Annotated in this window: 64 protein-coding genes (1 of these 64 cut by a window edge); 5 read left to right on the top strand and 59 right to left on the bottom strand. The window is 66.7% G+C overall.

Annotated elements, in window-relative coordinates; all coding sequences use genetic code 11:
* Positions 1-36, bottom strand: the start of a protein-coding gene (locus NW198_RS07365) for a helix-turn-helix transcriptional regulator (protein WP_258340585.1). 102 nt of this gene lie to the left of the window's left edge; 36 of the gene's 138 nt are visible here — the first part of the coding sequence; the start codon lies at positions 34-36; its stop codon lies beyond the left edge, outside the window.
* A 152-nt stretch (positions 37-188) separates the two neighbouring features.
* Between NW198_RS07365 and NW198_RS07360 the strand changes: the two genes are divergently transcribed.
* Positions 189-803, top strand: coding sequence for a TetR-like C-terminal domain-containing protein (locus tag NW198_RS07360; RefSeq protein ID WP_258340584.1), 615 nt, complete (start codon positions 189-191; stop codon positions 801-803).
* Between the two features lie 172 nt (positions 804-975).
* Positions 976-2,871, top strand: coding sequence for an oleate hydratase (locus tag NW198_RS07355; protein WP_258340583.1), 1,896 nt, complete (start codon positions 976-978; stop codon positions 2,869-2,871).
* Positions 2,872-2,922: 51 nt separating this feature from the next.
* Here NW198_RS07355 and NW198_RS07350 read toward each other — a convergent pair whose 3' ends face one another.
* The 5 genes from NW198_RS07350 to guaA all read right to left on the bottom strand — a co-directional run bounded on the left by NW198_RS07350 (position 2,923) and on the right by guaA (position 8,323).
* Positions 2,923-3,417 (bottom strand): S9 family peptidase, encoded by a 495-nt coding sequence (locus NW198_RS07350; RefSeq protein WP_258340582.1) that lies wholly within the window; start codon positions 3,415-3,417, stop codon positions 2,923-2,925.
* A gap of 47 nt (positions 3,418-3,464) precedes the next feature.
* The gene (locus NW198_RS07345; protein ID WP_258340581.1) at positions 3,465-4,091 is read right to left on the bottom strand and encodes a sugar O-acetyltransferase; all 627 of its coding nucleotides are present in this window, start codon (positions 4,089-4,091) and stop codon (positions 3,465-3,467) included.
* Positions 4,092-4,456: 365 nt separating this feature from the next.
* The gene (locus NW198_RS07340) at positions 4,457-5,374 is read right to left on the bottom strand and encodes an FRG domain-containing protein (RefSeq protein WP_258340580.1); all 918 of its coding nucleotides are present in this window, start codon (positions 5,372-5,374) and stop codon (positions 4,457-4,459) included.
* On the bottom strand, positions 5,371-6,630 hold the full coding sequence (locus NW198_RS07335; RefSeq protein WP_258340579.1) for an ATP-binding protein: 1,260 nt from the start codon (positions 6,628-6,630) through the stop codon (positions 5,371-5,373). The genes NW198_RS07340 and NW198_RS07335 overlap by 4 nt, the downstream gene beginning before the upstream one ends.
* 103 nt (positions 6,631-6,733) lie before the next feature.
* Positions 6,734-8,323: a glutamine-hydrolyzing GMP synthase gene (guaA, locus tag NW198_RS07330; RefSeq protein ID WP_258340578.1), complete on the bottom strand. Its 1,590-nt coding sequence runs from the start codon at positions 8,321-8,323 to the stop codon at positions 6,734-6,736.
* A 218-nt stretch (positions 8,324-8,541) separates the two neighbouring features.
* Between guaA and NW198_RS07325 the strand changes: the two genes are divergently transcribed.
* Positions 8,542-10,056: an LCP family protein gene (locus NW198_RS07325; RefSeq protein ID WP_258340577.1), complete on the top strand. Its 1,515-nt coding sequence runs from the start codon at positions 8,542-8,544 to the stop codon at positions 10,054-10,056.
* A 52-nt stretch (positions 10,057-10,108) separates the two neighbouring features.
* Positions 10,109-12,238: a hypothetical protein gene (locus tag NW198_RS07320; protein WP_258340576.1), complete on the top strand. Its 2,130-nt coding sequence runs from the start codon at positions 10,109-10,111 to the stop codon at positions 12,236-12,238.
* A gap of 107 nt (positions 12,239-12,345) precedes the next feature.
* Here the strand turns inward: NW198_RS07320 and ychF are convergent, their stop codons facing one another.
* From ychF to NW198_RS07305, 3 genes are all read right to left on the bottom strand, one after another.
* Entirely contained in the window at positions 12,346-13,422 is a 1,077-nt protein-coding gene (gene ychF, locus NW198_RS07315; RefSeq protein WP_087314450.1) for a redox-regulated ATPase YchF, read from the bottom strand.
* A gap of 10 nt (positions 13,423-13,432) precedes the next feature.
* Complete coding sequence (locus NW198_RS07310; protein WP_258340575.1) at positions 13,433-14,731, bottom strand: 4Fe-4S binding protein; 1,299 nt, start codon at positions 14,729-14,731, stop codon at positions 13,433-13,435.
* A 286-nt stretch (positions 14,732-15,017) separates the two neighbouring features.
* Complete coding sequence (locus NW198_RS07305) at positions 15,018-16,010, bottom strand: glycosyltransferase (protein ID WP_087314453.1); 993 nt, start codon at positions 16,008-16,010, stop codon at positions 15,018-15,020.
* A gap of 94 nt (positions 16,011-16,104) precedes the next feature.
* On the opposite strand from NW198_RS07305, the gene NW198_RS07300 reads away from it, so the two are divergent.
* Positions 16,105-17,253, top strand: a complete 1,149-nt coding sequence (locus NW198_RS07300; protein WP_258340574.1) for a glycosyltransferase — start codon at positions 16,105-16,107, stop codon at positions 17,251-17,253.
* A 165-nt stretch (positions 17,254-17,418) separates the two neighbouring features.
* Here NW198_RS07300 and NW198_RS07295 read toward each other — a convergent pair whose 3' ends face one another.
* From NW198_RS07295 to accB, 50 genes are all read right to left on the bottom strand, one after another.
* On the bottom strand, positions 17,419-18,288 hold the full coding sequence (locus NW198_RS07295) for a radical SAM protein (RefSeq protein WP_258340573.1): 870 nt from the start codon (positions 18,286-18,288) through the stop codon (positions 17,419-17,421).
* A 36-nt stretch (positions 18,289-18,324) separates the two neighbouring features.
* Positions 18,325-20,661, bottom strand: coding sequence for a formate C-acetyltransferase/glycerol dehydratase family glycyl radical enzyme (locus NW198_RS07290; protein ID WP_258340572.1), 2,337 nt, complete (start codon positions 20,659-20,661; stop codon positions 18,325-18,327).
* Between the two features lie 138 nt (positions 20,662-20,799).
* Entirely contained in the window at positions 20,800-21,873 is a 1,074-nt protein-coding gene (locus NW198_RS07285) for a glycosyltransferase family 2 protein (RefSeq protein WP_087314461.1), read from the bottom strand.
* A 116-nt stretch (positions 21,874-21,989) separates the two neighbouring features.
* Positions 21,990-22,739, bottom strand: a complete 750-nt coding sequence (locus NW198_RS07280; RefSeq protein WP_258340571.1) for a hypothetical protein — start codon at positions 22,737-22,739, stop codon at positions 21,990-21,992.
* A 213-nt stretch (positions 22,740-22,952) separates the two neighbouring features.
* Positions 22,953-23,858 (bottom strand): putative manganese transporter, encoded by a 906-nt coding sequence (locus tag NW198_RS07275; protein WP_258340570.1) that lies wholly within the window; start codon positions 23,856-23,858, stop codon positions 22,953-22,955.
* A 29-nt stretch (positions 23,859-23,887) separates the two neighbouring features.
* Positions 23,888-24,691 (bottom strand): tRNA pseudouridine(38-40) synthase TruA, encoded by an 804-nt coding sequence (gene truA / locus NW198_RS07270; protein WP_087314467.1) that lies wholly within the window; start codon positions 24,689-24,691, stop codon positions 23,888-23,890.
* A 39-nt stretch (positions 24,692-24,730) separates the two neighbouring features.
* A complete protein-coding gene (locus NW198_RS07265) occupies positions 24,731-25,486 on the bottom strand; it encodes an energy-coupling factor transporter transmembrane protein EcfT (protein WP_258340569.1) in 756 nt (251 codons plus the stop codon).
* On the bottom strand, positions 25,473-27,065 hold the full coding sequence (locus NW198_RS07260; RefSeq protein WP_258340568.1) for an ABC transporter ATP-binding protein: 1,593 nt from the start codon (positions 27,063-27,065) through the stop codon (positions 25,473-25,475). Before NW198_RS07260 ends, NW198_RS07265 begins: the two co-directional genes overlap by 14 nt.
* 145 nt (positions 27,066-27,210) lie before the next feature.
* Complete coding sequence (rplQ, locus tag NW198_RS07255) at positions 27,211-27,708, bottom strand: 50S ribosomal protein L17 (protein WP_258340567.1); 498 nt, start codon at positions 27,706-27,708, stop codon at positions 27,211-27,213.
* A 28-nt stretch (positions 27,709-27,736) separates the two neighbouring features.
* A complete protein-coding gene (locus NW198_RS07250) occupies positions 27,737-28,678 on the bottom strand; it encodes a DNA-directed RNA polymerase subunit alpha (RefSeq protein ID WP_087314475.1) in 942 nt (313 codons plus the stop codon).
* 24 nt (positions 28,679-28,702) lie between these two features.
* On the bottom strand, positions 28,703-29,296 hold the full coding sequence (gene rpsD, locus NW198_RS07245; protein WP_087314476.1) for a 30S ribosomal protein S4: 594 nt from the start codon (positions 29,294-29,296) through the stop codon (positions 28,703-28,705).
* A gap of 15 nt (positions 29,297-29,311) precedes the next feature.
* Complete coding sequence (gene rpsK / locus NW198_RS07240; protein ID WP_075279274.1) at positions 29,312-29,713, bottom strand: 30S ribosomal protein S11; 402 nt, start codon at positions 29,711-29,713, stop codon at positions 29,312-29,314.
* Between the two features lie 10 nt (positions 29,714-29,723).
* The gene (gene rpsM, locus NW198_RS07235; RefSeq protein WP_087314478.1) at positions 29,724-30,095 is read right to left on the bottom strand and encodes a 30S ribosomal protein S13; all 372 of its coding nucleotides are present in this window, start codon (positions 30,093-30,095) and stop codon (positions 29,724-29,726) included.
* Positions 30,096-30,109: 14 nt separating this feature from the next.
* Positions 30,110-30,223, bottom strand: a complete 114-nt coding sequence (gene rpmJ / locus NW198_RS07230; protein WP_013252436.1) for a 50S ribosomal protein L36 — start codon at positions 30,221-30,223, stop codon at positions 30,110-30,112.
* Between the two features lie 85 nt (positions 30,224-30,308).
* Positions 30,309-30,527, bottom strand: a complete 219-nt coding sequence (gene infA, locus NW198_RS07225) for a translation initiation factor IF-1 (protein ID WP_075575875.1) — start codon at positions 30,525-30,527, stop codon at positions 30,309-30,311.
* A 118-nt stretch (positions 30,528-30,645) separates the two neighbouring features.
* A complete protein-coding gene (gene map / locus NW198_RS07220) occupies positions 30,646-31,437 on the bottom strand; it encodes a type I methionyl aminopeptidase (RefSeq protein ID WP_258340563.1) in 792 nt (263 codons plus the stop codon).
* On the bottom strand, positions 31,434-32,060 hold the full coding sequence (locus NW198_RS07215; RefSeq protein WP_087314483.1) for an adenylate kinase: 627 nt from the start codon (positions 32,058-32,060) through the stop codon (positions 31,434-31,436). The genes map and NW198_RS07215 overlap by 4 nt, the downstream gene beginning before the upstream one ends.
* Positions 32,061-32,105: 45 nt before the next feature.
* A complete protein-coding gene (secY, locus tag NW198_RS07210) occupies positions 32,106-33,383 on the bottom strand; it encodes a preprotein translocase subunit SecY (protein ID WP_087314485.1) in 1,278 nt (425 codons plus the stop codon).
* On the bottom strand, positions 33,377-33,826 hold the full coding sequence (gene rplO, locus NW198_RS07205; protein ID WP_087314487.1) for a 50S ribosomal protein L15: 450 nt from the start codon (positions 33,824-33,826) through the stop codon (positions 33,377-33,379). Before rplO ends, secY begins: the two co-directional genes overlap by 7 nt.
* Positions 33,827-33,835: 9 nt before the next feature.
* Positions 33,836-34,021, bottom strand: coding sequence for a 50S ribosomal protein L30 (gene rpmD / locus NW198_RS07200; RefSeq protein ID WP_087314489.1), 186 nt, complete (start codon positions 34,019-34,021; stop codon positions 33,836-33,838).
* 2 nt (positions 34,022-34,023) lie between these two features.
* Entirely contained in the window at positions 34,024-34,545 is a 522-nt protein-coding gene (gene rpsE / locus NW198_RS07195; RefSeq protein WP_087218554.1) for a 30S ribosomal protein S5, read from the bottom strand.
* A 9-nt stretch (positions 34,546-34,554) separates the two neighbouring features.
* Positions 34,555-34,923, bottom strand: coding sequence for a 50S ribosomal protein L18 (gene rplR / locus NW198_RS07190; protein WP_072374206.1), 369 nt, complete (start codon positions 34,921-34,923; stop codon positions 34,555-34,557).
* 58 nt (positions 34,924-34,981) lie between these two features.
* Complete coding sequence (gene rplF, locus NW198_RS07185; protein ID WP_087314491.1) at positions 34,982-35,518, bottom strand: 50S ribosomal protein L6; 537 nt, start codon at positions 35,516-35,518, stop codon at positions 34,982-34,984.
* A gap of 28 nt (positions 35,519-35,546) precedes the next feature.
* Positions 35,547-35,945 (bottom strand): 30S ribosomal protein S8, encoded by a 399-nt coding sequence (gene rpsH / locus NW198_RS07180; protein WP_087314493.1) that lies wholly within the window; start codon positions 35,943-35,945, stop codon positions 35,547-35,549.
* Positions 35,946-36,034: 89 nt separating this feature from the next.
* Positions 36,035-36,220 (bottom strand): type Z 30S ribosomal protein S14, encoded by a 186-nt coding sequence (locus NW198_RS07175; RefSeq protein WP_075279264.1) that lies wholly within the window; start codon positions 36,218-36,220, stop codon positions 36,035-36,037.
* A gap of 62 nt (positions 36,221-36,282) precedes the next feature.
* Positions 36,283-36,840: a 50S ribosomal protein L5 gene (gene rplE / locus NW198_RS07170; protein ID WP_087314495.1), complete on the bottom strand. Its 558-nt coding sequence runs from the start codon at positions 36,838-36,840 to the stop codon at positions 36,283-36,285.
* 471 nt (positions 36,841-37,311) lie between these two features.
* Positions 37,312-37,629: a 50S ribosomal protein L24 gene (gene rplX / locus NW198_RS07165; RefSeq protein WP_087314497.1), complete on the bottom strand. Its 318-nt coding sequence runs from the start codon at positions 37,627-37,629 to the stop codon at positions 37,312-37,314.
* Between the two features lie 13 nt (positions 37,630-37,642).
* On the bottom strand, positions 37,643-38,011 hold the full coding sequence (gene rplN / locus NW198_RS07160) for a 50S ribosomal protein L14 (protein WP_087314499.1): 369 nt from the start codon (positions 38,009-38,011) through the stop codon (positions 37,643-37,645).
* A gap of 80 nt (positions 38,012-38,091) precedes the next feature.
* A complete protein-coding gene (gene rpsQ, locus NW198_RS07155; protein ID WP_087314501.1) occupies positions 38,092-38,355 on the bottom strand; it encodes a 30S ribosomal protein S17 in 264 nt (87 codons plus the stop codon).
* Between the two features lie 17 nt (positions 38,356-38,372).
* Positions 38,373-38,588, bottom strand: coding sequence for a 50S ribosomal protein L29 (gene rpmC / locus NW198_RS07150; RefSeq protein WP_075279259.1), 216 nt, complete (start codon positions 38,586-38,588; stop codon positions 38,373-38,375).
* Positions 38,589-38,591: 3 nt separating this feature from the next.
* Positions 38,592-39,017, bottom strand: a complete 426-nt coding sequence (rplP, locus tag NW198_RS07145) for a 50S ribosomal protein L16 (protein WP_087314503.1) — start codon at positions 39,015-39,017, stop codon at positions 38,592-38,594.
* Positions 39,017-39,727, bottom strand: a complete 711-nt coding sequence (rpsC, locus tag NW198_RS07140) for a 30S ribosomal protein S3 (RefSeq protein ID WP_087314505.1) — start codon at positions 39,725-39,727, stop codon at positions 39,017-39,019. The genes rplP and rpsC overlap by 1 nt, the downstream gene beginning before the upstream one ends.
* 7 nt (positions 39,728-39,734) lie before the next feature.
* Positions 39,735-40,094, bottom strand: coding sequence for a 50S ribosomal protein L22 (gene rplV / locus NW198_RS07135; RefSeq protein WP_087314507.1), 360 nt, complete (start codon positions 40,092-40,094; stop codon positions 39,735-39,737).
* Between the two features lie 14 nt (positions 40,095-40,108).
* On the bottom strand, positions 40,109-40,369 hold the full coding sequence (gene rpsS / locus NW198_RS07130; protein WP_072374173.1) for a 30S ribosomal protein S19: 261 nt from the start codon (positions 40,367-40,369) through the stop codon (positions 40,109-40,111).
* A gap of 30 nt (positions 40,370-40,399) precedes the next feature.
* Positions 40,400-41,236 carry a 50S ribosomal protein L2 gene (rplB, locus tag NW198_RS07125; protein WP_087314509.1) on the bottom strand — a complete coding sequence of 279 codons (837 nt, stop codon included), beginning with the start codon at positions 41,234-41,236 and terminating at the stop codon, positions 40,400-40,402.
* Between the two features lie 137 nt (positions 41,237-41,373).
* Positions 41,374-41,676: a 50S ribosomal protein L23 gene (gene rplW, locus NW198_RS07120; RefSeq protein ID WP_087314511.1), complete on the bottom strand. Its 303-nt coding sequence runs from the start codon at positions 41,674-41,676 to the stop codon at positions 41,374-41,376.
* Entirely contained in the window at positions 41,676-42,302 is a 627-nt protein-coding gene (gene rplD, locus NW198_RS07115; RefSeq protein ID WP_087314513.1) for a 50S ribosomal protein L4, read from the bottom strand. Before rplD ends, rplW begins: the two co-directional genes overlap by 1 nt.
* 37 nt (positions 42,303-42,339) lie before the next feature.
* Positions 42,340-42,960, bottom strand: coding sequence for a 50S ribosomal protein L3 (rplC, locus tag NW198_RS07110; protein WP_087314514.1), 621 nt, complete (start codon positions 42,958-42,960; stop codon positions 42,340-42,342).
* Positions 42,961-43,533: 573 nt separating this feature from the next.
* On the bottom strand, positions 43,534-44,145 hold the full coding sequence (locus NW198_RS07105; protein ID WP_258340554.1) for a histidine phosphatase family protein: 612 nt from the start codon (positions 44,143-44,145) through the stop codon (positions 43,534-43,536).
* A gap of 1 nt (position 44,146) precedes the next feature.
* Complete coding sequence (thrH, locus tag NW198_RS07100; RefSeq protein WP_258340553.1) at positions 44,147-44,746, bottom strand: bifunctional phosphoserine phosphatase/homoserine phosphotransferase ThrH; 600 nt, start codon at positions 44,744-44,746, stop codon at positions 44,147-44,149.
* 146 nt (positions 44,747-44,892) lie between these two features.
* Positions 44,893-46,419, bottom strand: coding sequence for a hypothetical protein (locus NW198_RS07095; protein WP_258340552.1), 1,527 nt, complete (start codon positions 46,417-46,419; stop codon positions 44,893-44,895).
* 195 nt (positions 46,420-46,614) lie between these two features.
* Complete coding sequence (gene rpsJ / locus NW198_RS07090; RefSeq protein ID WP_072374151.1) at positions 46,615-46,923, bottom strand: 30S ribosomal protein S10; 309 nt, start codon at positions 46,921-46,923, stop codon at positions 46,615-46,617.
* Positions 46,924-46,962: 39 nt separating this feature from the next.
* A complete protein-coding gene (gene fusA, locus NW198_RS07085) occupies positions 46,963-49,059 on the bottom strand; it encodes an elongation factor G (protein ID WP_087314522.1) in 2,097 nt (698 codons plus the stop codon).
* Between the two features lie 24 nt (positions 49,060-49,083).
* Positions 49,084-49,557 carry a 30S ribosomal protein S7 gene (gene rpsG, locus NW198_RS07080; protein ID WP_087314524.1) on the bottom strand — a complete coding sequence of 158 codons (474 nt, stop codon included), beginning with the start codon at positions 49,555-49,557 and terminating at the stop codon, positions 49,084-49,086.
* 42 nt (positions 49,558-49,599) lie between these two features.
* Entirely contained in the window at positions 49,600-49,971 is a 372-nt protein-coding gene (rpsL, locus tag NW198_RS07075) for a 30S ribosomal protein S12 (protein WP_087218496.1), read from the bottom strand.
* A 369-nt stretch (positions 49,972-50,340) separates the two neighbouring features.
* A complete protein-coding gene (locus NW198_RS07070; RefSeq protein WP_258340550.1) occupies positions 50,341-51,159 on the bottom strand; it encodes a DegV family protein in 819 nt (272 codons plus the stop codon).
* Entirely contained in the window at positions 51,147-52,868 is a 1,722-nt protein-coding gene (accD, locus tag NW198_RS07065) for an acetyl-CoA carboxylase, carboxyltransferase subunit beta (protein WP_258340549.1), read from the bottom strand. The genes NW198_RS07070 and accD overlap by 13 nt, the downstream gene beginning before the upstream one ends.
* Complete coding sequence (gene accC, locus NW198_RS07060; protein WP_258340548.1) at positions 52,861-54,198, bottom strand: acetyl-CoA carboxylase biotin carboxylase subunit; 1,338 nt, start codon at positions 54,196-54,198, stop codon at positions 52,861-52,863. The genes accD and accC overlap by 8 nt, the downstream gene beginning before the upstream one ends.
* A gap of 93 nt (positions 54,199-54,291) precedes the next feature.
* On the bottom strand, positions 54,292-54,705 hold the full coding sequence (gene fabZ / locus NW198_RS07055) for a 3-hydroxyacyl-ACP dehydratase FabZ (protein ID WP_087314531.1): 414 nt from the start codon (positions 54,703-54,705) through the stop codon (positions 54,292-54,294).
* Between the two features lie 15 nt (positions 54,706-54,720).
* Positions 54,721-54,985: acetyl-CoA carboxylase biotin carboxyl carrier protein (accB, locus tag NW198_RS07050; protein WP_258340547.1), on the bottom strand; the 265-nt coding region annotated here is incomplete at its 5' end.

Here is a 54,985-nt window from a genome sequence, read left to right as displayed (position 1 = left end):
CGACGTCTCCCAGTGGCTCACCGTGACGCGGCTCACGTAGATCCTCCACGCGAGATTTCCCGGCGAGATTGCGCCGCGAACGGGTCGCCGGGAGGACGGAGCCCGTCGTTGACCCTGGAGTCGAAGTTGCCCACACACCCACCCGTCGTCCAAGGGTATACGGAGAGAAACGACCATCGGGAGGCCCCATGTCAAGCAAGCTCACCAAGCGCGCGCTCGAGGAGTCGCTCAAGCGCCTCCTGCTCGTAAAGCCCCTGGGCAAGATCACCATCGCAGACATCACCGACGACTGCGGCATCAGCCGCATGACGTTCTACTATCACTTCCAGGACATCTACGACCTGGTCGAGTGGTCGTGCGCGGAGGACGCCGCACGGGCCATCGCCGGCAACAAGACCGCCGACACCTGGCAGACCGGCCTCCTCGACACGTTTCTCTCCATGCGCGAGAACAAGCCCTTCATCACGAGCATCTACCACGACATGAGCCGCGAGCAGGTGGAGCGGTTTCTCGTCCCTGTGGTGAGCGACCTGGTGAAGGACGTGGTTGACGAGCACGCGGCGCACAGGCACGTGCACGACCAGGACAGGGACTTCATCGCACGCTTCTTCGCGCACGCGCTCATCGGAACGGTTCTGGACTGGATCGCCCGAGACATGCGCGACGACCCGCGGCAGCTGGTGCAGCGGGTGGCCACCGTCTCAGACGGCGCCATCGAGACCGCGCTCGACCGGCTCGAGGTCCCCGGTGGCTACGTCGCCGGGAGCGAGGGCAGCGTGCCGGAGGGGCCAGCCGCGTCGTAGGGGACGCGTCGCGGGCCTCGCCCGTTCTTCTCGCCCGTCCGTACAATCCGGCCGCATTGATAAGAAACCGTACAGAAGCACCGTTCTGACCATGGTACGCCGCCCGCCGCGGACCCACCATGGAACCAGACGCATCGGACACGCCCGGTGCGCGCGTAAGAAAGGTGCGACCATGTACTACTCAAGCGGCAACTACGAGGCATTCGCTCGTCCCAAGAAGCCCGCGGGCATCGAGCACAAGAGCGCCTACATCGTGGGCACGGGCCTGGCGGCGCTCTCCGCCGCGTGCTATCTCGTACGCGACGCCCAGATGCCGGGCAAGAACATCCACATCTTCGAGAAGGACAGCGTTCCCGGCGGCGCGTGCGACGGCCTCGACATCCCCGGCCTTGGCTACGTCATGCGCGGCGGGCGCGAGATGGACAACCACTTCGAGGTGATGTGGGACCTGTTCCGCTCCATCCCCTCCATCGAGACGCCCGGGGTCTCCGTCCTGGACGAGTACTACTGGCTCAACAAGGAGGACCCCAACTACTCGCTTTGCCGCGCGACGAAGAACCGCGGGCAAGACGCGGGGTGCGCCGGGAAGTTCGGCCTCTCGGACAAGGCGGCTATGGAGATCATGGAGCTCTTCTTCACGCCCGACGAGAAGCTCTACGACCGTCCCATCACCGACTTCTTTGACGACGAGGTGCTCTCCTCCAACTTCTGGATGTACTGGCGCACCATGTTCGCGTTCGAGAACTGGCACTCCGCGCTCGAGATGAAGCTCTACATCAAGCGCTACATCCACCACATCGCCGGGCTGCCGGACTTCTCGGCCCTGCGCTTCACGAGGTACAACCAGTACGAGTCGATGATCTTGCCCCTCGTCGAATACCTCAAGGCAGCGGGCGTGCATTTCCACTTCAACACGAAGGTCGAGGACATCAGGTTCTCCATCGGAGGCGGCGCGGGCCCGGTGCGTCCGCGCACCGGCACCGGACAGGACACCATCCAGCGCATCCAGCAGGAGGCCTTCCCGCGCAACCCCTACAGCTCGCCCGAGAAGAAGGTCGCGACGCGCATCGTGCTGAGCCGGACGGCCGCGGACGGCGGGGCCGAGGCTGGCGTGACCACGGTCATCGACCTCACCGAGGACGACCTCGTCTTCATCACCAACGGCGGCTGCGTTGAGAACTCCACCATGGGGGCACAGGACAGGCCCGCCGCGTGGAGGCCCAAGCTCACCCCGGGCGGCGGCTGGGACATGTGGCGCCGCATCGCCGCGCAGGACCCCAGCTTCGGCCGTCCCGACACCTTCTGCGGAGATCCCGAGAAGACCAAGTGGATGAGCGCCACGGTGACGACCCTCGACGGCGAGATCCCGCCCTACATCCAGGCGATCTGCAAGCGCGACCCCTTCACCGGCCACGTGGTCACCGGCGGCATCGTTACCTGCACCGACTCCAACTGGCTCATGAGCTGGACGCTCAACCGCCAGCAGCAGTTCCGCGACCAGCCCAGCAACGAGCTGTGCGTCTGGGTGTACGGCCTCTTCCCCGACGAGCCCGGCAACTACGTGAGAAAGCCCATGCGCGACTGCACCGGCGAGGAGATCTGCCAGGAGTGGCTCTACCACATGGGCGTTCCCGAGGACCGCATCCCCGAGCTCGCCGCGCACCACGCCAACACGGTGCCGGTCATGATGCCCTACATCACGGCGTTCTTCATGCCGCGCGCCGCGGGGGACCGTCCCGACGTGGTGCCTGACGGCGCGGTCAACTTTGCCTTCATCGGCCAGTTTGCCGAGACCCCGCGCGACACCATCTTCACCACGGAGTACTCCATGCGCACGGGCATGGAGGCCGTCTACACGCTCTGCGACGTTGACCGCGGCGTGCCCGAGGTGTGGGGCAGCGTCTTTGACGTGCGCGACCTGCTCATGGCGAGCGTGAAGCTACGCGACGGCAAGCCGATCACCGACATGAAGCTCGGGCTGCTCGAGCGGTTTGCGCTCAAGGAGGCGCTCAAGAAGATCAAGGGGACGGACATCGAGAAGGTCCTGAGGGAGTTCGAGGTGATTTAGCGGGGGCGGGCGCGGCCTGAGCGCGCAGAAGGGGCTGTCCTGTTTGCGCGCTCAGGCCACCGGCAGGTACGTGTCGAGGTGCTTCTCGACCGCCTCGAGCCACTGCCGGTAGACGGCATCATCGTTTTGCAGGGCGTGACCGGAGTGGGCGCACTCGAAGTACTGATGGTCAACGCCATTGTCTTCCAGCGCGTCCCTGAGGCGAAGCGAGGCCTTGAAGGGCTGGACGCGGTCGTGCGCTCCATAGGCCACTACCGTTGCAGGCGCGTCAGGACCGATCAAGTCGGCGGCGGAAATCGACCGCATGCGCTCGAGGCAGGCACCGCTTTCGATTTCGTCCGCGGTTATCCGCTCCCCCAGCATCGCACCGAACAGAACGGCTGCGGCCTGGTTGCTCTCCTCGGTGTCCTGGTCGAGCCCATAGTTGTCCCAGCCATCCACATGAAAGCAGGAGGGACCGACCGTCCCAAAGGTGAGCCCGGGCAAGCGGCTCGAGAAGCGCAGGCGGGTGCGCCGGACACCTTGCTGGCCGGGTTCCGCAGTCACTTCGTATCGGCGAAAGCGGGACGGGGTAGGCGTGCGCCGCGCTGACGCTACGCGTCGAGCCAAACCGCGTCCACGGGCTTGTCTCGGTCGTACACGCGCTCGTCCTTCTCGCTGATCTCGCGTAGCACGCGACAGGGATTGCCCACCGCGACCACCCCCGCAGGCACGTCGCGCGTGACCACGCTGCCCGCGCCGATCACGGACCCCTCGCCCACCGTCACACCCGGAAGCACCACGCAGCACGCACCGAGCCACGCTCCGGCGCAGATGCGAACGGGCTTGTTGTACTGAAGGCCCCTCGCGCGCAGGCGGGGCGAGATGGGGTGCGTGCCCGTGCAGATGGTCACGTTGGGGCCGATCATAACGTTGTCCTCGATGAAGATGTCGGCGTCGTCCACCAGCGTGAGGCCCATGTTGGCGTAGACGTTGCTGCCCAGGTGCAGGTTCGCCCCACCCCAGTTGGCGTGGAAGGGCGGCTCGATCATGCAGTTCTCGCCCACCTCGGCGAGCAGCTGGGCGAGAAGCGCGTCACGCTCCACGGAGCTGCTGAAGGGCAGGGCGTTGTAGGCGTCCAGCACATCGCGGCGACGCTCCTGCTCGGCAAAGAGCTCCGGACTGTTGCAGGCATAGAGCCGCCCGTCCGCCATGCGCCGCCGGACCTCATCAAGATTCATCGGACCACCTGCCCCCACTCAACAACACGCCCGCACTTGACGCCCGCACTCCTCCAGTGCGGGCCCGGACGCAGGGGCGGACCGCACTTGCCGCCAGCCGCCAAGAACAAGCCCGCACTGGATCTTCTCGCCATAATAAAATGCCCGCACTCGTGAGGTGCGGGCAAGAAGTGCCGTTCCGTGTGCGCTAAAGCCCCGTTCTACTCCCACTCAGTACGTGAAAAATAGACTCTCGTGCGTGTTCCTCTACATGGCTTACCGTCGTCTCCCCATTCACCGAAATCGGGTGATTTCCAGGTACCCAAGTTGAACTCAAATTGAACTCAACTCCAACTCGTCCCAACCATTAATTGGAATACATACCATCAATCCTTGCGCCCGCCGGCTACTCCCGTTCTACGAACTGACGAAACAATGGATTTTACGCGATGCTCAGTGTCAGGGAATAGCCTCGCCTCGTTAACTCCAATGCTGTCAAGCTGGACAAGAATATCCTGCTTTATCTCTGCCGGGATTACGTAGCGAATATCAATCAGCCTCTCGTAATCGTTCCTTACCTCATCGGGAAATAGGAACACGCCTTCTCCGAAACCTGGATCATCTCTTTTCACAAAGGGGGTTGAACACAGGAGAAATGCCCCCTGCTGAGAGACAATCCGATCGTTCGAGTACTTCGGGAGGATGAAAAAAGATCCTGCCCTCTCCGACAACATGTGCTCAACCACTGATCGGGCATTGCAGGAAAACCTGCCATCCGATTGCCGCACGGCTTCTATTAGACCCTCTCTCCACGAGTCCGGGAAATGAATGCCATTTTTATATCGACGCACATACTCCGCATACGCTACGCAGGAAGGATCGAAATACATAAAAACCCCTGCCGGCTGAAATTGGATTACGACTCCATCCGAGGGTCGCACCTTGCCGTCCTCGTCTTCCGTTTCAGCCTCCCCACAAGAAAAGTACAAGGCAACGAGTGCATTAGTTGTCACGTCGAGCAAACGAGTTGGTATTCCATAATGCTGAGCGTCAATAAGAATCTCTATGCCGCTTTTTCCTGCGCACTCACCTGGCATCTGACGCTCGTACTCACGTATGTAGAAATGTTCATTTAAGAAATCGTCTTGAGTCCGAAATGTGGCGGGAAGCGGCGCCCACTCAAGATTTGCCTGCCCACGAAACATAATCCTTAAGTCGGCAACCTCGTGATAGAACCCTTCCCGCTTGTTGGCAAAAACCTGCTCCAAATAGTCCGGCAGTGATCGTATCTCGATATCAATCATAGTCTTTCCCCCCCTGCTGCAGAGCCACTGAAAATCCGCCCCTCTCCGACGAGCTCCGTCACGTTCTCGTGCACGATGCCACTGCGGTGCTGTATCGGGTCTCCGCGCGTGATGACGAACTTGGGCCAGTTGTCCCGTATCTGCTCGAGCGGTCGATACTCGCGGTCCTCGGTCTTCCGGTCGTTCATGATGGTCATCGCCACCTGCACGTAGGCGTACTCCATCTCGGGCGAGCGCATGACGAAGTCGCACTCGAGCTTGCCGATGCGACCCACGCTAACCTCGTAGCCCAGGCTCCTCGCGTAGCAATAGACGATGTTCTCCAGCACCGGCCCGTAGTTGATGCGGTTGTCCGTGTTGAGCGCGAAGTAGAAGCTCAGGTCCGCGAGGTAGTACTTCTGCTCGCCCTTGAGCGACTTGCGCGACTTCATGTCGAAGCGCGTGCACTTGCTGATGATCTTGGCGTCCTCGAGTATCTGAAGGTAGCGGTTGAGCGTCTCGCGCTTGATGCGGACGCCCTGCCGCTCGAGGTCGGACTGGATGTTCGTCAGCGAGGTCGTCGCGCCGAAGTTGTTGATGACGTAGTCGCGCACCCGGTTGAAGACCGAGACGTTCTTCACCTTCACGCGCCGGCGGATGTCCTTCTCGAAGATCTCCTTGATGACGGAGCTCACGTAGGCGCGCTTGTCCGCCATCTTGGGGTAGTCGAGCGCCTTGGGGAAGCCGCCCTCGAGGATGTAGCGGTCGAGCTCGGCCACGGGGTTGGGGTCGACCGCCTGCCCGAGGAAGCGCTTCATCTCGCGGTACTCCTTGAAGCTGAGCGTCTGGACCTCGAACTCCACGTAGCGCCCCGTCAGCTTGGTGGCGAGCTCGCCGGAGAGCAGGTAGGAGTTCGACCCGGTGATGAAGATGGAGAACCCTCCCTCGGCCCGGAACTCGTTCACCACCTCCTCGAAGCCCTCGACGTTCTGGATCTCATCGATGAAGAGGTACTTCATGCCGCGGGTCTTGAGCGCAGGCTCGATCAGCGCCTCGAGCTGGTCCGGCGTCTTCACCGAGCGGAAGCCGTACCGGTCGAGGTCGAGGTAGATGATGTGGTCCTCCCGCACCCCCGTGGCCCTGAGCTCCTCAGCAATGGTCTGCATGAGACACGACTTGCCGCATCGGCGGACCCCGGTGAGGACCTTGATCACGCCGTCGTCGTGGTAGAACCCGCGGATCTGCTCGAGGTAGTCCTCGCGCTCGAACAAACGCATACTGGCCCCAATCTCTCGACTGGAGCCAGTATAGCAAATATCTCTTTTATCGGGGTATTTCTAGCAAAATTGACGATTTATACCCCCATAACTGCCGAATTTCCTACTCCCACTCGATCGTGGCGGGCGGCTTCGGCGTGACGTCGTACACCACGCGGTTCACGCCGGCGACCTCCGCCACAATCCGCGACGAGATGCGCCCGATCACGTCGTACGGCAGCTTCGCCCAGTCCGCGGTCATCGCGTCGCTCGACTCGACGGCGCGCACGATCACCGGACGCGCGTAGGTGCGCTCGTCGCCCATCACGCCCACGGAGCGGATGTCGGGCAGCACGGCAAAGTACTGCCAGCAGCTGTGCTCGGAGTTGCGCTCGCCCGTCTGATCGAAGAGGCGCTCGTTGTAGGCGTCGAGCTCCTCGCGCACGATGGCGTCGGCGTTCTTGAGGACCTCGAGCTTCTCGGGAGTCACCTCGCCGATGATGCGGATGGCCAGGCCCGGGCCCGGGAACGGCTGGCGGTACACCATGCTCGCCGGCAGGCCCAGCGCCACGCCCAGCTCGCGCACCTCGTCCTTGAAGAAGTGGTCGAGCGGCTCGATGAGGTCAAAGTGCACGCCCTCGGGAAACGGGATCAGGTTGTGGTGGCTCTTGATCGTGGCCGCCTTCCCGCCGGTCTTTCTCGCCCCGCTCTCAATGATGTCGGGATAGATGGTGCCCTGGGCCAGCAGCTCCACGTCGCCGATCTTCTGGGCCTCGTCAAAGAAGACCTTCCAGAACTCGGTGCCGATGCGGCGGCGCTTCTCCTCCGGGTCGGTCACGCCGGACAGAAGCGCCGCGTAGCGCTCCTCGGCGTGCACGTGCACCAGAGGCACCTGGAACTGGCCGCGGAAGACCTCCTCGACCATCTCGGGCTCGCCCTTGCGTAGCATCCCGTGGTTCACGAACACGCACGTGAGCTGGTCGCCCACCGCGCGGTGCACGAGCGCGGCCACCACGCTCGAGTCCACGCCACCGGAGAGCGCCAGGATGACCTTCTTGTCCCCCACCTGCGCGCGGATTTCCGCGACCTTCTCGTCGATGATGTTGTCCATCGTCCAGCTGGCCTCGAGGCCGCAGATGTCAAACAGGAAGTTCCTGAGCAGCTGCTCGCCGTGCTCGGTGTGGCGCACCTCCGGGTGGAACTGCGTGGAGTAGAGCTTGCGAGAAGGACACTCCATGGACGCCACCGGGCACACGTCGGTGTGCGAGGTCACGACGAAGCCCTGCGGCGCGCGGCTCACGGCGTCGCGGTGGCTCATCCACACGGTCTGCTCGAGCGGCGTGGCGTTGAACAGCGCGGAGTCGGGCACGCGCTCGATCTTTGCCGGACCGTACTCGCCCACCTCGGAGTGCGCGACCTCGCCGCCCAGCGTCACGGCCATGATCTGGTGGCCGTAGCAAAAGCCGAGCACCGGCACGCCGAGCTCGAGGATGGCCGGGTCGATCTTGGGCGCGTCCTCTGCGTAGACGGACGCGGGACCGCCGGAGAGGATCAGCGCGGAGGGCGCGAGCGCGGCGAGCTCCGTGGCGGAAATGTCACACGGCACGATCTCCGAGTAGACGTGCAGGTCGCGCACGCGCCGCGCGATCAGTTGGCCGTACTGCGCGCCAAAGTCGAGAACCGCAACAAACTGCCTGGGTGTCGCCTCGCTCATGTGTCCTCCGGTCCCGTCGCCCCCGCAAGGGGCGTCTCTGTCACAAAGCTCAACCATTATTGCATTTTCATAAGAAACCGGGCCTTTCGCGCCGCCTTCATGCGCCGTTCATCTACATTTCGTATGATGCTTGCGTTGTGTCCGAGCTGCTTGCGGAGGCCCCGCGCCTCCCAACGACAGAGAGGTCCATCGTGGCCAATAAAAAAACCCATAAACGCATGACGAGCGCCGAGCAGGCGCACCTCTCCCAGAGTCGCTACGGAAGCGCATCCCGAGCCGAGCACCAGCGCGTCGCGGCAGAGCCGCGCACGACCCGCCGCGCGAGCTCGGCGTCGAGCGGAGGCTCCCGGATGCAGGCGCCCTCGCGCTCCGAGGGCGTCGAGGCGTACCACCGCAAGAGCCGCAAGAAGGGCCGCGGCCGCGCGCTGCGCGGCGTGCTCGTGAGCCTGCTCGTCGTGCTCCTGGGCGCCGGCGTGGCCGTGGCGCTCTACCTCAGAGACATCGACAGCCGCCTCAACCCGGACGGTGCCGTCAGCAACTCCATCCGCGAGCAGCTCGAGGCCGTCGAGCCGCAGGAGCCCTTCTACATGCTCCTTCTGGGCGTGGACAAGAGCGAGGGGCGCTCGGAGGACTGGGGCTCCGACACCTCAAACTTCCGCGCCGACACGATCATCTTGACCCGCGTCGACCCGCCCGCGCAGAAGGTCACCCTCGTCTCCATCCCCCGAGACACCCTCGTGGACATGGGAGAGAACGGCGAGCGCAAGATCAACGACGCCTACGCCCTCGGCGGCGCGGCCTACATGACCGAGATCGTCTCCGAGTTTGCCGACGTCAAGATCTCCCACTACGCCGAGGTCGACTTCGAGCAGCTCACCTCCATCGTCGACACCATCGGCGGCATCGAGGTCACGCTGCCCGTCGCCGTCCAGGACGACTATGCCCAGATCGACCTGCCCGCGGGCACCCAGACGCTCAACGGCGAGCAGGCGCTCGGCCTGTGCCGCGCGCGCCACGCCTACGACGACTACGGCGGCGGCGACTTCTACCGCGCCGCCAACCAGCGCATGGTGATCGGCGCCATCGTCAAGAAGGTGCTCCAGCTCGACCTCATCACGATGGCGACCACGGTCTCCGAGCTCGCGAACAGCGTGACCACGGACTTCGGCGCGCTCGACATCATCGGCCTCGTGGGTCAGTTCCGCGCCCTCGACACCGACAACAACATGTACTCGGGCCAGACCCCCACCAACTCGGAGTACATCAATAGCGTCTGGTACGAGATCCCCGACGACGCCGCCTGGGAGGAGATGATGGCGCGCGTCGACGCGGGAGAGTCCCCCTACTCCGACGCGAGCCAGGACTTCACCGCGGGCATCGCGGGCTCCATCGGCACCGGCTCCAACATCTCCGACAGCGAGGACGGCTCGGCGACGGGAGACGTCGAGGCCTCCTTCACGGGCTCGGTGAGCGTCCTCAACGCCACGGGCGTCGCGGGCCTGGCCGGAGACACCGCCAACACCCTGACCGACGCCGGCTTCGAGGCCGCGGCGGGCAACGCCAACGAGTCCGGCCTCACGGCCACCAAGATCTACTACAACGACGACTCCCTCGCCTCCGCGCTCGGCGTCGCCAAGACCCTCGGCGTCCCCGAGGCCAACGTCTCCCAAAACGACGGCAGCTACACCACCACCTACGACGTCATCGTCGTTCTGGGCACGGACCAGGCATAGCCGCGGGCGAGAAGAACGGGCTCGCGGCACCGCCACATTCGCAGGAGGCATCATGTATGACCCGGCTGCGCTCCTCATGATCGCTCTTGGCCTCCTGCTTGCGGGGGCCGTCATCCTGGTTGCCCTCTTCTGCGTCTACAAGCTGCTCGACCGCGTGAGCCGCTTCGTCGTCTTTGCGGCGCTCTTTATCTCGCTGTTTGCGATCTCGTGGGTTCAGGGGCTCGCGACGGCGCCGGGAGCCTCCGGGGACGCCCTGCTCTCCATGGCGGCGGCGCTTAACGCCTTTGGCCAGGCCGCGCTCGCCTTCATCGGCGGCAACGGCTTCTCGCTGCTCCCCGAGCTCCCGGGCGCCGAGGCCACGATCGCGTGGGCGAGCGCCAACGCGGGCGCGCTCGCCCTGCACGTCGTCTTTGAGCTCCTGAGCCTGCTCGCGCTCGCGCTCACCGCCGAGACGGTCCTCAACTTCTTCACCAACGTCTCGAGCTGGCTGAGCGTGCACATCGATCACTTCGAGCAGGTCGTCGTCGTGATCTCCTCGGGCGACATGACCCCATGCGCACGCGCCTTCGCCCTCGACGCGGCGCGCGGGGACAGCCGGCCGCGCGCGGTCTTCTCGATCGTCCGGGAGGACTCCGGCGACGAGACGTATCGTCTGACCAGCGGGGACACCACGCGAACCCTCAGTCGCGAGTCGCTGCGCAGGCGCCTGGCCGACGCCGTCCGCCTGCGCGCGACCAGTCGCGTCGACGACGGTCACGTGGCGCTTGTCGTCTTTAGGAACGGACGCGTCACCGTAACGAGCTACGGGAAGGACGACCTGCCGAGAAGATCGGTGCCCGCGTTCGTCGACTCCCTCATGGAGGGCACGGCGGACAAGAGCCCCGTCCCGCCCGACGACGTCTACTCCTACAGCCTCGAGGAGATCAAGGTCCGCCAGCTCGTCTGCAGGCTGCTGCCGTCCCCGTACGACGTCGAGCACACCGGCGTCGGCCTTGGCCTGAGGCCGCTTGTCGCCCTCGTCATGGGCGACGACATCGAGCGCGTCGTGCTCACGACGGCCTATCTGGTGCGCAATGGGCAGGCCCTGGTCAAGGCCCATGCAGACGGGTCGATCGAGGCCAGTCTCCCGCACATCATGATCGCGAGCCACTGCGCCGACCGCATCGAGCGCCGGCTGCGCAAGTCGTATCCCGCGCTCTTCTCGGCGGACGAACCGGACGGAGAACCGGGAGCGCCCGCGCTCACGCCTCCCGCGACGATCGACTTCTTTGACAGCAAGTTCGACATGCTGGACGCCCTCTCCGCGCGCGCGGGCGACCTGGTCCTCGTGATCAACACCGAGCCCGACCTCGGCCGCGCGCCCTCGCTGCGCAACATCCTGCAGCGCCGCCTCCAGCTGCGGTTCCCCGAGGTCGAGCCCGTCTTCGTCCAGTACGACGAGGTCGAGAAGCCCGGTGTCGCGTTCGAGGACTCCTACGGCGGACGCGCCGGCGCCGCCCTGGCGGACACCAAGCAGGTGCTGATCTACGGAAGCGCCACCGAGTCCATGCAGGCGGCACGGCTGCTCCACAAGGCCCTCGACCGCATGGCCATGCTCGTCAACCTGCGCTACGGCACCCCCGCGGGGGCCGCCAAGCCCAACCTCTTTGACCCCGAGCAGAGCGCGCCGTTTATCCCCGAGGCGCTCCGGGCCTGGCGCGACTGCGACGCCTACGGTCGCGACTCGAGCCGCGCCACGGCGGACTACTCCCCCGTCGAGAGGCTCCTGTGGGTCCGGGGCTTTGACGAGCTCCCCTCATTTGGCCATGGCGAGAACAGCGACGAGGCCCTGCGCGAGGCCATCGGTCACCTCGAGCACCTGCGCTGGAACGCCTACCTGGTCACGACCGGCTATCGCCCTCGTCAGTGGGACACGCTGCCGGAGCGCTACGAAGCGGCGCTCGCCGAGAACGCCCGCCTCGCCAACCCGCGGCCCGTCCAGCAGGTCTTCAAGGAGCAGACCGTCGATCCGCGCGTCCGCGAACACGTGGCCCTCGTCGACTGGAAGCTGCTGCCAAAGCTGGACGCCCTCTTCGAGCGCATGGCCCGAGAGACCGGCACCTACCAGGAGCTTCTCGAGGCGGGGCGCCTCAAGCCCAACCAACAGAAGGACCGCGACATCATCGACGACCTCATCAGCTAGGGCGCCGCTCAACAGCCAACAGCAGGCGGCCCCGGACCGCGCGCAGAGACATGCCTCCATCTCTGCCGAGCGATCCGGGGCCGCGTCCTTGTCGACGAATGGGCGGCTTAGACGTTGAACCTGAAGTGCATCACGTCGCCGTCTTGGACCACGTAGTCCTTGCCCTCGATGCGGAGCTTGCCGGCATTCTTGCAGCCGGCCTCGCCGCCGAGCTCGACGTAGTCGGCGTAGCTGGCCACCTCGGCCTTGATGAAGCCGCGCTCAAAGTCGGAGTGGATCACGCCGGCAGCCTCGGGGGCCTTGGCGCCCACGCGCACGGTCCAGGCCTTGACCTCCATCTCGCCGGCGGTGAAGTAGCTCTGCAGGCCCAGCAGGCGATAGGCCGCCTGCGCGAGCGTCTCCAGGCCGCTCTTCTGAAGGCCCAGGTCCGCCAGGTACTCCGCGGCCTCCTCGGGATCGAGCTCGGAGAGCTCGGCCTCGACCTTGGCGCAGATGGGGATCGGCGTCACGCCGTCGATGGGGGCAAGCTCCTCGCCCAAAGCCTCCTCGTCGACGTTGGCCACGTAGAGGATTGGCTTCATCGTGAGGAGGAAGAGCCCCTTGGTCTCCGCGCGCTCCTCGTCGGTCATCTCCATCGTGGCGGCGCGCTTGCCGTCGTTGAGCCACGCGAGCAGGCGCTTGGCCACCTCGTACTTGGGCGCGAGCTCCTTGTCGCGTTTCGCGTCCTTCTCGAGGCGCGGCAGCTGCTTCTCCAGGGACTGGATGTCGGCCAGGATGAGCTCGGTCATGATCGTGTCGGCGTCGCCCGCGGGGTCCACGAACTCGCCCACGCGACCGACCTCGCGCATGACGTTGGGGTCGGTGAAGTAGCGCACGACCTCGCAGATGGCGTCCGTCTCGCGGATGTTGGCGAGGAACTGGTTGCCGAGGCCCTCGCCCTCGTTGGCGCCCTTGACCAGGCCCGCGATGTCGACGAACTCGACCGTCGCCGGCACGATGCGCCCGGGGTGCACGATCTCGGCGAGCTTGCCGAGGCGCTCGTCGGGCACGTCGACGATGCCCACGTTGGGGTCGATCGTCGCGAAGGGGTAGTTCGCGGCCAGGCCGCCCTTCTTGGTGAGCGCCGTGAACAGAGTCGACTTGCCCACGTTGGGCAGGCCCACGATGCCAATGGAAAGCGACACGTTCTTCTCCTTACTGCTTGTTCTTCTCGGCGTCCGCGGAGTCGTCGAGCTTCTCCAGGACGTCGGCCACGCGGTCGAGCTGCTTCTTGCCCAGCTCCTTGTATTCCTCCGCCTTGGCCTTGGCCAGGGCCTTCTTGCGCCGGATCTCCTCGGTCAGCTTGTCGGGGATCACCAGCTCGCGCACGTCCATCGGCTCCATGGAGAGGGCGCCGTCCTCGCACACGGCCACGCACGCGCCGCAGCTCACGCAGTAGGCCGCCTTCACCGTGACGTTGCCGTTGCGGTCGACGTCGAGGGCGTGGGTGGTGCACGCTTTGGCACACTCGCCGCACATCGTGCACAGGCTCGAGTCGCACACGGGGGCCTCGAGCCTCACAAAGTCCGCGAGCCCCTCGTCGCGCTGGAGCGCCCCCATCATGAGCTTGCGCCCCTGGGTCAGGTAGCGCTGACGATTGCTCGAGGTCTTGGCGCCCACCGCGGCCTCGAGGTCGCGCTGGAGCTGGTCGAGCCGCTTGGAGTGGTCGGAGATCTTCTTCGCCACGGCCTGGGCGCCCGCGAGCGCCGGGTTGGTGCGCGTGACGAGGCGCTCCGCCGAGTGGAGGGCGCCGCTCACGAACTGGCTGCGCTTGTAGGCGCGCGTGTACTCGTGAGTCATCTCGGCCTCGTCGACCTCGAGCCCCATCGAGGCGTCGGCCCACTCCTCAGCCGTGGCGATGGCGTCCGCGTAGACCTCCTCGCCCGTCGTCGTCCGACAGCGGTCGCAGATGCCCACGGGCAGGTAGATGCTGATGTTGCCGTAGTCCGCCATGAGCGAGAACCACAGGTCGCGCGGGATCGAGCCCACGCAGGCCAGCACGACCTCGTTGCCGCGGGGCAGGCGCTTGAGCGCGCGAGTGCACGTGACGTAGCACTGCTCGTAGGCCGAGGCCGCGCGCGCGATCTGGTCGTAGAGCTGGCGCGGGGTGTGGTGACGGGTCGAGAACGTCTCGGTGGGGCACACCGCGGCGCACAGCCCGCACTTGCGGCAGTCGTCGCCGATGATGACGGACTTCTGGTGGATCCTGAGCGTGTTCTCGACCGGGCAGACGTCCAGGCACTTCGAGCACACGTCCTCGCGGCCCGACGCCACGCGCAGGCAGCGGTTGGAGTTGGCGAAGGGCTTCTCCTTGTAGTCCGCCGGGTTGAAGACCTTGCGGTTCTCGGGGTCGTCCACGAGCGAGCTCACCATGGAGCTCGGCAGATCAGAGAGCGCCCGCCAGTCGTTTTGCAGGTCGATGAGGTCGTCTAGGAAGTCGCGTTTCTCGGCCACGGGCCAGTCCCCTCTCCATGGTCTTCTCGGCAGCTCTTCATTGTACGCCTTGCGGGCGCAGGAGGCCCGGCCCGCGCCCGCTCTACCGGGTATGTACACCCCGGCCTGAGGGTATGTACACTGCCGCGGCGGCTCGTTCTTCTCGGCAATGCCCTGACCTGCGGATTTGCAGCCCACATTTGACGGCGGGACGCACATACCCTCGAGGCGGGGTGTACATACCCTGAGGGCCCCGAGGACCTGCCCCTGCGCGGCCGAGAAGGACGCGCCTCCGTTGCCCTAGAGGCTACGCCAGCGGCGGCATCGGCTCCCAGGTGGGGTCGCGCAAGATCTTGCGGGCGTCTTTATGGCCGGCGACCAGGCGCGCCATGCCGCTCTTGAGGTGATCGCGGTCCACGATCAGCAGGCGGACGAGCTCCTTGGCAAAGGTGAGCAGCGTGCCCACGGCAAAGCCCGGGGCGGAGTAGTCGCCGTAGAGCCTGAAGTAGCGTGCCAGGTATCCGCGGTTGCGCGTGATGTAGTAGCGCGTCATGTCCGAGGTGGAGTTGAGCTGGCGGACCGAGCCGATCTCCTTGTTGGCCACCTCACGGCAGCGCGAGAGCACGTAGTCGGGCACGTAGTAGACCGGGCCCACCTTGCTCGCCAGGTAGCCGTAGAGCGCGTCGTCAAGGTAGATGAAGAAGCGGGCGTCGGGCAGGCCGATCTTCTCGACCACCCGGCGCGAGAAGCACCCGCCCTCAAAGCACAGGGCGTTTGCCAGCTTGTAGCGCTCGCCCTGGCGCCAGCCGTCGCGCGAGAGCGGGTTGTAGATCGCCAGGCGGGGCCAGAAGCGGTGCTGCCAGAAGAAGTGGCCCCCGTCGAAGTCGCGCCGCTGGCCCATGATGGCGTCCGCCTCGCCGCTCCAGCGCTCGAGGGCCTCGAGTCCCTCCGGCAGCACGGCGACGTCGTCGTCCATGACCCAGAACCACTCGGCGCCCAGCTCAAAGGCGCGGCGAACGCCCTCGGAGAAGCCGCCGGAGCCGCCGGTGTTCTCCGCCATGGGGTCGTAGACCGCGCGCGAGGCGCCGCCCTCGGCGTCCGGGTCGTCCGCCGCCGGCGGCCACTGCGCGTCGATGCGCGCGGCAAAGTCCGCCACCAGCACGGCGGTCTCGGGCGAGTTCTCGTTGTCGACGACGATCACGCGCCAGGGCGCCGCGGTCAGGCCCAGGATGGAGTCGAGCAGGCCCCTCAGCAGGCCCTGCCGCTTGTAGGTCACGATCACGATGGCCAGGCGCCTCATCAGTCCCTCCCCTGTTTGCCCGCCGCCTCACGCGCCGCGCAGGCGCCGCGTATAGTATAGGGTACGTCCGCGCGAGCCCAAAGACAGGGGGCACATGAGCATCACCTCAACACCCGCCGAGCACGTCGACGCCGGGCGCGGCGCCTGCGAGCACGACCTCGTCTCCGTAATCATCCCCATCTACAACGTGGAGGCGACGCTCGACGAGTGCCTTGCGAGCGTCGAGGCGCAGACCCATCGCGAGCTCGAGATCATCTGCGTCAACGACGGTGCCACGGACGAGTCGGGCGCCATCGCCCGCGCCCACGCCGCCCGCGACACGCGCTACGTGATCATCGACAAGCCCAACGAGGGCTACGGCGCGTCCTGCAACCGCGGGATCGGCGTCGCGCGCGGGGCGTGGATCGCCATCGTCGAGCCTGACGACGTCGTCGAGCCCGCCTGGATCGAGGGGCTTCTCGCCTGCGCCGGCGCCCACGGCGGCGCCGAGGAGATCGACGTCGTGAAGGCGGCCTACTGGCGCGTCTTCCCCGGGCGGGACGGCGGCGCGCAGACGCGCGCGAGCTGCCCGTACCGAGGCCGCGTCAAGCCGCGCCAGCAGCCCTTCTCCATTGGCGACGGCATCGAGCTCATGCTCCACCACCCCGCCATCTGGTCGGCGCTCTATCGCCGCGGCTACCTTGCCGAGAAGGGCATCCGCTTCCTCGAGATCCCCGGGGCGGGCTGGGCGGACAACCCGTTTATGGTGGAGACGCTCTGCCGCACCGGGCGCATCGCCTACACCGACGAGGCGGGCTATTGCTACCGCGAGCGCGACCTCGACGAGGCGGAGCGCTTCGCCGCGCGCTCGCCGCGCGTGCCGCTCGAGCGCTGGAACGACATGATGGACGCCGCCGAGCGCGCCGGGGTCGACGACCGCCGCGTGCTCGAGGCGCTCGCGCTGCGCGGCGTCAACTACGCCCTGATCACCGTGAGCGCCGTGGGCGAGGACGCCCCGGAGGTGGCGCCCCTGCTCAGAAGCTCCATGGAGCGGCTCGACGCGGACCTCGTGCTCAGGAGCAGCCTCGTGAGCCCCGCCGGCAAGCGCCTGTTCTCGCGCGTCCGCGACATCGAGCGCCCCCGGACGAGCGGCGTCTCCTACTACACGCGAATGGCCCGCGAGGCGTTCCATCGCGTCCGCACGGGCGGGCTCTCGTTTGCCCTCGAGACCCTGCGGCGGCGTCGGCGCGGCGGGCGCGTGTAGCGGGGCGGCGCGCGGCGGGGCCCGAGCGAGCCCCTGAGGGTATGTACACCCTCTCGGTCCGCACGTTCTTCTCGACAGCTCGTCTACCAGCGGATTTGCAAACCGATAAGTCCGGGGCAGTGTACATACCCTCAAAAGCCGGGCGAGAAGAACGCGGCGCCGCGGCTACTCCCCGTGCACCACGGTCGCGAGCCCGGCCGCCTCGCAGCGCGCGACGACGCCCTCGACGTCGGCGTCGGAGAGCTGGGGGACGTCGCGCAGGGCGTAGTCGCGGCCCGTCGCGTCGTACTTGCCCTGGCCCAGCTGGTGGAACGGCAGCACGTCCACCCGAGAGAGCCCCAGCTCGCGGATGCGCGCCACGTTGGCCGCCACGCAGGCGTCGTCGTCGGTGAAGCCGGGGATGATCGGCATGCGCGCGACCACGCGCGCCCCCAGGCCCAGGACCGTGCGCAGGTTGGCGTCGCGCAGCTCCGGGTCGATGCCCGTAACCTCGAGGCTGCGCGCCCGGTCCGCGATCTTGAAGTCGACGAGCAGCACGTCGCAGGCCGCGACCAGGCGCGCCGGGTCCTCGAGCGGCAGCGCGAGCGTGGTCTCGACGGCCGTGGAGAGGCCCTCGGCGCGGCACGCCTCCAGAAAGGCGAGCAGGAAGTCCTGGCGCAGCAGGCACTCCCCGCCCGAGACCGTGACGCCCCCGCCGCTCTCCTCGAAGAAGGCGCCGTCGCGCGCGACCTCCGCCACGAGGTCGTCCACGGTGCGCGTACGGCCGAGCAGCTCCTTGGCGCCGGTGGGGCAGTCCTCGGGCGCCGTGGCGCACGGGGCGCCGCCCGGGCGCGGCGAGCAGTGCATGCAGAGACGCTCCTTGAGGGAGACCTCGGGCTCGGCCGAGAGGTTCTCGGGGTTGCAGCACCACGGGCAGCGGAAGGGGCAGCCCTTGAGAAAGACGACCGTCCGGATGCCGCCCCCGTCGTGCAGCGAGAAGCGCTGGACGTTGGTGACCGTGGCGGGGTTGACAATATAACCTGACGTGTTTGTCATGGGGTTGACAATATAACCTGACGTGTTTGTCAAAGCTCAGCCCAGTGTGTGCTCGGTGCGGTTGATGATGTCGTCCTGGATCGCGCGGGCGAGCTCCACGAACATGGCCGAGTAGCCCGCCACGCGCACCACGAGGTCGCGGTGGTCCTCCGGATGCTTTTGCGCGTCGATGAGCGTTGCCCGGTCCACCACGTTGAACTGGATGTGCTGGATGCCCAGCCGGCAGAAGCTGCGCAGGTAGGCCACCAGGCGCTCGATGCCTGCCTCGCCCTCGAGCGTGGACGGGGAGAACTTGACGTTGAGCAGCGACCCGTTGGTGTCGCGCACGTTCTCGAGCTTGGAGACGGAGAGCAGGCTCGCCGTGGGGCCGCTCTTGTCGCGCCCGACCATCGGAGAGAGCCCGCCGTCGGCGAGCTGCTCCCCGGCGCGCCGACCGTCCGGCGTGGCGCCCACGGCAGCCCCCAGCGGGATGTGCGCCGACACGGTGTAGCTGCCCGGCTGGAAGTGGCCGCCGCGGACGTTCTCGTACTTCTCGACCTCCGCGCCGTAGTGCGCGAGGAAGCGGCGGCCAATCTGGTCGACCTCGTCGACGTCGTTGCCGTACTTGGCGTAGCGGTTGACAAAGCGCTGGCGCCAGACCTCGTCGCCCGTGCCGGACCAGTCGCGCGCGAGCATCTGGAGCAGCTCTCCCCAGCCGAGCGCGCCCTCCTCGAAGACCGCCTTCTTGACCACGTAGAGCGAGTCGGCGAGGTTGGCCGTGCCCACGCCCTGCACGCCCGAGGGGTTGTAGCGCGCCCCTCCGGAGGTGATGTCGGCGCCGCGCTCGAGGGAGTCGTGCACGAGCACCGAGAGCAGCGGCGTGGGCGAGGTCTCGCGGTGCGCCTCGTCGCAGACGTCGCAGCCGCGAACCATGAGGGCGACGTAGTGGTCGATGGTGCGCTCGACCTCGCGCTCGAGGTCCTCGTAGCTCGCAAAGCCCTCGGGATGTCCGGTCATGGCCAGCTCGAGGCAGCGCATCATGTTGAACATGCAGATGTCGTGCAGGCCGTACATGCGCCCGGGGATGGAGAGCTCCACGCAGCCCACGACGGCGTAGTCGCGCGCGTCGGCGAGGCTCACGCCGCGCCGCACGAAGGACTCGACGTTGACCTCGTCGTTGAAGCACTGGGGCAGGCCGTCGCCCAGCCGGATGATCTCCGCCGCCTTGCGCAGCAGCGCCTCGGGCGATCCGGCGTGCACGCGCACGCTCAGGTTGGGCTGGGGCAGGCGCGTGTCCCGCTGGAGGTCGAGCAAGAGCTCGGAGAGCTCGTTCGCGGCGTCGCGTCCCTCGGCGTCGACGCCTCCCACCACGAGGTTGTAGCCCGTGGGAAAGCCCGCGAAGAACTTGGCGCTCTCCGTGGAGCGCACAAAGACCACCGTGTTGGTCTTGAGGTAGAAGCACTGGAGCAGCTCGCGGACCTCGTCGGCGTTCGCGCCGGCCGCCACGCTCGCGCGGTAGTAGGGCAGCAGGTACTGGTCCATGCGGCCCAGGCTGATGGAGCTCGCGTTGGACTCGTGCTGCAGCGCCACGCAGACGAGCCAGGTCAGCTGCAGCGCGTCATAGAGGTCACGGCAGGGCTCGGTCGCCACGTGCGCGAGCACGTCCGCCAGCCGCGCGAGCTCGGCGGCGCGCTCCGGCGTGACGGGCAGCGCAACCGTGGCGTTTTGGTCCTCGGGCGCCCGGCCCTCCGCGGCGTCGCGCACGATGCGCTCGTAGCGCCGCACGTAGCCGACGAGCGCGCGCACGCAGAGGGCACCGGCGCGCAGGAAGTCGTTTCCCGGGGCGGCGGCGCTCAGGCGCTCGACCTCGGCAAGCAGGTCCCCCAGGCCGCGCCCCAGCACCTCAGGGATGTCGGCGATGATGTGGCCCTGGCCCTTGTCGGTCTGCGCCACCGCGAAGACGCGCTCGGCCTCCGCCGCCGCCACGTCGTCCGGGCGGTGGGCCTGGTACCAGTCATTGAGGCTCTGACCGGCCCAGAAGGGGTAGAGGACCTCGCGGAAGGTGCGCTTGTCCCGCTCGCTCATCTCAAAGGTGTCCTGCGGGCGCACCGGAAATTGGTCGAGCTCGTCCATGATCCAGTAGGGTGACATCTCCGGCGAGAGCACGCCCGCGCGCGGAGTGGGCGTGCGGTTGCCGGCAAGCAGGTCGTCCCCGTCGATCACGATCCGGTGGCTCTCCAGCACGTGGGCAAAGGCCCGCGCGCGACGCATGACCGGGGGCTGCCCCTCCGTTCGCAGGTAGCTCTCGCGATACAGCAGCGCCCGCTCGAGCGAGATCTGGCGGGGGTTGGCAAAGAGGCTCTCCTTGATGCGTTGGGTGCGCGGCGTGAGCATGCGTCTCTCCCTTAGTCGTGGCTGGACCACAGTGTAGCGCAGACGCGCGGCGGGACGGCGGCCGGGGCGGGCCGGGGCGCGCTTAACATCCGGGCCCGACAAGAGCGAGAATGACGAGAAGAACGGCGGGGCAGCCCGCTACACAAAGAGGTCGGGCGTCACGTCCGCGATGCCCGGGCTCAGCATCGACATCAGACGGGTCTGGACGCACACGAGCGCGGCGTTGCGGGAGCGGATGGGCGCCAGCATGGCGCGGACGGCGTTGCCCTTGGGACGCGCCACGCTCGCCGCGACCTGGGCGCGGTCGGTGTCGATCATCTCCGCCACGATGCGGCGCTGGTCGGCCGTCGGGACGCGGCTCCCCTTGCCGCACGTGGCCTCGATGCAGCCGGCGAGCTGCTCGACGTAGCGGTTCTGGAGCATCTCCATGCTCGCCGCGTCCCCCTCGAGGCCCCAGTGCCGATACAGCCCCAGCAGCGCGGTGTACTCCTCCTCCAGCCGGCGAAAGCCGCGCTGGGCGGGCGCGTCGCCCGCAGACGGCGCGAAGACGCGGCTCACGCGATAGCAGCAGCCCCCGAGCACGCCAATGCGCTCGACGTCGCGCAGGCACGAAAGGACAAAGGCGTGGCCGTGATGGCCCCCCACCGAGAAGCGCGCGCCGCTCGCGTCCACGAGCTCTCGCGAGAAGAGCTTGGCGCAGGCGGGCAGCAGCTGGCCGCGGGCGAAGAGCTCCCAGGCCGCCGCGCGGAAGTCATGCTGGGTGGCGAAGACGCGGTCGGACTCGGCCTCGGCGGACGTCTCGGACGCCCGGCCGGAGCGCGTCCTCAGCGCAAGGCCAAAGCCCCCGACGACGAGCTCGAGCGAGGCGCGCCCCGCCATGTCCACGAGCCGCTCGAGCATCTCGCGGTCCGCCCAGCCGTCATCGTCCATGACGAGGACGTGGGCGCCCCGGGCGCGCTCGAGCGCCAGGTCGAGCGCCTCCTCTCGGGAGCACGCGCCGGCGCGCACCACCTGGATGCGCATGTCGCGTTCGGCGAGGGCCTCGAGCTGGTCGCAGGTGCCGTCGGAGGAGCCGGCGTCGACGGCCACCAGCTCGAAGTTGGACAGGGTCTGCCCCTGGAGGCTCTCGACGCAGCGGCGCACGGTCTTCTCGGCGTCATGGGACGCCATGAGAACGGAGACCGTTGGTGTTGTCGGCGTGTAGTGCGACACTGCCGCGCTTCCTTTCGCCCGCTGCAGGCAACCTGCGAGATCACGCTACTAGGGTATCAGCGCGCGGAAGCGAGAGCGGCCTCTCGGGAGGCCTTGGCAAAATGTGCACAGTGCCGCTACACGGCGGGCACAAGCAGGCCGAGGGCGAGCGAGAGCTGCGTGGCGTCGACGAGCTGGGAACCCGTCTCCACGGCGGCGCCGTCCGCCCCCGCGACGGTCTCCGGGACCAGCGGCGCCTCGCCGGCGACGATGCCCGCGGCGCCCGACGACAAGACCTGCCCGGCGAGCGAGACGAGCTCGCTGGCCTCGAGGTCGGTCATTATCTGCGAGACGAGCTCCTTGGCCTGGCTCACGGGGTCGACGACGCCCTCGGCGGCGAGCGCGGAAAGCTGGCCGAGCACGTCCGCCGTCGAGACGATCACGTGGTCAAAGACGATGCCCGTCTCGTCAGAGAGCAGCTCGACGGTGGCCGCGGGGCCGGACGAAAGATAGACGTCGCCGAGCGCGGCGGGGTTCTCGAAGTCGATCTTTGCGATGGCGGGGATGCCGGCGATCGCGGCAGTTCCCTGCGTCGTGTTGAGGGAGAGGACGCGGGCCGAGACGAGCTGGCTGCCGCCCTCGTCAAGGCCCGAGGCAACGTAGAGCAGCACGTTCTCGAAGGCGTCCGTCGAGGCCGCGTAGCCGTTGCCCTGGGTAGGGTCCTGCGCGGACTGCGAGGAGAGGGCCTCGGAGAGGTCGCGGTCGTCGAGGTGGGACTCGAGCTGGACCCTGCCGTAGACAAACAGCACCACGGCGGCAACGGCGGCGAGCGCCGCCACGCACACGACCGCCCCGATGACGTTGCGATACGGGCTCTCTCGCGGCACGTCGCTCCTGTCGAACCTCTCGCGCCTCCTCGGCATCTCGCTCGCACCTCCCCGTCTGCGCCGGACCCTCGCCAGGCGTCGCCACAGGCGACGGGGCGGCCAGGCGGCGCAGTCATCCGACTCTTCTCACTCGATTATAGGAAATCGCGGCTTTGGCCGGGCAGGGCCACGGCGAGAAGGGCCGTCGGCCCCGCGCCCATCCCGCGGCGGGTGCTAGAACGAGACGCCCAGCACGCCCGCCAGAAGGCCCGCCACGACCGCGATGCCGTAGACGAACAGCGTGATGACGGCGCTCTGGCGCGCGTCGACGTTGGTGCGCCAGAGCACGAGCAGGCCCACGCCGCCCGAGGCGAGAAGACCGGCGAGCATGGGTCCGGCCGCGAGGGCGCCCTCGAGGTAGAGCTCGGTGATCGCGACGCTCGCGGCGCAGTTGGGGATCAGCCCCACGAGCGCGGAGAGGAAGGTGGCGCGCACCGGGTGGTTGGCCACGGCGGCGGCGAGGCTCTCGGTGCCCACCAGCTCCATCGCGAGGCCAAAGACAAAGGTGATGACGAGGATCCACGCGCTCACCTGGACCGTGTGGACGGCGGCGGAGCGCACCACGGCCCAGCGGCCGTGCCCATGGTCGTGACCGTGGCCCTCGGGCTCGTCGTCACAGTGGCAGTGGGCGCGCTCGCAGAGCTCGTGGATGTGGGCGTGCCCGTCGCCGGCACGGCGCAAGAGACGCAGCGCCACGTCCACGGCAAAGCCGATGACGATGCCCACGAGCACCTTTGCCGCCATGATGGCGAGCATGCGCCCGACGGGCTCCTGGTGCGCGAGGAAGACGGGCACCATCTCGTCGGAGGTCGAGAGGATCACCGCGACGAGCGTGCCCGCCGTGAGGACGCGCCCCGCGTAGAGCGTGGCCGCCATGGCGGAGAAGCCGCACTGGGGCACCGCCCCGAGCAGCGCTCCCACGACGGGGCCCGCCTTGCCGGAGCGCTCGACCACGCGCTGGACGCGGTCGGCGCTGGCGTGCTCGAGCGCCTCCATGGTGAGGTAGGTGACAAACAGAAACGGCACGAGCCGCAGCGTGTCCTCCACGCTGTGCTCAAGAACGTGGATGAGGAGGTCCAAGATGCTTCCTTCGTAGGCGTGAGCGCCCGTCAGTCCCAGGGCGCAAGGGAGTGCTCGGGATATTCTACCCCGACGAACGTGAGTCCTTTCGCGGGGGCGCAGGGGCCCGCCGCGGTGCGGTCGCGCGCCTCGAGCACCCGTGAGACCCAGACGGCGTCGCGATGCCCGCGGCCCACCTCCACGAGCGTGCCCGCAATCGTGCGGACCATGTTGTGGAGGAAGGCGTTGCCCGTGACGTCGATGGCAACGAGCTCCTCGCCCGCCTCCGTCACGCGGCTGACGCCGAGATGGCCCACGTAGCGACAGGTGGGCTTGCCCTCCGCGGAGGAGGCCTTGCAGAAGCTCTTAAAGTCGTGCTCCCCCACGAGGGCCTGGGCGGCGGCGTCCATGGCCTCGGCATCGAGTGCGCCGCGATACCACCAGGCGTGGTCCCAGGCGAGCACCGGGCGGGCGTCCGAGGCGGCGATGCGATAGCGATAGCTGCGCGCGAGGGCGTCAAAGCGGGCCGAGAAGCCCGCAGGGGCCCGGTAGAGCGCCTGCACGGAAAGGTCGTCGGGCGTGAGCGCCACGAGGCTGCGCATGAGGCGCGAGCCAGAGAGCTCGTCCTTCTCGGCGCCCGAGACGGGAACGCTCACGTACTGGGCGATCGCGTGGACCCCGGCGTCCGTGCGGCCCGCGCAGGTGAGCTCGCAGGGACGGCGCAGCGCGGTCTCGAGGGCGCGGCGCAGCTCGCCGGCGACGGTGCGCGTGCCGGGCTGCTCCGCGAAGCCGGCAAAGTCCGCCCCCCGGTAACCGAGCTTGATGACCAGCGTTGCCTCGTCTTGGTCTGACATGCGAGCCCCCTTTCGTCCCTTAGGGTAGCACGGGCGCCCCTAGAGCAGAGCGGCCGCGAGGACCCAGGCGAGCCCCAACGCGAGCGCGACCCAGTCGACCGGGCGCAGCGGGCGCGCCATGCTGGTCTGCTCGCCCGTATAGCAGCGGTCCGCCATGGCCTCCGCGAGGTCGTCGGCACGACGGAAGAGCGCCACGACCAGGGGCACGAGCACCCGTCGCCACCCGGCGAGCACCTCCAGCGCGCCGCCGTCCTGCCGCGCCCCGCGGGCGCGCTGGGCCGCCCTGATGCGCTCGAGCTCGGTGGCCGTGATGGGGATGAAGCGCAACGCGATCGAGGTCGCCGTGGAGATGCCGCCCACCGGGACGCCCACGCGCGAGAGCGGCGCCATGAGCCACGAGAGCGCCGTCGCGACCTCCGTGGGCATGGTGGTCGAGGAGAGCGTCAGGGCAAACCCCACCAGAAGGGCAATCCGCGCCACCGCGAGCGCACTGCGCGAGAGCCCGTCGAGCGAGAGGCCCGGCTGCCCCACGAGCACCACGGCGTTGGCGAGCACAGAGAACGCCAGGATGAGCGCCGCCGGCCGCAGGCCGCGAACGACGAGCGCCGGCGACGTCTTGCTCGCCACCAAGGCCGCCACGAGCCCCGCGGCGGCCAGGAGCAGGCCCCAAGGAGCGTCCGCGGCAAAGACGGCCACGGTCGCCAGGACGAGAAGGACGATCTTCACGCGGGCGTCGAGCCGATGCGCGAGGGTGTCGCCCGCCACGTACGCGCCCAAGACCTCACGACCGCGCATGCGCCCTCCCTCCGGACGGAACGGCGGGGCTTCCAGCACACGCAGCCCGGACGAGCAGCGGCGGCTCGAGGCCCGCGGCCTCGAAGAGCGCGGGGTCGCGGCGCGCCATCGCGGCGGGGACCGTGCCCAGGACGCGTCCGTCCCCGAGAAAGGCCACCTCGTCCGCGGCGTCGAGCCACTCCCCCGCGTCGTGGGTGATCACGACCACGGCCGCCCCCTCGTCCGCGAGGCCGCGCACGAAGCGCACGAGCCCGGCGCGACCCGGGGCGTCGAGGCCCGCGGTGGGCTCGTCAAAGACGTAGGCGCCCGGGCGCAGCGCCAGCACGCCGGCGAGCGCCGCGCGTCGCATCTGACCGCCGGAGAGCGAGAAGGGCGAGCGCTCGAGAAGCTCCTCCCCAAGACCCAGGCGCGCGAGCGCGTCGCGGGCGGCCGCCAGGGCGCGCTCCTCCCCCGCCCCGGCCGCACGCGGGCCAAAGGCGACGTCGTCGATGACGGTCTCGCAGAAGAGCTGGTCCTCGGGGCGCTGGAACGAGAGTCCGACCATGCCTGGGCGCACAGCCGTGCCGTCGAGCGTCGCCGTGCCGGCGTCGGGATCGAGCACCCCGGACAGCACGCGCGCCAGCGTCGTCTTGCCCGAGCCGGAGGCCCCCAGCAAGAGCGTGAGGCCCCGTGAGGCGAGCTCGGCGCCCCGCAGCGCGGCGCGGTCGCCATAGCTGAGCTCGACGCCCCGGGCGCGCAGCGTGTGCGCATCGCCGTCCGCAGCGCGGCGCGGGACGCGGCTCCCCGCGTAGGGTGCAAGCCTCTCCGGGCTCGCCGCACGAGCGAGGTCGATGCCGTCGCGGACGGCGCGGGCAAACGCTGCCGCGATGGGGTCCTCGGCGAGGCCCGAGGCCTCGAGCGCCCTATCGTCGCGCAGGAAGGCCTCGGGAGGGCCCTCCCACAGCAGCGCCCCACCCTCCAGCACCGCGACGCGCGTGGCGTCCACGAGCGCCTCCCCGGAGTGCGCGATCTCGAGCACGGCGACCCCGCGGGCGACGAGCGCACGCACCACACCGCGCAGCCGCGTGCGCGTTGCCTGGTCAAGATGGGAGTCGGCCTCGTCGAGAACGAGGTGCGCGGGTCGCATGGCGAGCACCCCTGCCAGGGCGAGGAGCTGCTGCTGCCCGCCGGAGAGCTCGCCGGTGAGGCGCGGGGCAAGCTCGGCGATGCCGCAGGCCTCGAGCGCCTCCCGGACGCGCTCGCGGACCTCATGGGGAGAAAGGCCGAGGTTGCGGGGGCCAAAGGCCACCTCGTCGCGACAGAGGTCGCTCACGACCTGCGAGAGGGGGTCCTGGCGCACGTAGCCCGTCGCGCGCGCAAGCACGGGGCGCGGGGCCGCAGTGACGTCGGCCCCGTCGAGCAGCACGCGCCCGGAGCGCGGCCTGAGGCGGCCGTTGAACATGCGAGCAACCGTCGACTTTCCCGACCCGTTCTTGCCGAGAAGCACGAGGTGCTCGCCGCCACGCAGGGAGAGCGAGACACGGTCCGTCACGTCCTTCTCGCCGTCATACGAGAAGCTGACGTCACGCAGCTCGACCATGCCCCTCCCTCCCACGGCAAACTTGACAATATATCCTGACGCCAGTGTCAAGTTTGACAATATAACCTGACGCCAGTGTCAACACGCGTTACGAAAAGGGCCCTGGCGTGACCGGGGCCCTCGGCAGTGCTCTGCGAGCGAGACGCTACTCGGCGTCCTTCTCGGCGGTCTCCTCGGCGGGAGCCTCCTCAGCGGGGGCCTCCTCGGCCTTGGGCTCCTCGACGGGAGCGGCCTCAACCTTGGTGACCTTGGCCTTCTTGGGAGCGGCCTTGGGGGTGACGGGCTCGGTCACGATCTCCATGATCACGACCTCGGCGGCGTCGCCCTTGCGGGGGCCGAGCTTCATGATGCGGGTGTAGCCGCCGTTGCGGTCGGCCCACATGCCCTGAGCGGCCTTCTCGAAGACCTCGCGGACGAGCTCCTTGTCGCCCACCTTGGCGATGGCGAGACGACGGCTGGCGACGTCGCCCTTCTTGGCCCAGGTGATGACCTTGTCGACGTCGGGGCGGATGGCCTTGGCACGAACGTCGAGGGTCTTGATGCGGTCGTTCTCAAACAGGGCACGGATGAGGCTCTTCTTCATGGCCTTGGTGTGGCTGGCGTCGGTGCCGAGCTTCATGCCCCTCTTCTTGTTGTGTCGCATTTCTAGCTTCTCCTAAATCCGGCTGCGCCTAGGCCTTGAGGGACAGGCCCATGGTCTCGAGCTTGTCCTTGACTTCCTCGATGGACTTGACGCCAAAGTTTCTGATGTTGAGCAGGTCGTTCTCGGAGAACTCGACGAGCTGGCGGACAGAGTGGATGCCCGCGCGCTTGAGGCAGTTGTAGGACCGGACGGAAAGGTCGAGGTCCTCGATCTGCTTGTCGAGCTCCACGTTGTCCTCCACGGCGCCCGTGGCGAAGATGGAGGCGTCCTCGACCGGCTCGTCCTCATCGGCCAGGCCCATGAACGCGGTCATGTGCTGGTTGATGATGTTGGCGGCCTCGACGATGGCGTCGCGCGGGGTGATCGAGCCGTTGGTCTCGATCTCGAGCACGAGGCGGTCGTAGTCCGTGTGACGGCCGACGCGGCAGGCCTCGACGGCCTTGGCGCAGCGACGCACGGGAGAGTAGAGCGAGTCGACGTGGATGATGCCGATCGGGTCGCTCTCGCGCTCATTGTCCTCGCCGGACACGTAGCCGCGGCCGACGCCGATGCGCATCTTCATGGTGAGGTGCGCGCCGGCACCCAGGGTGCAGATGACGTGCTCGGGGTTCACGAGCTCGAACTCGGCGGGGACGTTGAAGTCGCCGCCGGTCACGGTCATGGGGCCGTCAACAGAGATGCTGGCCTCGGCCTCGTCGCCGGTGCCCATCGAGCGGAAGACGAGCCCCTTGACGTTGAGGACGATGTCGGTGACGTCCTCGTAGACGCCGTCGATGGTCGTGAACTCGTGCTGGACGCCATCGATCTGGATGGCCTCGACGGCAGCACCGGAAAGCGAGGAGAGAAGGACCCTGCGCAGCGAGTTGCCGAGCGTGTCGCCATAGCCGCGCTCGAGCGGCTCGGCGCTCACGCGCGCGAGGTTCTCGTTGATCTCCTCGACCGACACCTGGGGTCGGATGAATTCGGACATTGCTACCTCCAAACCTGGTCGGGCTTACTTGGAGTAAAGCTCGACGATCAGCTGCGCGTCGATGTCGAGGTCGATCTGATCGCGCGTCGGCAGCTGGAGGACGGTGCCCTTGAGCTTCTCGATGTCAACCTCGAGCCAGGCCGGCACGGCCATGTGCTCGGAGGAGATGAGGGCCTCCTTGATGGGAAGCAGGTCGCGGGCCTTCTCGGCGACGGCGACGACGTCGCCGGCCTTCACCTGGTAGGAGGGGATGTCCACGCGCTTGCCGTTCACGGTGATGTGGCCGTGACGGACGGTCTGACGGGCCTCCTTGCGGGTGCGGGCAAAGCCGAGGCGGAAGACGACGTTGTCGAGACGGCACTCGAGCAGCATCATCAGGTTGTCGCCGGTGATGCCCTCGATCTTCATGGCGCGGTTGTAGTAGCCGCGGAACTGCTTCTCGAGAACGCCATAGATGAACTTGGCCTTCTGCTTCTCACGAAGCTGGATGCCGTACTCGCTCTCCTGGCGACGACGACGCTTGGGCTCGCGGTGGGAGGTCTTGTTGATGCCCATCACGACAGGGTCGATGCCGAGCTGACGGCACCTCTTGAGGACGGGAGTCCTATCGATAGCCATTGATATTCCTCCTAGCTACACGCGGCGACGCTTGCTCAGACGGCAACCGTTGTGCGCGATGGGGGTCTTGTCCTGGATGCCCGAAACCTCGAGGCCGGCGGCCTGGAGGGAACGGATGGCGGTCTCACGGCCGGAGCCGGGGCCCTTCACGAAGACGGCGACCTTGTGCAGGCCGTGCTCCATGGCCGCCTTGGCAGCAGCCTCGGCGGCGAGCTGGGCGGCGAACGGCGTGGACTTGCGGGAGCCCTTGAAGCCGACGGTGCCGCCGGACTGCCAGGAGATCACGTTGCCCTGGGGGTCGGTGATCGAGACGATCGTGTTGTTGAACGTGCTCTTGATGTGGGCCTGGCCCACGGCGATGTTCTTGCGCTCGGAGCGGCGCACGCGGGTGGTGCGCTGGTTCTTCTTCTGCGGCATTGTCTACTCCCTAGCCCCTCTTCTTGGCACCGATCTGACGCTTCTTGCCCTTGCGGGTGCGAGCGTTGGTGTGGGTGCGCTGACCGTGGACAGGAAGGCCCTTGCGGTGACGGAGGCCGCGGTAGCAGCCGATCTCCATCAGACGGGCGGTGTTCTGCCTAACCTCGCGGCGAAGGTCGCCCTCGGTGGTGAAGTTGGCATCAATGTAGTCACGGATCTTGGTGACCTCATCCTCGGTCAGATCCTTGACGCGGGTGTCTGGGTTCACACCGGTCTCAGCGCAGATCTTGGTGGCGCTGGTGCGACCGATGCCGTAAACGTAGGTGAGTCCGATCTCGACGCGCTTCTCACGCGGCAGATCGACGCCGTTAATACGGGCCAACTGAAGCTCCTTCCTTAGCCCTGACGCTGCTTGTGGCGCGGGTTCTCGCAAATGACGTAAACCTTGCCATGGCGACGAATGATCTTGCACTTGTCGCACATCTTCTTGACCGAAGGACGTACCTTCATGCGTCTTTTCCTTCCGATCGTGCTGATACGAACTTATCTACTCGCCCAGCCGCTGGCGTGAATATCCGAGGCTGTGTGAGCGCGCCTACTTGTAGCGGTAGGTGATGCGCCCCCTGGTCAGGTCGTACGGGGAGATCTCCACGACGACCTTGTCACCGGGGAGGATGCGGATGTAGTTCATCCTGATCTTCCCGGAGATGGTGCAGAGAATGGTCTTGCCGTTCTCGAGCTCGACGTTGAACATGGCATTGGGCAGGGGCTCGACGACCTTGCCCTCAAGCTCGATGGCATCTTGCTTGCTCAATGTTCTATCCCTCTCATCGCTGCCACAGCGACCAAATATCATACCTAATAATCACAAAAACTTCCAGGCTGCATCAGACGCACATAAGACGCAGCCTGGAAGTTCATGAGACGGGAAACTACTCCTCGACGCCGCCCTGCATCGGGCACCACGGGCCCTGCTCGTCCTCGGTGAGGATGACGGGGCCGTCGGCCGTGATCGCAACGGTGTTCTCGTAGTGCGCGGCGGGCAGGCCGTCGCGCGTGACGACGGTCCAGCCGTTGGCGAGGGTCATGCACTGGTAGGTGCCCATCGTGATCATGGGCTCGATGGCGATGACCATGCCGGCCTGCAGACGAACGCCGCGACCGCGCTTGCCGTAGTTTCTGACCTCGGGGTCCTCGTGCATGACGCGGCCGACGCCGTGGCCCACGTAGTCGCGGACCACGCCGTAGCCGTTGCCCTCGGCGAGCTCCTGCACCGCGGCGCCGATGTCGCCGAGGTGGTTGCCCGGGACGGCCTGCTCGATGGCGGCCTTGAGGCAGTCGCGCGTGCACTCGCAGAGCGCCTTGTACTCCTCGGAGGGCTCGCCGACGTAGAACGTCCAGGCGTTGTCGCCGACCCACCCCTGGTAGGTGGCGCCGGTGTCGATGGAGATGATGTCGCCGTCCTGCAGCACCGTCGAGGGGGACGGGATGCCGTGGACGATCTGCTCGTTGACCGAGGAGCAGATGCTCGCGGGGAAGCCGCCGTAGCCCTTGAAGGTGGGGGTGGCGCCGTGGAGGCGGATGAAGCCCTCCACGACCTGGTCGATCTCCTTCGTGGTGACCCCGGGGCGCACGAGGGCCCCAGCACGACGAAGGGCCGCCTTGGACAGAGCCCCGGCGGCCTTCATCTGGTCAATCTCAACAGGTGACTTGATGTTGATCATAGACCGAGGAGACTCTTGGCATCGGCGTAGACAACGTCGACGGGACGGTCTCCGTCAACCTCCTTCAGAATGGAGTGACCCTTGTAGTACTCGATCAGCGGCGCGGTCTGCGTCGCGTAGACGTCCAGACGGTGCTGGATGGTCTCGGGCTTGTCGTCATCGCGCTGATACATCTCGCCGCCGCAGCGCGGGCAAGTGTCCACGCCGGCGGGCGCCGTGTAGCCGCAATCGCGGCAGGTGCGGCGGGAGCTCAGACGCTCCACGATGACGGAAGGCTCAACGGAGACGAGCAGGGCGGCGTCGAGAGAGCGGCCCATGGCGGAGAGCTCGGAGTCGAGGGCCACGGCCTGTGCGGTGTTGCGCGGGAAGCCGTCGAGGATGAAGCCCGCCTGGGCGTCATCGGCCTCGAGGCGCTCCTTGACCAGGTCGATCACGAGGTCGTCGGGAACGAGCTGGCCGGCGTCCATGAAGCCCTTGGCCTTCTTGCCGAGCTTGGAGCCCTCCTTGATGGCCGCGCGAAGCAGGTCACCGGTGGAGATGTGGGCAAAGCCAAACTCTGCCACGAGCTTCTGGGCCTGCGTGCCCTTGCCCGCGCCCGGACCGCCGAGAAGAACGATGTTCATTGCAACCGCCTTTCTGTAGCCTGTCCCTACCCTGCCAACGACGGCCTACTTGAAGAAGCCGTCGTAGTTGTGCATCTTGAGCTGGCTCTCGATGGACGAAAGGGTGTCCATGGCAACGCTCACCATGATCAGGATCGAGGTGCCGCCAAAGGCCTGGATCAGCGGATTGCCCGTGAACCAGAAGATGACCGTCGGCACGACAGCGAGAACCGCCATGAACAGCGCGCCCGGCAGCGTGATGTGATCGATGGTGCTCTTGATGTACTCGGCCGTGGCCGCGCCAGGACGGACGCCCGGGATGAAGCCACCCTGCTTGCGCAGCTGGTCCGCGGTCTCGGTGGGGTTGAACACCATCGAGGAGTAGAAGTACGCGAAGGCCACGATGAGGAGGACGGAGAGCACCCAGTTGATCCAGCCGGAAGAGAGCGCGTTGGCGACCGCCTGGACCCAGTCGACGCTCGGGAAGAAGACGGCGAGCTGAGCCGGGAGGTACAGGATGGCCGAGGCAAAGATGATCGGCACGACGCCGGCGGTGTTCACCTTGATCGGGAGATAGGTGGACTGGCCGCCCATCATCCGACGCCCCACGACGCGCTTGGCGTACTGGATGGGGATGCGGCGCTGGCCACGCTCGACGAAGACGATGAGCGGGATGACCGCGACGATGATCACGAGGGTCACGACCGTCAGGATGATGTTGCCCGCAGAGGTCACGGAGCTGATCAGCGAGGTCGGCAGACCGGACATGATGTTCGCGAAGATGATCAGCGACATGCCGTTGCCCACGCCGCGCTGGGTGATGATCTCGCCGAGCCACATGATGATCATGGCGCCCACGACCATCGTGAAGACGACGAGGACATCAAGCAGAAGCTCGGGAGCCCCCGCGTTGGCGAGGCTCACGCCATAGCTCCTGAACAGGAACAGGTAACCGATGGCGTTGAGCAGGGCGAGGCCGATCGTGAGATAACGCGTGTACTGCGTGATCTTGCGCTGACCGGCCTCGCCCTCCTTCGCGAGTTCGCCAAGGGACGGAATCACGGCCTGGAGCATCTGCAGGATGATCTGCGCCGTGATGTAGGGCATGATGCCGAGGCTGAACACGGACATGCGGGAAAGCGCGCCACCCGAGAAGAGGTTGAGCACGGCCATAGCACCGCTCGAGGACAGCCCGGCCTGATAAGCGCTGAGCAGGTCCTGGAACGGGGCACCCGGAACGGGCAGATAGGCGCCAAAGCGGTAGAGCAGAAGAACGCCCGCCGTCAGCAGCAGCTTCTGTCGGAGCTCCGGAATGCGGAATGCGTTGGCGATTCCCTTTAGCACGCCTGCTCGACCTTTCCTCCGGCCGCCTCGATCTTAGCCTGGGCAGAGGCGGAGACCTTGTCCACCTTGACGGTGAGCTTCTTGGAGAGCTCGCCGTCGCCGAGGACCTTCACGGGAATATAGTTGTGCTTGATGACGCCCTTGGCAACCAGGGCATCGGCGTCCACGACGTCACCGTCGGCGAACAGCGCCTCGAGACGGGCGACGTTCACGGGAGCGTACTCGACGCGGTTGTGGTTGATGAAGCCGGGGAGCTTGGGGAGACGCATCGCGAGCGGCTGCTGGCCACCCTCGAAGCCCTTGCCCTTGCCGCCGCCGGAGCGGGAGAGCTGGCCCTTGGTGCCGCGACCGGCCGTGGTGCCGTGACCGGACGAGTTGCCGCGGCCGATGCGCTTGCGGTTCTTGCGCGAGCCCTCCGCGGGACGCAGATCGTTGAGCTGCATGAGTGACTCCTAGTTCTCTTCCACGGTGACAAGGTGCTTGACCTTGAAGATCATTCCACGAATGCTCGGGTTGTCGGGCTGGACGACCTCGTCGCCGATCTTGCGGAGGCCGAGCGCCTTGCAGGTGGCCGTCTGGTCCTTCTTGACGGAGGCCACGGCGCTGCGCACGAGCTTGATCTTGAGGGACTGAGCCATCGTTAGTTCTCCTTCCCGCAGAACATCTCGCCGACGGTCATGCCGCGACGCTCGGCGGCCTGCTCGGGGCTGGAGAGCTCCTTGAGGCCCTCGGCGGCGGCCTTGATGATGTTCATGGCGTTGTTGGTGCCGAGGGACTTCGAGAGCACGTTGGTGATGCCAGCGAGCTCGAAGAGCGGGCGCACCGGGCCGCCGGCGATGACGCCGGTACCCTCGATGGCCGGCTTGATCAGGACGCGGCCGGCGCCGTAGTGGCCCTCGACGGTGTGCGGAATCGTGCCGTGCTCGGTGACGGGCACCTTGAACATGTTCTTCTTGGCGTCCTCGATGCCCTTCTGGATGGCCAGGGGCACCTCGGCGGACTTGCCCATGCCGAGGCCGACGTTGCCCTTGCCGTCGCCGACGGCGACGAGGGCGACGAGGGACATGCGGCGACCGCCCTTGACGGTCTTGGAGACACGGTGGATGTAGACGACGCGCTCCTGAAGATCCGTGTCCTGCTGGCGCTTACGATCTCGTGCCATTGAATCCTCCTAGAACTTCAGGCCCGCGCTGCGGGCACCGTCTGCCAGAGCCTTGACACGGCCGTGATAGATGCGGCCACCGCGGTCGAAGGTGACCTCGGTGACGCCCTTCTCGACGGCGCGCTTCCCGACGAGCTCGCCCACGAAGGTGGCGGCGTCCTTGTTGGAGCCGAGCTTGCCCGTGGCGCGGAACTCGGGGTCGAGGGTCGAGGCAGAGCAGATGGTCTTGCCGTCGGCATCGTCGATGACCTGAGCGTAGATGTTGGCGTTGGTGCGGTGCACGCTGAGGCGCGGACGCTCAGCGGTGCCGAAGATCTTGGCGCGGACGCGGCGCTCGCGGCGCTTGAGGCCGGCCTTCTTCGCCTGCTGCTTGTTCATTCCTTCTCCTTAGACGTGCCATTACCTGACGGGGTAATGGTCTTTCCTAAACCTCAGGCTACTTGGCGGCCTTGCCGAGCTTCCTGCGGATGTGCTCACCCACGTAGTGGATGCCCTTGCCCTTGTAGGGCTCGGGCGGACGCTTCATGCGGATCTCGGCCGCAACCTGGCCGACCTGCTCCTTGGAGATGCCCTTGACGTTGATGTGGGTGTTGTCGGGCACCTCGAACGTGATGTTCTCGGGAGCGGGGTAGATCACGGGGTGGGAGTAGCCCAGGGAGAGGTCAAGGTCCTTGCCCTTGAGCGTGGCACGGTAGCCGACGCCGGTGAGCTCGAGCTTCTTCTCGAAGCCCTCGGACACGCCGACGACCATGTTGTGGAGAAGGGTGCGGGTGAGGCCCTGCTGGGCGTTGGAGGCGGTGGACTCGTCGACGCGCACGACGTGAAGCTCCTCGCCCTCCTCCTCGATCTTGACGAGGTTGGAGAAGGTGCGGGTCAGCTCGCCCTTGCCGCCCTTGACGGTAACGGTGGTGCCATCAACTGTCACAGTGACTCCGGCGGGAACCTGGACAGGCTGCTTACCAATACGAGACACGTCAGTCTCCTTTCATTCCTGCCGGGAGTTACCAGATGTAGGCGATGACCTCGCCGCCGATGCCCTGCTTGCGGGCGTCGCGGTCGCACATCATGCCCTTGGAGGTGGAAATGACGGCGGTGCCGAGGCCACCGAGAACGCGGGGGAGCTTCTCGGCGGTGGAGTAGATGCGAAGACCCGGCTTGGAGATGCGACGGATGCCGCGGATGACCTTCGCGTGACGGGCGCCGTACTTGAGGGTGACGTGCAGGGTCTTCTGCGGGGTCGTGTCCTCGACCTCGTAGCCTGCGATGTAGCCCTCCTCGCAGATGACGCGGGCAATCTCAACGAGCACCTTGGTCGAAGGCATGGAGACCTCCGGCTTGTTGGCAGCGTTGGCGTTGCGAATGCGCGTCAGCATGTCAGAAATGGGATCAGTGATCTTCATGGATCATTCTCCTTCGGTAATGATGAACCTGCGTGTCCGGTTCGCTTGCACCCATGGCGCAAACGCCTGGACGCGAGAGCCCCGGGGTCCTACCAGCTCGCCTTGCGGACGCCAGGAAGCTCGCCCTTGCTCGCAAGCTCGCGGAAGCAGACGCGGCAGAGGCCGAACTTGCGATAGACGGAGTGGGGACGCCCACAACGCTGGCAGCGGTTCTGCTTGCGCGTCGAGAACTTCGGCTCGCGCTGAGCCTTGACGATCATCGATGTCTTAGCCACAAATCCTCCTTCAGTGCACTCTTGGCGACCCGGGTCCCCGGGACGCCGTGACGATATTTGACCTACTCAGCCTTGAACGGGAAGCGGAAGGCCTTGAGCAGCGCCTTGCCCTCCTCGTCGGTCTGAGCGGTGGTCACGATGGTGATGTCCATGCCGCGGGTGTGGTCGATCTTGTCGAAGTCGATCTCCGGGAAGATGAGCTGCTCGGTGACGCCCATGGAGAAGTTGCCACGGCCGTCGAAGCTCTTCGGGGAGATGCCGCGGAAGTCGCGGATGCGCGGGATGGCGATGCAGATGAGACGATCGAGGAACTCCCACATGCGGTCGCCGCGCAGGGTCACCTTGGCGCCAATGGGCATGCCGGCGCGCAGGTGGAAGGTGGCGATGGACTTGCGGGCGTGGGTCACGAGCGGCTGCTGGCCGGTGATGGCGCGCAGGTCGGCGACGGCGCCGTCGATGGCCTTGGCGTCCGTGGCGGCCTCGCCGACGCCCATGTTCACGACGATCTTCTCGATCTTGGGGATCTGGTTGACGTTCTTGTAGCCAAACTGCTTCTGGAGCTCGTCACGGACGGTGGCGAAGTACTGCTCCTTGAGACGCGGGACCATCTTGTCTGCCATGTTCTTCTCCTTAACTCTTGGGGTTCTCAGCACGGGGTTTCTGACCTCGTACCTCCCGGCTTGGCGGGCCGGGAGCCATATGCGCGCGCCCGAGGCAGAACTGTCCCTACCTACAGACGCAAGGAAACAGTTTATGCCTTTGCACACAGAAATTCCAGCACGGCGCCCACATCGCGGGATGTACACAATCGGCCCCCAGCAGGGACGGGCGGCGGCCCCTTGCGCCCGCGACGGCCCCAACGCAAGCGCCGAGTAAGAGCTACGTGCGAAAAATGCGGGTTAATCAGCCCCGATTTCGCACATAGCTCTTACTCGGCGCAGAGGGGCGCCCAGCCCGGCATCAAGCACACATGCCACGCGACGAGCCCATTGACAAGACGGCGAGAGGCCCCGGTATTCCGGAGCGATGTTTCCCGAAGGGCACATCGCGAAGGAATACCGGGGCCTCCCCACGCAGGCGCGATCAAGCTCTTAGAACTTGGCGCCGCACTTCTTGCAGACGCGGACCTTCTTGCCCTCGTCGTTGACGTCGTGGCCAACGCGGGTGGGCTTGCCGCAGGTCGGGCAGACGACCATCACGTTGGAGGCGTCGATGAAGGCCTCCTGCTCGATGATGCCGCCCTGCTGGTTCTGGGCGTTGGGGCGCACGGCCTTCTTGACCACGGCGACGCCCTCGACGAGAACCTTGCCCTCGGCGGGCTTGGCACGGAGGACGGTGCCCTCCTTGCCCTTGTCCTTACCGGAGAGCACGACGACCTTGTCGCCGCTCTTCACATGCATCTTAGCCATTCGTCCTCACTCCCTAGAGCGTCTCAGGCGCGAGCGAGACGATCTTCATGTACTTGTGGTCGCGCAGCTCGCGGGCGACGGGCCCGAAGATACGGGTGCCCTTGGGCTCGCCCTCCTTGTTGACGAGAACGCAGGCGTTCTGGTCAAAGCGGATGTAGCTGCCGTCCTTGCGACGGGTCTCCTTGACCGTGCGGACGATGACGCAGCGAACGATGTCGCCCTTCTTCACCTGTCCGCCCGGGGTGGCCTCCTGCACGGCGCCGATGATGACGTCGGCCAGGCCGGCGTAGCGACGCTTGGAGCCACCGAGGACCTTGACGCACTTCACGCGTCGGGCGCCGCTGTTGTCAGCGACGTTGAGCATGGTCTCCATCTGAATCATTGGTGTTCCTCCGAACGTGTGCCCACCCAGAGGTGCGTCCGCACGTGCGACGCACGTGGGTTAAGGCTCGTCACTGATACTTACTTGGCGCGCTCGACGATCTCCACGAGACGCCAACGCTTGGTCTTGGACAGCGGGCGGGTCTCCATGACGGTGACGGTGTCGCCGAGGCCGCACTCGTTCTTCTCGTCATGGGCGTGGAGCTTCTTCGAGATGGTCATCATCTTGCCGTACTTGGGGTGACGCTTGCGGTAGTCGATCTTGACCGTGATGGACTTGTCGCCGGAGATGGAGACGACAGTCCCGGTGACGACCTTACGAGCGTTCCTGGTGGTCTCAGCCATAGTCATTCTCCTGCGATCTAGTTCTGCGCAGCGGACTTCTCCGCGGCGATCTGACGGGCGCGCTGCTCGGTGAGGACGCGCGCGATGTCCTTCTTGACGGTCTTGACGCGAGCCGTGTTGTCGAGCTGGCTCGTGGCCATCTGGAAGCGGAGGTTGAAGAGCTCAGCGCGGCCCTCCTCCAGCTTCTTGGCGAGCTCGTCGTCGCTCATGGCCTTGATGTCGGTGTACTTCATTGACTATTCCTCCCCGTCCTGCTCGGTGCGGGTGACGATCTTGCTCTTGATGGGCAGCTTGTGCTGAGCGAGACGGAGGGCCTCACGGGCGACCTCGTCGGAGACGCCGTCGATCTCGAACATGATGCGGCCCGGCTTGACAACGGCCACCCACTCCTCGGGGTTGCCCTTGCCGGAGCCCATGCGGGTCTCGGCCGGCTTCTTGGTGATGGGCTTGTCCGGGAAGATGGTGATCCAGACCTTGCCGCCACGCTTCATGTAACGGGTCATGGCGACACGGCAGGCCTCGATCTGGCGGTTGGTGATCCAGTGAGCCTCGAGGGCCTGGATGCCGTAGCTGCCAAAGTGCAGCTCGGTGTTGCCCTTGGCGTGGCCCTTCATGGAGCCACGCTGGACCTTGCGGTGAAGAACGCGCTTAGGTGCGAGCATTAGCGGTTCCTCCTCTCGTTGCGACCACGACGGGGACGGCTGGAGCCCTCAAGCGCCGGACGCGGGGTGGCCTGGCCGGGGAGCTTCTCGCCGAAGTAGATCCAAACCTTGATGCCGCAGGCACCCATGGTGGTGCGGGCGGTGGACTGGCCGTAGTCGATCACGGCGCGGAGGGTGTGCAGGGGCACGCGACCCTCGCGGTACCACTCGCGGCGGCCCATCTCGGCGCCGTTGAGGCGGCCGGAGCACTGGATGCGGATGCCCTTGGCGCCGGCCTTGCGGGCGGACTGGACGGCCTTGCGCATGGCGCGACGGAAGGCGACGCGGCCCTCGAGCTGCTCGGCGATGGACTGGGCGACGAGGTTGGCGTCGAGCTCGGGGCGCTTGACCTCGATGACGTCAACGGCGACCTGGCCCTTGGAGACGCCGGCGACCTTCTCGAGGTCGGCGCGCAGGACGTCGATGTCGGCGCCCTTCTTGCCGATCACGATGCCGGGACGGCCGGTGTAGATGGTGACCTTCACCTTGTCGCCGGCGCGCTCGATGTCGACGCGGGAGAGGGCGGCCTTGGCGAGGCGCTTCTCGAGGTAGGAGCGAATGGCGAGATCGTTGCCGAGGTTCTCGGCGTAGTTCTTATCGGCGTACCAGCGGGAACGCCACTCCTCGGTGATGCCGAGACGGAAGCCAGTCGGCTGAACCTTGTGACCCATGCTTTCCCTACGCCTCCTTTCGAGGAGCGACGACGACGGTGATGTGGCTCATGCGCTTGTTGATGCGAGAAGCGGAGCCCTTGGCGCGCGGACGGATGCGCTTGAGCGTCGGGCCCTCGTCAACGTAGGCGAGCTTGACGACGAGCGTGTCCTCGCGCAGGCCGTTGTTGTTGACGGCGTTGGCGATCGCGGAGCGCAGGACCTTGGCGACATCGACGGAGGCCGCGCGGGTCGAGAACTGCAGGACCTCGAGGGCCTTCTCGACGGGGAGGTTGCGGATCAGCGAGACGACGGCGCGAGCCTTGCGAGGGGCGACGCGGACGTACTTGGCCGTCGCGCGGACCTCGTTGGTGTTGTTCTGAGGCATGTTAGCTCCCTACCCTACTTTTCCTTGTGACCACGGAAGGTGCGGGTGGGGGCGAACTCGCCCAGCTTGTGCCCGACCATGGACTCGGTGACGTACACGGGCACGTGCTTGCGGCCGTCGTGGACGGCGATCGTGTGACCGACCATCTCGGGGAAGATGGTCGAGGAGCGCGACCAGGTCTTGATGACCTCCTTGGTGCCGGCCTCGTTCTGAGCGGCGACACGCGCGAGGAGGCGAGTCTCCACGAACGGGCCCTTCTTGAGACTTCTGCTCATGCTTTCTATCTCCTACTACTCGTGTTGCGACTACTTGGACTTGCGGCGACGGATGATCAGGCGGTTGGAGGCCTTCTTCGGGTCGCGCGTCTTGTAACCCTTCGTCGGCTTGCCCCAGGGCGTCACGGACGGACGGCCGGAGGTGTGGTTCTTGCCCTCGCCGCCGCCGTGCGGGTGGTCGACCGGGTTCATGACCGTACCACGAACGGTCGGGCGGACGCCCTTCCAGCGGTTGCGGCCGGCCTTGCCGATCACGATGTTGGAGTGCTCGGCGTTGCCCACCTCGCCGATGGTGGCGCGGCAGGTGAGAAGAACGCGGCGAAGCTCGGAGGAGGGCATGCGCAGGACGGCGTAGCCGTTGTCCTTGCCCATGAGCTGCACGGAGGTGCCGGCGGCACGAGCCATCGCGGCGCCCTTGCCGGGCTGGAACTCCACGGCGTGAACCAGGGTGCCGACGGGGATCTCAGAGAGCGGCATGCAGTTGCCGGGCTTGATGTCGACGTCCTTGGTGCCGGAGTAGACCACGTCACCCACGTGCAGGCCCTCGGGGCACAGGATGTAGGCCTTGGCGCCGTTGGCGTAGTGGAGCAGCGCGATGCGGGCGGAGCGGTTGGGGTCGTACTCGATCGTGGCGACCTTGGCCGGCACGTCGTCCATGCGGCGCTTGAAGTCGATCTTGCGGTACTGACGCTTGTTGCCGCCACCCTGGTGACGGGTGGTGATGCGGCCGTTGTTGTTGCGGCCGGCCTTCTTGGGCAGGGGCTCGAGAAGCGACTTCTCGGGCTTGGTGCAGGTGATCTCGGAGAAGTCCGAGACCGTCTGGAAACGCCTGCCGGCGCTCGTGGGCTTGAGGTGCTTGACTGCCATTGACTCTTTCCCTTCGTTTCCGTTGGCCGTCCCGCTCAGGGAGTGGCGGGCGACACCGGATTACCACGGTACCGCGCGTATCCATCACACGCGGCATAGAAGCCCGGCCCCTTTCGGGGCGCGGGCGGAGTGCCGAGCTACTCGGCGGCCTGCTGGCTGCCGAAGATCTCGATCGTCTCGCCGGCGGCGAGGGTCACCACGGCCTTCTTCCAGGAGCGCGTGGTGCCGGGGTTCTGGTAGCGGACGCGCTTCTTCTTGCCGGAGACGTTCATGGTGTTGACCTTGACCACGTGCACGTTGAAGAGCTTCTCAACGGCGGCGGCGATCTCCTCCTTGGGGGCGTTCTTGGCCACCTCGAAGGTGTACTTGCCCTGCTCCATGAGGTCAAAGGAACGCTCGGAGACGATCGGGCGGATGATCACGTTGTAGACGGAGTTCATTATGCGAGCACCTCCCCGAGCTGCTTGGCGATGTCGGCGGTCATGACGAGCGCGCCGTTGTCGATGAGGTTGCGGGTGTTGGCCTCGGAGACGCCGATAACGTTCACCTTCTGGAGGTTGCGGAAGGAGAGGTAGGCGTTGACGTCATCGTCGGAGACGACGACGGTCACGCGCTTCTCGGCGATGCCGAGGGCGGCGAGAAGGGCCACGGCCTGCTTGGTCGAGGGCTTCTCGAAGGAGAGGCTGTCGACGAGGACGAGCTCGCCGTCGGCGACCTTGCCGGAGAGCACGGAGCGCATGGCCAGCTTGACCATCTTGCTGTTGATGCGCTTGGCGTGGCTGCGCGGGGTGGGCCCGAAGATCACGCCGCCGCCGGTCCACTGACCAGCGCGGATGGAGCCCTGGCGAGCGCGGCCGGTGCCCTTCTGACGATAGGGCTTGACGCCGCCGCCGGAGACCTCGTGGCGGTTCTTCACGGAGTGGGTGCCCTGACGAGCGCAGCTCTCGATGGCAACCACGGCCTGGTGAATAACGGGGATGTTCGGCTCGATGCCGAAGACGCCGTCGGCGAGCTCGGCCTCGGCGACCTGAGCCCCCTCGACGTTCTTGATTGCGTACTTGGACATTCTGTCCTCCTTGTTAGCCTAAGAGTTTTCCTGGCACTTAGGCCATGCGGATCTGGACGAGAGCGTTCTTGCCGCCGGGGACAGCGCCCTTGACGAGCATGAGGTTCTGCTCGGCGTCGATGCGGACGAGCTTGAGGTTCTTGACCGTCACGCGAGCGTCGCCCATGTGGCCGTACATGTGCAGGCCCTTGCGGACGCGCGCGGGGTAGGCGCACTGGCCGATGGAACCCGGGCGGCGCTGGTTGCGGGAGCCGTGGGTCATGGGGCCACGGGAGAAGTTCCAGCGCTTGACGGTGCCCTGGAAGCCCTTGCCCTTGGAGGTGCCGATGACGTCGACGGCCTTGACGTCGGCGAAGTCAGCGACGGTCACGACGTCGCCGGTCTTGTGCTCCTCGCCGTTCTCGACGCGGACCTCGCGCAGGTAGCGCATCGGCTCGACGCCGGCGGCCTTGAAGTGGCCGGCCATGGGCTTGTTGACGTGCTTGGCGGAGATGTCTCCGAAGCCGATCTGGACGGCGTCGTAGCCGTCGGTCGCCTTCGTCTTGACCTGCGAGACAGTGCAGGGGCCAGCCTGGATGACGGTGACGGGCACGACGTTGTCGTTCTCGTCCCAGATCTGCGTCATCCCAAGCTTGCGGCCAAGGATCATGCTGACCATGCTCTTTCCTAACCCTCAGTGGTCATGGGCTATTTCGGACGCCCCTTGCGTCCGTCCCCAGAGGACCACGTCCTGTATCTGCTGCTCCGTGGGCACGGCATAGCTGTCCCCATTAGCGCAGCCTGTCTAGTCTACACGCGCATACGCGAATTCACAATGTCTACGCAAAAGTTTTGTGGCGTCTGAGCTGGGGCTCGACTTTCCGCGGCGCCGGGCGTATCCATTCCCGAGGCGAGGCTCTTCTCCTGGGCCGTCTCGCTTCTCTGTCCCTGCATCGAGTGCGGTCCGGGCCGCACTCGTTCGCCGCACTCGATGCCGTCCCGCGAGAGAGTGGGCGCACTTGAGGGGCCGACCGCCCAAAAACGGCCGCACTTCTCGACCGCACTCATGAGTGCGGCCGCACTTCTCTGCAACACCCGAGACGCGGCCCGCACTTCTCAGCCCCCGCATCGAGTGCGGTCCGGGCCGCACTCGTTCGCCGCACTCGATGCCGTCCCGCGAGAGGGTGGGCGCACTTGAGGGGCCGACCACCCAAAAACGGCCGCACTTCTCGGCGTGACAATTTAACCTGTCCTAATTGTCACGCCGCTGGTTCACGATCTGCTCGCACGCAAATGCGCGCGTCGCGGGGTCGAACTCGTAGACCAGAACGCAGCAGTTGCCGAGGTGGACGTCCTGCGGGCAGCGCGCGAGCGGCTCCCAGGCGCGCTTGAACTGAAGCGTTGCCGAGCCGTGGCTCACCGCGAGCACCGTTTGCGCACGCGAGGAGAGCATGAGCCCGGTTATCGCGCCCACGATGCGCTCCCGCAGCGCGGCGCTCCCCTCCCCACCGTACGGCACGAGCGCCTCGCCGGGATCCCAGAGCTCGGCGGGGACGTCGGCGGCAGGGCCGCTCTCAAAGGGGCCGTAGCTCCGCTCGATCAAGCCGTCGACAGGCTCCACTTCCGGCGCGGGCAGCCCGGCCGCCGCCAGCTCCTCGCGCACAATCTCCGCTGTGGCGAGCGCACGCCCGAGCGGAGACGAGAAGATCCTCTCAAAGCGCACCCCCTGGTCGGCGAGCCACGCGCCGGCCGCGTGCGCCTGCTCGACGCCGAGCTCGGTGAGCGGGGAGTCGCAGTGGCCCTGCACGCGGTGCTGGAGGTTGAACTCGGTCTGACCGTGCCGCAAGATGTAGAGACGCGGCATGCTAGAGGGCCTCCGTGATAGCGGCGAGCAGCTCGTCGTAGGACTCGAGCGCCGGAAGGTCGGGGTTGGCCTCCTGGATCGCTACCGTGCTCCTAAAGAGGAAGCCCGCCTTGCTCGCGCGGATCATGGCAAGGTCGTTGAAGGAGTCGCCCGCAGCGATGGTCTCATAGCCGCAGGACTGGAGCGCGCGGACGGTCGTGAGCTTGGGGTTCTCGCAGCGCATGACGTGACGGACGATCTCGCCGGACGGCGCCACCTCGAGCGAGTTGCACATCAGCGTGGGCCAGCCGAGCTTGCCCATGAGGGGGCGCGCAAACTCCTCGAACGTGTCGGAGAGAATGACGACCTGCGTGCGCTCGCGCAGCGCGTCGAGAAACGCGCGCGCCCCGGGCAGCGGGTCGATGCGGGAGATGACGTCCTGGATCTGGCGCAGGCCAAGGCCGTGCTCGCGCAGGACGCCCAGACGAAACGCCATGAGCTTGTCGTAGTCCGGCTCGTCGCGCGTGGTGCGGCGCAGCTCGGGGATGCCCGACTCGTCAGCGAACGCGATCCAGATCTCCGGCACCAGCACGCCCTCAAGGTCCAGGCACACGATGTTCATAAGACACCCTCCAACGACGCCGTTCTTCTCGCCATACTAGCGTGCGGGAATAGCGCAATGCAACGCAAGCTGTGGCATGGCACCACCCGTGAAACAATCGTCGCGCCCAGACGAAGCACGCCGGTCTCTTTGGAAGACGGGGATCTCTAGATCGGATTGAAGGAGCCGCCATTGGCGCTGGAGTTCATGTCCAGACTTTCCGCATAGGACCGCATCTCGGCGTACTGCTCACGCTGTAGGGAGCTGCCGCTATCGTACTGAAGGTCGGTCGCCAGGTAGACGACGTACTTCTTGTCCTCGCTCAGGCCCGCGACGAAGGAGGCGGGGATGTCCGCGTAGGCATTGTCCCCCCAGTCGAACGCCTCGAGCGTGAAGACCCTCCCGCCGTAGCCCGCCTCCAGAGCCTTCGAGTAGCTAAAGACGAGGGTGGTGGAGTCGACGGCCTCGATGTGCCACAGACCATCCTCGACCTGGCTTCGAGGCATATAGAGGTTAAAGTGGTCAGTGGAGAGAAGCGCGAGGCCGTCTGTGAGGCAAAGCGTGATGTTCGAGGCAATGTCATAACCGGCGGTCGAACCCGCCCCATCAGAGTCGTCGTGAGATGTGGACGCATCCGAGCCGTAGGAGGAGCCCGACGAGGCTCCCGCGCTCTTCTCAGCGTCGCCATCAAGCAGCTCGTCGGCCTCGAAGTCCTCGTACTCAAGGCTCTGAACGTCGGTCACCCGAATCTCATCCCCGAGAATGGTGTAGTAGTTGAGGCCGTCACGCACCCTTCCGTAGGGCTTGCCTCGGAACAGGCAGTGGTCCACCTCCTCATCCCCCGCTGCATCGGCGTCAAAAACATGACGATAGGGCTTCTCGTTGGATGCCTCGTAGAGCACGCCCCCATCGTAGATGACCACGTCGACCGTGTCCCGTATCTCCCGCTCGAGCCCCACGTCCTCGAGGGCGTCCTCGCCTGCCCGCAGCACCAGCAGCTTGTCTGAGACCAAATACACGTCATCGCCCTCCGCGAGGAGCAGCGACTCATCGTAGCGATCGCGCGCCTCCTCTACGATGACCGCCTCGGTACCGTCGAGACCGCACCTCAAGAGGGCACCGTCCTCGCCGAGCACGACAAGCGAGCCATCGGCAACGACGTAGTCCCAGACGCCGCTCATCAGCCCCTCTTCGTCGCCGCCGTCGACGGGCGCACCGTACAAATCGCCCTCCACGAGATAGATGATCCCCTGGGACGTCACCCAAAAGTCCTCAATGCCGCCCTGCGCAACAAGAAGCTCCGTATCCTCCGCATCATCCCTGGCGTCCATGCGGTAGATGCCGCCGTCCGTGGAAACGTACAGAACGCCGTCGAGCGCAGCGAGGCGACGGACGTCGTCATCAAAGGCGCCGGCGTCCTCAAGCTCCTCGAGCCCGCCGTTACGCGCGATCGAAGCCACCCGGAGCTCCTCGTCCTCTCCCCAGAAAAGGTAGTCATCGACGAACTCGACATAGGCAGATGCGCGGCCCTCGACCTCGGGGGCCTCATCGGAGACCTCCGCAGCCTCCTTGGACGACGCGTCCGACACGGCCTGCCCGCTGCATCCCGTAAGCCCCACAACAAGCCCGGCGCCAAGAAGGGCGCACAGCGCGAGAAGGACAAACGCGGCGTTCGGCCTAGTCGGACGTCTCATGGCTGCCCCATTCACTCAGTTTCCAACGGCAGCCTATCACATGCCTCGTCGTCCTCTTGCTCGCACCCGCGCTCATAACGCCAGGCGGCACCAGACCTCGTCCTGACGGAACATCGCGGGGCCAAAGTGGCGGCGAGAAAGAAGAACGCCCCGACCTCCTTGGAAGGTCGGGGCGCCCAAACCGTGCGTTAGAGATTAGAGCTTGATCTCGATGTCCACGCCGGCCGGGAGGTCAAGACGCATGAGCGAGTCGACCGTGGAGGGCGAGGGGTCGAGGATGTCGATGAGGCGCTTGTGGGTGCGCATCTCGAACTGCTCGCGGGAGTCCTTGTCCTTGTGCGGCGAGCGGATGACCGTGTAGAGGTTGCGCTCGGTGGGCAGGGGGATGGGGCCGGACACGCGGGCACCGGTCTTCTGAGCGGTGTCGACGATGAGCTTCGCGGACTGATCAACGACCTCGTGATCGTAGCCCTTGAGGCGAATCCTGATCTTCTGGCTTGACACTTTGTACCTCCAAATGAGCTAGGGCTCGTGGTCGTTGACTTAAGAAGCGCTTCCGCCGTTCTTGGCGACGATCTCGTCACGGATGTTCTTCGGGACGGGCTCGTAGGAGTCGAACTGCATGGTGTAGCTCGCGCGACCCTGCGTCTGGGAGCGAAGGTCGGTGGCGTAGCCAAACATCTCGCCCAGGGGCACCTTGGCCTTGATGACCTTGGTGTCGCGACGATCCTCCATGCCCTCGATCTTGCCGCGGCGGGAGGAGAGGTTGCCCATGACGTCGCCCATGTACTGCTCGGGCGTCTCGACCTCGACCTGCTCGACGGGCTCGAGGAGAATCGGGTCGGACTTGCGCAGGGCCTCCTTGATGGCCATGGAGCCGGCGATCTTGAAGGCGGCCTCGGAGGAGTCGACCTCGTGGTAGGAGCCGTCGATGAGCTTCACCTTGATGTCGACGACCGGGTAGCCGGCGATGACGCCGCTCTCGAGCGCCTCCTGAATGCCCTTGTCGATGGAGGGGATGTACTCCTTCGGGATGACGCCACCGACGATGGCGTTCTCGAACTCGTAGCCCTTGCCCTCCTCGTTGGGCTCCATGTCGATGATCGCGTGACCGTACTGGCCGCGGCCGCCGGACTGGCGGACGAACTTGCCCTCGGCGTGCATGACGGCCTTGCCGGCGGTCTCGCGGTAGGCGACCTGGGGCTTGCCGACGTTGGCGTCGACCTTGAACTCGCGACGCAGACGGTCGACGATGATCTCGAGGTGCAGCTCGCCCATGCCGGAGATGATGGTCTGGCCGGTCTCGTGGTCGGTGTGGACCTGGAAGGTCGGGTCCTCCTCGGCGAGCTTGGCCAGGCCCACGGACATCTTGTCCTGCTCGGCCTTGGTCTTGGGCTCGACGGCGACGGAGATGACCGGGGTCGCGAACTCGATGGACTCGAGGATGATCGGGTGCTTCTCGTCGCAGAGGGTCTCGCCGGTGGTGGTGTTCTTGAGGCCGACGCAGGCGACGATGTCGCCGGCGAAGCAGGCGTCACGGTCAACGCGGTCGTTGGCGTTCATCTCGAGGATGCGGCCAAGACGCTCGCGGTTGTCCTTGACCGAGTTGTAGACGTAGGAGCCCGCCTCGGCCTGGCCGGAGTAGACGCGGATGTAGGTGAGCTTGCCGACGTAGGGGTCGGTCATGATCTTGAAGGCGAGGGCCGCGAAGGGCTCCTTGGCGTCGGCGTGACGGACGTCGGGCTCGCCCTTGAGGTTGGTGCCGTCGATCTCGGCGACGTCGAGCGGGCTCGGGAGGTAGTCGACGACGGCGTCGAGCAGCTCCTGGATGCCCTTGTTCTTGTAGGCGGAGCCCACGAAGACGAGGTTGAGCTCGCCGGCGATGACGCCCTTGCGCAGGGCCGCCTTGAGGTCGTCGACGGAGATCTCGGCCTCCTCGAGCACGGCCTCCATGATCTCGTCAGAGAAGTTGGAGGCGGCGTCGAGCAGCTCCTCGCGCTTCTCCTGGGCGAGGTCGGCGAACTCCTCGGGGATGGAGTCCATGACCTCGGGGTAGATCATGCCCTTGGAGTCCTCCTTGAAGTCCCACGCGGTCATGGTGACCAGATCGATGAGACCCCAGAAATTGGACTCGGAGCCCATGGGGATCTGCGCGGCAACGGCGTTGGCGTGCAGGCGGTCCTTCATGGTGTCGATGGCGTGGAAGAAGTCGGCGCCGACGCGGTCATACTTGTTGATGAACGCGATGCGGGGGACGCCGTAGGTGGTCGCCTGACGCCAGACGGTCTCGGACTGCGGCTGGACGCCGGCGACGGCGTCGAAGACCGCGACCGCGCCGTCGAGGACGCGCAGGCAGCGCTCGACCTCAGACGTGAAGTCAACGTGGCCCGGGGTGTCGATGATCTGGATGACGTGGTCCTTCCAGAAGCACGTGGTGGCCGCGGAGGTGATGGTCACGCCGCGCTCCTGCTCCTGAACCATCCAGTCCATGGTGGCGGCGCCGTCGTGGACCTCGCCGATCTTGTGGGTCTTGCCGGTGTAGTAGAGGATGCGCTCCGTCGTGGTGGTCTTGCCCGCGTCGATGTGGGCCATGATGCCGATGTTGCGGAGGTCCTCAAGCTTGTACTTGGGCTTAGCCATGTGGCAACTCCTCGATCTCGCGGACTAGAAGCGGTAGTGAGAGAAGGCGCGGTTGGCCTCGGCCATCTTGAAGAGGTCCTCGCGACGCTTCACGGAAGCGCCGACGCCGTTGGAGGCGTCGAGGATCTCGTTGGCGAGGCGCTCGGACATGGTCTTCTCCTTGCGGGCGCGCGAGAAGTTGACCATCCAGCGGATGGCGAGCTGGGTGGAGCGGCGGGAGTTGACCTCCATGGGCACCTGGTAGGTGGCGCCACCGACGCGCTTGGGCTTGACCTCGAGGGTCGGGCGGATGTTGTCCATGGCCTTCTTGAAGACGGTGAGGGCGTCCTCGCCGGACTTCTCGGCGACGATGTCGAAGGCGCCGTAGACGACGCGCTCGGCGGTGGCCTTCTTGCCGTCGAGAAGGACCTTGTTGATGAGCTGGGTCACGAGGCGGTTGTTGTAGACGGCATCCGGCTGAATCTCGCGACGGTGGGTCTTAGATGCACGACGCGGCATGTTTGTATCTCCTCAGATCTTAAGGTGCGTTTACGTGACGGACTACTTGGGGCGCTTGGTACCGTAGCGGGAGCGCGCCTTCTGGCGGTTCTGCACGGCGGCGCAGTCGTAGGCGCCACGGATGATCTTGTAGCGGACACCGGGGAGGTCGCGGACGCGGCCGCCGCGGATCAGCACGATGGAGTGCTCCTGGAGGTTGTGGCCCTCGCCGGGGATGTAGGCCGTGACCTCGATGCCGTTGACGAGGCGCACACGGGCGACCTTACGAAGGGCGGAGTTCGGCTTCTTGGGGGTGGTGGTGAAGACGCGGGTGCACACGCCGCGCTTCTGGGGGTTGTGCTGCAGGGCTGCGTTCTTGGACTTCGACTTGACGCTCATGCGTCCGTTGCGAACGAGCTGGTTGATAGTAGGCAAAGTTCTCTCCTTCTATACCTATCGACGTGCCTTTTTGTTGTATTCAAGGGCCGAGCAGCACCTCTGCCCCGGATTGACGCGACGTTGAACTCTACGCGCATGGCTCCCTGTTGTCAAAACGCCACGGAGCCGGGCGTATCCATCCTCCACGTAAAGTACACGCGGGCGAGAAGAACGTGCGGCGACCGGACTGTTCTTCTCGGCAGACCGTCCGGAAGCCGCACGTTCCCGAGGCGCATGCGGGTTCCGGACGGTCCGGGAGCCCAAAGTGACCGGAAGCCGCACGTCCGAGAAGAGCGTGCGGGTTCCGGACGGTTCCCAAGTCCAAACCGTCCGGAACCCGCACGAAGGCGGACTGTCGCAGAGACGCTATGCCCAGGAGAGGCCCACGGCACCGAGGCCGAGGTGCTCGGCGAGGACCGGGCCGCCGTCCTTCACGCGGACGCGCGCCTCCGGGAAGCGGGCGCGCACGGCGAGAAAGACCTCGCGGGCCTCGACGCCACGCGGGCCGAAGTGGGAGATCACGAGGTCGGTGGTGCCGTCGGGCACCTGCTCGGCCATCACGGCCGCCATGCCGCGGGCGCCACGGCCGTCATCGAGCTGCTCGATGCCGCCCTCGTGCAGGCACATGACCGGATAGCGGTTGAGCTTGGTCGCGACGGCGCGGCGGATGGCGCCGAGGCGGCCGCTGCGGGAGAGCGCGTCCATGTTGGGCACGCTGAAGACGATGCGCGTGTCGCGGCGCAGGGTCGCGAGGTCGGCGAAGACCTCCTCGAGCGTGCAGCCGCCGTCGGCGAGCGAGCGGGCGCGGCGGACGAGAAACTCGAGCGCGCCGGCCGTGACCCAGGAGTCCAGGACGGCAAGGTTCTCGCTCGCGAGGTGGGTCGCGGCGTCCTCGGCGCTGCGGAACGCGCCGGACAGGCGCGAGGAGATGGTGACGCAGAGCACGTCGTTGCCCTCGTCGAGCAGGCGCTTGAAGACCTCCTCGAAGACGGAGGTGCGCACCGCGTGGGTGGCGACGTGATGGCTGCCCGAGAAGAGCGCGGCGTAGTCGCCGCCCTCGCCGACGAAGCTCTCCTCGTGCCAGGTGGCGTCGACGGTGTAGGTCATGGGGACGACGGTGACGCCCAGCTCGGAGGCCTCGGCGCGGGTGAGGCCACAGGTGGAGTCGGTGACTATTGCGAGCATATGCGGTTTCCTCCCATTGCGCGGAACTTATCGTAACGACGGCTGACCAGCTCCTCCGCGGAGAGTCCGGAGAGCTCGTCGAGGGCGATCTCGACCTCGCGCATCATATCATGCGCGATCTCTGCGTGGGTGAGGCCGAGGTCCGGCACCATACCGTCGACAAGACCGAGCTCGACGAGGTCGCCCGCCGTGATGTGCAGGGCGGCGGCCGCCTCGTCGGCGCGCTTGGTGTCCTTCCAGAGGATCGACGCGCAGCCCTCGGGGCTCACGACGGAGTAGGCGGCGCTGCCGAGCATGTAGACGCGGTCGGCGAGGGCCAGGGCGAGCGCGCCGCCCGAGCCGCCCTCCCCCACCACGACGCTCACGATCGGCGTCTTGAGCCCGCTCATCTCCACGAGGCTCGAGGCGATGGCCTCGCCCTGGCCGCGCTCCTCTGCACCGATGCCGCAGTAGGCGCCCGACGTGTCCACGAGGCACAGCACCGGGCGGTGGAACTTCTCGGCCTGGCGCATGAGGCGCTGGGCCTTGCGGTAGCCCTCGGGGTGGGCCATGCCAAAGTTGCGGCGCACGCGCTCCTTGGTGGTGTTGCCGCGCTCGATGGCAACGACCGTGAGCACGCGCCCGCCCTTCCAGCCGATGCCGGCGACGACGGCCGCGTCGTCGGCGAAGAGGCGGTCGCCGTGCAGCTCGACAAAGCCGTCGAGGCCGCGCTGGGCGAGCTCGAGCGCCGTCGCGCGGTCGGTGGAGCGGGTGAGCTTGACGATGTCATAGGCGCTCTGGGGCTCCGGCGCGCGCCTGGGGCGGGCGCCGCGACGGCCGCGCGGCTCCTCGTGGGCGAGCGCGTGCGGGGCGCCCGCGGCCGGGACCTCGCCCTTGTGGAGGGCGAGGAGCTCGGCGAGGGTGGCCACCAGGTCCTTGCGCTCCACGATGAGGTCGCAGAACCCGTGCTCGAGCAGGAACTCGGAGCGCTGAAAGCCCGCGGGCAGCTTCTTGTGCGTGGTCTGCTCCACCACGCGCGGGCCGGCAAAGCCGACGAGCGCGCCGGGCTCGGCGATGATGACGTCGCCCTCCATGGCAAAGCTCGCCGTGACGCCGCCGGTGGTGGGGTCGGTGAGGACGGTCACGTAGAGAAGCCCCGCCTCGGAGTGACGACGCACGGCGGCGGAGACCTTGGCCATCTGCATGAGCGAGGTCGTGCCCTCCTGCATGCGCGCGCCGCCGGAGACGGTGAACCCCACGACGGGCAGGCCGAGCTCGCGGGCGCGCTCGAAGGTCCGCGTGATCTTCTCGCCCACGACCGAGCCCATCGAGCCCATCATGAAGTCGGCGTCCATGAAGAACAGGGCGCACGCATGCCCGCCGATGGTGCCGCGGCCGCACACGACGGCGTCAGCCTCGTGGCTCTTCTCGCGCGCGGCCTCGAGCTTCTCGGCATAGCCCGGAAACTCGAGGAAGTCCGTAGCGGCGAGCCCGCGGTCCCACTCCTCGAAGCTCCCCTCGTCGACGGTGATGCGCATGCGCTTGCGCCCGGAGACGCGCAGGTGACGACCGCAGCGAGGGCAGACCTCGAGGCTCTTCTCGAGCTTGTCCTGGTCGATGACGCGCCGGCACCCGGGGCACTTGACGAGGACGTGGCGCTCGGGGAACTCCGGCGAGGCCTCGGTCATGGGCCCCTCGAGGGCGTTGACGCTCTTCTCGCGCTTACTCATAGAGGTGCTCCATCAGGTTGGTGTGATAGTTGCCGGAGACGAACTCGGGGTTGGAGAGGATGTCGAGGTGCAGCTCGCTGTTCTCGGCCACGCCCTCGACCACGAGCTCGCCCAGGGCCGAGCGCATCTTGCGGATGGCCTCCTCGCGCGTGGACGAGCACACGATGAGCTTGCCGAGCAGCGAGTCGTAGTACGGCGGCACCACGGCGCCCACGTAGAGCGCGGAGTCAAAGCGCACCTGCGGGCCGCCCGGGACGTGCAGCATCGTGATGTCGCCGCAAGACGGGAGGAACTCCGGGGTCTCGGCGTTGATGCGGCACTCGATCGCGTGGCCGGTGATGGCGATGTCGTCCTGCGAGAAGGGCAGCTCGGCGCCGGCGGCCACGCGCAGCTGCCACTTGACGAGGTCGATGCCGCTCACGAACTCCGTGACGGGGTGCTCGACCTGCAGGCGCGTGTTCATCTCCATGAAGTAGAAGCTGCCGTCGTCGGCATAGAGGAACTCGATCGTGCCCACGCCCACGTAGCCCACGGCGCGCGTGAGGTCGCGGGCGGCCTTGTGCATGTGGGCGCGCACCTCGGGGTGGGCGTCGAGGCACGGCGCCGGGCTCTCCTCGATGAGCTTCTGGTTGCGGCGCTGCACGGAGCACTCGCGCTCGCCGAGGCTGACCACGTTGCCGTGGGCGTCGGCCAGAACCTGCACCTCAACGTGGTGGGCGGGCGAGACGAACTTCTCCATGTAGCATTCGCCGTCGCCGAAGGCGGCCTCGGCCTCGGCGTGGGCCTCGGTGAATGCCCGGGCGGCGTCCTCGGGGCGCTCGACCTTGCGGATGCCGCGGCCGCCGCCGCCCGAGCGGGCTTTGATCAGGACCGGGCAGCCGATGCGCTCCGCCTCGGCCACGGCCTCCTCGGCGCTGCCCAAAAGGTCGCAGCCGGGAACGATGGGCACGCCGGCCCCCCGCGCGGTGCGCCGGGCCGCGTCCTTGTCGCCCATGCGCTCGATGACCTCGGGCGCGGGGCCGCAGAACACGAGGCCGCAGTCGCGGCACTCGCGGGCGAAGTGCGCGTTTTCCGAGAAGAACCCGTAGCCGGGGTGGATGGCCTTGGCGCCGGACTGCAGCGCCACGGTGAGGATAGCGTCCTCGTTGAGGTAGCTGTCCGCCGGGCGGGGGCCGCCGACGCAGTAGGCCTCGTCGGCGAGCGCCACATGGAGGGCCTCCGCGTCCGCAGTGGAGTACACCGCCACGGTCTTGACGCCCATCTCCTTGCAGGCGCGAATCACGCGGACGGCGATCTCGCCGCGGTTCGCAATGAGAATCTTGTCGAACATCGTCGCCTCCTGGGCGATGAAAAAGGGACGGTCCCGTTTCATCAAAAACGCGGGTGATGAAAGGGGCCGTCCCCCTTCATCACCCTGCAGCCACTACATCAGGGCGAAGGACATCTCCGCCTGGCAGCAGAGCTCGCCGTTCACGCGGGCCTCGCCCGTGGCAAAGCGGAAGGGCCCGCGGCTCTTGGTGATGCGGCAGGTGAGCTCGATGGTCTCGCCGGGGCGCACGGGGCGCTTGAAGCGCACCTTGTCGAGGCTCGTGTAGAAGGGCGTGGCGCCCTTGGCGGCCAGGTCGTCGGCGAGAAGGACGCAGCAGTTCTGCGCGAGCATCTCGCACTGGATGACGCCCGGGACGATGGGGTTGCCGGGGAAGTGGCCCTGGACGAAGAACTCGTCCCCGGTGATGGTGATCTTGCCGTGGGCCTCGCCGTCGACGACCTCGGCCTCGTCGAGAAGGAGCATGGGCTCGCGGTGCGGCAGCAGGCTCTTGAGCTCTTCCTTGTTCATGGCTCTTCTCCGCTCCTAGTAGATCTTCATGAGGCAGCAGCCGTACTCGACGAGGTCGCCGTCCTTCACGCAGATGTCCACGACCTCGCCGTCCTCCTCGGCGGTGACCTCGTTCATGACCTTCATGGCCTCGATGACGCAGAGGGTGTCGCCCTTCTTGACCTTGGAGCCCACGTGAACGAAGGGCTCGGCACCGGGCGCGGGGGCGGCGTAGAAGACGCCGACCATGGGAGCGCGCACCGCGGTGGTGTGCGCCATGTCGATGGGCTCGTCGCCCGCG

Source organism: Thermophilibacter sp. ET337 (assembly GCF_024733715.1).
Taxonomy (GTDB): Bacteria; Actinomycetota; Coriobacteriia; order Coriobacteriales; family Atopobiaceae; genus Thermophilibacter.
The sequence above is the reverse complement of the archived record's forward strand: the minus strand, read 5'-3'. Positions and strand labels throughout refer to the sequence as shown.

Bases quoted from the DNA above. Each gene is read 5' to 3' on its own strand.
- accC (WP_258340548.1), bottom strand. From the start codon at position 54,198: ATGTTCGACAAGATTCTCATTGCGAACCGCGGCGAGATCGCCGTCCGC.
- NW198_RS07250 (WP_087314475.1), bottom strand. From the start codon at position 28,678: ATGTCCGAATTCATCCGACCCCAGGTGTCGGTCGAGGAGATCAACGAG.
- rplR (WP_072374206.1), bottom strand. From the start codon at position 34,923: ATGAACAAGCAGCAGGCGAAGAAGGCCGGCCTCAAGCGCCGCGAGCGC.
- rpsK (WP_075279274.1), bottom strand. From the start codon at position 29,713: ATGCCGCAGAAGAAGAACCAGCGCACCACCCGCGTGCGCCGCTCCGAG.
- NW198_RS07325 (WP_258340577.1), top strand. From the start codon at position 8,542: ATGACGAGCGCCGAGCAGGCGCACCTCTCCCAGAGTCGCTACGGAAGC.
- rpsE (WP_087218554.1), bottom strand. From the start codon at position 34,545: ATGGCACGAGATCGTAAGCGCCAGCAGGACACGGATCTTCAGGAGCGC.
- NW198_RS07320 (WP_258340576.1), top strand. From the start codon at position 10,109: ATGTATGACCCGGCTGCGCTCCTCATGATCGCTCTTGGCCTCCTGCTT.
- rplQ (WP_258340567.1), bottom strand. From the start codon at position 27,708: ATGCGACACAACAAGAAGAGGGGCATGAAGCTCGGCACCGACGCCAGC.
- NW198_RS07345 (WP_258340581.1), bottom strand. From the start codon at position 4,091: ATGAATCTTGATGAGGTCCGGCGGCGCATGGCGGACGGGCGGCTCTAT.
- guaA (WP_258340578.1), bottom strand. From the start codon at position 8,323: ATGAGCGAGGCGACACCCAGGCAGTTTGTTGCGGTTCTCGACTTTGGC.
- thrH (WP_258340553.1), bottom strand. From the start codon at position 44,746: ATGAACATCGTGTGCCTGGACCTTGAGGGCGTGCTGGTGCCGGAGATC.
- rplP (WP_087314503.1), bottom strand. From the start codon at position 39,017: ATGCTCGCACCTAAGCGCGTTCTTCACCGCAAGGTCCAGCGTGGCTCC.
- NW198_RS07105 (WP_258340554.1), bottom strand. From the start codon at position 44,145: ATGCCGCGTCTCTACATCTTGCGGCACGGTCAGACCGAGTTCAACCTC.
- rpmD (WP_087314489.1), bottom strand. From the start codon at position 34,021: ATGGCTCAGTCCCTCAAGATCAAGCTCGTGCGCAGCGCCGTGGCCTCC.
- NW198_RS07335 (WP_258340579.1), bottom strand. From the start codon at position 6,630: ATGCGTTTGTTCGAGCGCGAGGACTACCTCGAGCAGATCCGCGGGTTC.
- map (WP_258340563.1), bottom strand. From the start codon at position 31,437: ATGATCAACATCAAGTCACCTGTTGAGATTGACCAGATGAAGGCCGCC.
- truA (WP_087314467.1), bottom strand. From the start codon at position 24,691: ATGTCAGACCAAGACGAGGCAACGCTGGTCATCAAGCTCGGTTACCGG.
- rpsQ (WP_087314501.1), bottom strand. From the start codon at position 38,355: ATGGCTGAGACCACCAGGAACGCTCGTAAGGTCGTCACCGGGACTGTC.
- rpsG (WP_087314524.1), bottom strand. From the start codon at position 49,557: ATGCCGCGTCGTGCATCTAAGACCCACCGTCGCGAGATTCAGCCGGAT.
- rpmC (WP_075279259.1), bottom strand. From the start codon at position 38,588: ATGAAGTACACCGACATCAAGGCCATGAGCGACGACGAGCTCGCCAAG.
- NW198_RS07290 (WP_258340572.1), bottom strand. From the start codon at position 20,661: ATGCTCACGCCGCGCACCCAACGCATCAAGGAGAGCCTCTTTGCCAAC.
- fabZ (WP_087314531.1), bottom strand. From the start codon at position 54,705: ATGAACAAGGAAGAGCTCAAGAGCCTGCTGCCGCACCGCGAGCCCATG.
- rplO (WP_087314487.1), bottom strand. From the start codon at position 33,826: ATGCAGCTCAACGATCTGCGTCCCGCGGAGGGCTCGCGCAAGAACCGC.
- rplD (WP_087314513.1), bottom strand. From the start codon at position 42,302: ATGTCCAAGTACGCAATCAAGAACGTCGAGGGGGCTCAGGTCGCCGAG.
- NW198_RS07260 (WP_258340568.1), bottom strand. From the start codon at position 27,065: ATGGTCGAGCTGCGTGACGTCAGCTTCTCGTATGACGGCGAGAAGGAC.
- NW198_RS07070 (WP_258340550.1), bottom strand. From the start codon at position 51,159: ATGCTCGCAATAGTCACCGACTCCACCTGTGGCCTCACCCGCGCCGAG.
- rplV (WP_087314507.1), bottom strand. From the start codon at position 40,094: ATGCCTCAGAACAACACCAACGAGGTCCGCGCGACGGCCAAGTACGTC.
- rpsS (WP_072374173.1), bottom strand. From the start codon at position 40,369: ATGAGCAGAAGTCTCAAGAAGGGCCCGTTCGTGGAGACTCGCCTCCTC.
- NW198_RS07305 (WP_087314453.1), bottom strand. From the start codon at position 16,010: ATGAGGCGCCTGGCCATCGTGATCGTGACCTACAAGCGGCAGGGCCTG.
- rplE (WP_087314495.1), bottom strand. From the start codon at position 36,840: ATGGCAGACAAGATGGTCCCGCGTCTCAAGGAGCAGTACTTCGCCACC.
- NW198_RS07215 (WP_087314483.1), bottom strand. From the start codon at position 32,060: ATGAACATCGTTCTTCTCGGCGGTCCGGGCGCGGGCAAGGGCACGCAG.
- fusA (WP_087314522.1), bottom strand. From the start codon at position 49,059: ATGGCTAAGCCCAAGTACAAGCTTGAGGACCTCCGCAACATCGGCATC.
- rpmJ (WP_013252436.1), bottom strand. From the start codon at position 30,223: ATGAAGGTACGTCCTTCGGTCAAGAAGATGTGCGACAAGTGCAAGATC.
- rplB (WP_087314509.1), bottom strand. From the start codon at position 41,236: ATGGCAGTCAAGCACCTCAAGCCCACGAGCGCCGGCAGGCGTTTCCAG.
- rplX (WP_087314497.1), bottom strand. From the start codon at position 37,629: ATGGCTAAGATGCATGTGAAGAGCGGCGACAAGGTCGTCGTGCTCTCC.
- rpsD (WP_087314476.1), bottom strand. From the start codon at position 29,296: ATGGCTATCGATAGGACTCCCGTCCTCAAGAGGTGCCGTCAGCTCGGC.
- rpsC (WP_087314505.1), bottom strand. From the start codon at position 39,727: ATGGGTCACAAGGTTCAGCCGACTGGCTTCCGTCTCGGCATCACCGAG.
- accD (WP_258340549.1), bottom strand. From the start codon at position 52,868: ATGAGTAAGCGCGAGAAGAGCGTCAACGCCCTCGAGGGGCCCATGACC.
- NW198_RS07360 (WP_258340584.1), top strand. From the start codon at position 189: ATGTCAAGCAAGCTCACCAAGCGCGCGCTCGAGGAGTCGCTCAAGCGC.
- NW198_RS07295 (WP_258340573.1), bottom strand. From the start codon at position 18,288: ATGACAAACACGTCAGGTTATATTGTCAACCCCGCCACGGTCACCAAC.
- rpsH (WP_087314493.1), bottom strand. From the start codon at position 35,945: ATGAAGATCACTGATCCCATTTCTGACATGCTGACGCGCATTCGCAAC.
- NW198_RS07300 (WP_258340574.1), top strand. From the start codon at position 16,105: ATGAGCATCACCTCAACACCCGCCGAGCACGTCGACGCCGGGCGCGGC.
- rplC (WP_087314514.1), bottom strand. From the start codon at position 42,960: ATGGTCAGCATGATCCTTGGCCGCAAGCTTGGGATGACGCAGATCTGG.
- NW198_RS07095 (WP_258340552.1), bottom strand. From the start codon at position 46,419: ATGAGACGTCCGACTAGGCCGAACGCCGCGTTTGTCCTTCTCGCGCTG.
- NW198_RS07355 (WP_258340583.1), top strand. From the start codon at position 976: ATGTACTACTCAAGCGGCAACTACGAGGCATTCGCTCGTCCCAAGAAG.
- NW198_RS07340 (WP_258340580.1), bottom strand. From the start codon at position 5,374: ATGATTGATATCGAGATACGATCACTGCCGGACTATTTGGAGCAGGTT.
- NW198_RS07265 (WP_258340569.1), bottom strand. From the start codon at position 25,486: ATGCGCGGTCGTGAGGTCTTGGGCGCGTACGTGGCGGGCGACACCCTC.
- rplW (WP_087314511.1), bottom strand. From the start codon at position 41,676: ATGAACTCCGTCTACAACGTGATCATCCGCCCGATCGTCTCCGAGCGT.
- rplN (WP_087314499.1), bottom strand. From the start codon at position 38,011: ATGATTCAGATGGAGACCATGCTCAACGTCGCTGACAACAGCGGCGCC.